The 57,671-nt window shown below is 63.3% G+C and carries 48 protein-coding genes and 1 pseudogene (2 of these 49 only partly in view); 16 read left to right on the top strand and 33 right to left on the bottom strand.

Going from position 1 to position 57,671, the window contains the following annotated elements; genetic code table 11:
• Together ACOTSS_RS05105 and ACOTSS_RS05100 are read left to right on the top strand one after the other, a co-directional pair.
• On the top strand, positions 1-177 hold the 3' portion of the coding sequence (locus ACOTSS_RS05105; protein WP_448690448.1) for a hypothetical protein. 1,866 nt of this gene lie to the left of the window's left edge; the window shows 177 of its 2,043 coding nt (coding positions 1,867-2,043); its start codon lies off the left edge, out of view; the stop codon is at positions 175-177.
• A 41-nt stretch (positions 178-218) separates the two neighbouring features.
• Entirely contained in the window at positions 219-4,985 is a 4,767-nt protein-coding gene (locus tag ACOTSS_RS05100) for a cytochrome P450 (RefSeq protein WP_448690447.1), read from the top strand.
• Between the two features lie 397 nt (positions 4,986-5,382).
• Here ACOTSS_RS05100 and ACOTSS_RS05095 read toward each other — a convergent pair whose 3' ends face one another.
• From ACOTSS_RS05095 to ACOTSS_RS05030, 14 genes are all read right to left on the bottom strand, one after another.
• The gene (locus ACOTSS_RS05095) at positions 5,383-5,802 is read right to left on the bottom strand and encodes a hypothetical protein (protein WP_448690446.1); all 420 of its coding nucleotides are present in this window, start codon (positions 5,800-5,802) and stop codon (positions 5,383-5,385) included.
• 258 nt (positions 5,803-6,060) lie between these two features.
• Complete coding sequence (locus tag ACOTSS_RS05090; RefSeq protein ID WP_448691291.1) at positions 6,061-6,264, bottom strand: helix-turn-helix transcriptional regulator; 204 nt, start codon at positions 6,262-6,264, stop codon at positions 6,061-6,063.
• Positions 6,265-6,281: 17 nt separating this feature from the next.
• Positions 6,282-6,494, bottom strand: coding sequence for a DUF2274 domain-containing protein (locus ACOTSS_RS05085; RefSeq protein ID WP_448690445.1), 213 nt, complete (start codon positions 6,492-6,494; stop codon positions 6,282-6,284).
• Complete coding sequence (locus ACOTSS_RS05080; RefSeq protein ID WP_448690444.1) at positions 6,487-7,704, bottom strand: TrbI/VirB10 family protein; 1,218 nt, start codon at positions 7,702-7,704, stop codon at positions 6,487-6,489. Before ACOTSS_RS05080 ends, ACOTSS_RS05085 begins: the two co-directional genes overlap by 8 nt.
• On the bottom strand, positions 7,701-8,528 hold the full coding sequence (trbG, locus tag ACOTSS_RS05075) for a P-type conjugative transfer protein TrbG (RefSeq protein ID WP_448690443.1): 828 nt from the start codon (positions 8,526-8,528) through the stop codon (positions 7,701-7,703). The genes ACOTSS_RS05080 and trbG overlap by 4 nt, the downstream gene beginning before the upstream one ends.
• Positions 8,525-9,373 carry a conjugal transfer protein TrbF gene (gene trbF / locus ACOTSS_RS05070; RefSeq protein WP_448690442.1) on the bottom strand — a complete coding sequence of 283 codons (849 nt, stop codon included), beginning with the start codon at positions 9,371-9,373 and terminating at the stop codon, positions 8,525-8,527. The genes trbG and trbF overlap by 4 nt, the downstream gene beginning before the upstream one ends.
• Positions 9,374-9,376: 3 nt before the next feature.
• On the bottom strand, positions 9,377-10,681 hold the full coding sequence (gene trbL, locus ACOTSS_RS05065; RefSeq protein ID WP_448690441.1) for a P-type conjugative transfer protein TrbL: 1,305 nt from the start codon (positions 10,679-10,681) through the stop codon (positions 9,377-9,379).
• A gap of 132 nt (positions 10,682-10,813) precedes the next feature.
• Positions 10,814-11,533 carry a P-type conjugative transfer protein TrbJ gene (gene trbJ / locus ACOTSS_RS05060; RefSeq protein ID WP_448690440.1) on the bottom strand — a complete coding sequence of 240 codons (720 nt, stop codon included), beginning with the start codon at positions 11,531-11,533 and terminating at the stop codon, positions 10,814-10,816.
• The gene (trbE, locus tag ACOTSS_RS05055) at positions 11,530-14,025 is read right to left on the bottom strand and encodes a conjugal transfer protein TrbE (RefSeq protein WP_448690439.1); all 2,496 of its coding nucleotides are present in this window, start codon (positions 14,023-14,025) and stop codon (positions 11,530-11,532) included. Before trbE ends, trbJ begins: the two co-directional genes overlap by 4 nt.
• The gene (locus ACOTSS_RS05050) at positions 14,019-14,291 is read right to left on the bottom strand and encodes a VirB3 family type IV secretion system protein (protein WP_448690438.1); all 273 of its coding nucleotides are present in this window, start codon (positions 14,289-14,291) and stop codon (positions 14,019-14,021) included. The genes trbE and ACOTSS_RS05050 overlap by 7 nt, the downstream gene beginning before the upstream one ends.
• Positions 14,288-14,656, bottom strand: coding sequence for a TrbC/VirB2 family protein (locus ACOTSS_RS05045; RefSeq protein WP_448690437.1), 369 nt, complete (start codon positions 14,654-14,656; stop codon positions 14,288-14,290). Before ACOTSS_RS05045 ends, ACOTSS_RS05050 begins: the two co-directional genes overlap by 4 nt.
• Before the next feature lies 1 nt (position 14,657).
• Positions 14,658-15,659: a P-type conjugative transfer ATPase TrbB gene (gene trbB / locus ACOTSS_RS05040; protein ID WP_448690436.1), complete on the bottom strand. Its 1,002-nt coding sequence runs from the start codon at positions 15,657-15,659 to the stop codon at positions 14,658-14,660.
• Entirely contained in the window at positions 15,656-16,057 is a 402-nt protein-coding gene (locus ACOTSS_RS05035) for a CopG family transcriptional regulator (protein WP_448690435.1), read from the bottom strand. Before ACOTSS_RS05035 ends, trbB begins: the two co-directional genes overlap by 4 nt.
• A gap of 26 nt (positions 16,058-16,083) precedes the next feature.
• Positions 16,084-18,114 (bottom strand): conjugal transfer protein TraG, encoded by a 2,031-nt coding sequence (locus ACOTSS_RS05030; protein ID WP_448690434.1) that lies wholly within the window; start codon positions 18,112-18,114, stop codon positions 16,084-16,086.
• Between the two features lie 223 nt (positions 18,115-18,337).
• Here ACOTSS_RS05030 and ACOTSS_RS05025 point away from each other — a divergent pair, with 223 nt between their 5' ends.
• The gene (locus ACOTSS_RS05025; protein WP_448690433.1) at positions 18,338-18,502 is read left to right on the top strand and encodes a DUF6771 family protein; all 165 of its coding nucleotides are present in this window, start codon (positions 18,338-18,340) and stop codon (positions 18,500-18,502) included.
• Between the two features lie 137 nt (positions 18,503-18,639).
• Here ACOTSS_RS05025 and ACOTSS_RS05020 read toward each other — a convergent pair whose 3' ends face one another.
• The gene (locus ACOTSS_RS05020) at positions 18,640-18,894 is read right to left on the bottom strand and encodes a hypothetical protein (protein WP_448690432.1); all 255 of its coding nucleotides are present in this window, start codon (positions 18,892-18,894) and stop codon (positions 18,640-18,642) included.
• A 980-nt stretch (positions 18,895-19,874) separates the two neighbouring features.
• On the opposite strand from ACOTSS_RS05020, the gene ACOTSS_RS05015 reads away from it, so the two are divergent.
• Positions 19,875-22,532 (top strand): WD40/YVTN/BNR-like repeat-containing protein, encoded by a 2,658-nt coding sequence (locus tag ACOTSS_RS05015; protein WP_448690431.1) that lies wholly within the window; start codon positions 19,875-19,877, stop codon positions 22,530-22,532.
• A gap of 134 nt (positions 22,533-22,666) precedes the next feature.
• Here ACOTSS_RS05015 and ACOTSS_RS05010 read toward each other — a convergent pair whose 3' ends face one another.
• Positions 22,667-24,280 carry a CRTAC1 family protein gene (locus ACOTSS_RS05010; protein ID WP_448691290.1) on the bottom strand — a complete coding sequence of 538 codons (1,614 nt, stop codon included), beginning with the start codon at positions 24,278-24,280 and terminating at the stop codon, positions 22,667-22,669.
• A gap of 12 nt (positions 24,281-24,292) precedes the next feature.
• Positions 24,293-24,571, bottom strand: a pseudogene (locus ACOTSS_RS05005) (hypothetical protein); the annotation flags it as partial.
• A gap of 100 nt (positions 24,572-24,671) precedes the next feature.
• On the opposite strand from ACOTSS_RS05005, the gene ACOTSS_RS05000 reads away from it, so the two are divergent.
• From ACOTSS_RS05000 to ACOTSS_RS04970, 7 genes are all read left to right on the top strand, one after another.
• Positions 24,672-25,520 carry an SMP-30/gluconolactonase/LRE family protein gene (locus tag ACOTSS_RS05000; protein ID WP_448690430.1) on the top strand — a complete coding sequence of 283 codons (849 nt, stop codon included), beginning with the start codon at positions 24,672-24,674 and terminating at the stop codon, positions 25,518-25,520.
• Positions 25,521-25,618: 98 nt separating this feature from the next.
• Positions 25,619-26,707 (top strand): mandelate racemase/muconate lactonizing enzyme family protein, encoded by a 1,089-nt coding sequence (locus ACOTSS_RS04995; RefSeq protein ID WP_448690429.1) that lies wholly within the window; start codon positions 25,619-25,621, stop codon positions 26,705-26,707.
• An 11-nt stretch (positions 26,708-26,718) separates the two neighbouring features.
• Positions 26,719-28,164, top strand: a complete 1,446-nt coding sequence (locus ACOTSS_RS04990; RefSeq protein WP_448690428.1) for an aldehyde dehydrogenase family protein — start codon at positions 26,719-26,721, stop codon at positions 28,162-28,164.
• Positions 28,165-28,194: 30 nt separating this feature from the next.
• Positions 28,195-29,067, top strand: a complete 873-nt coding sequence (locus ACOTSS_RS04985) for a 2-dehydro-3-deoxygalactonokinase (protein WP_448690427.1) — start codon at positions 28,195-28,197, stop codon at positions 29,065-29,067.
• Positions 29,064-29,702, top strand: a complete 639-nt coding sequence (locus ACOTSS_RS04980; RefSeq protein ID WP_448690426.1) for a 2-dehydro-3-deoxy-6-phosphogalactonate aldolase — start codon at positions 29,064-29,066, stop codon at positions 29,700-29,702. Before ACOTSS_RS04985 ends, ACOTSS_RS04980 begins: the two co-directional genes overlap by 4 nt.
• Complete coding sequence (locus tag ACOTSS_RS04975; protein ID WP_448690425.1) at positions 29,699-30,706, top strand: PfkB family carbohydrate kinase; 1,008 nt, start codon at positions 29,699-29,701, stop codon at positions 30,704-30,706. The genes ACOTSS_RS04980 and ACOTSS_RS04975 overlap by 4 nt, the downstream gene beginning before the upstream one ends.
• The gene (locus ACOTSS_RS04970; RefSeq protein ID WP_448690424.1) at positions 30,693-31,586 is read left to right on the top strand and encodes an aldose 1-epimerase; all 894 of its coding nucleotides are present in this window, start codon (positions 30,693-30,695) and stop codon (positions 31,584-31,586) included. The genes ACOTSS_RS04975 and ACOTSS_RS04970 overlap by 14 nt, the downstream gene beginning before the upstream one ends.
• Here the strand turns inward: ACOTSS_RS04970 and ACOTSS_RS04965 are convergent, their stop codons facing one another.
• The 10 genes from ACOTSS_RS04965 to ACOTSS_RS04920 form a co-directional block, all read right to left on the bottom strand.
• On the bottom strand, positions 31,587-32,312 hold the full coding sequence (locus ACOTSS_RS04965) for a SapC family protein (RefSeq protein WP_448690423.1): 726 nt from the start codon (positions 32,310-32,312) through the stop codon (positions 31,587-31,589).
• Positions 32,313-32,330: 18 nt separating this feature from the next.
• Positions 32,331-33,884: a tryptophan halogenase family protein gene (locus ACOTSS_RS04960; RefSeq protein ID WP_448690422.1), complete on the bottom strand. Its 1,554-nt coding sequence runs from the start codon at positions 33,882-33,884 to the stop codon at positions 32,331-32,333.
• A gap of 110 nt (positions 33,885-33,994) precedes the next feature.
• Positions 33,995-36,787, bottom strand: a complete 2,793-nt coding sequence (locus ACOTSS_RS04955) for a TonB-dependent receptor (RefSeq protein ID WP_448690421.1) — start codon at positions 36,785-36,787, stop codon at positions 33,995-33,997.
• Between the two features lie 345 nt (positions 36,788-37,132).
• A complete protein-coding gene (locus ACOTSS_RS04950; protein WP_448690420.1) occupies positions 37,133-37,738 on the bottom strand; it encodes a GntR family transcriptional regulator in 606 nt (201 codons plus the stop codon).
• A 19-nt stretch (positions 37,739-37,757) separates the two neighbouring features.
• Positions 37,758-39,017 carry an MFS transporter gene (locus ACOTSS_RS04945; RefSeq protein ID WP_448690419.1) on the bottom strand — a complete coding sequence of 420 codons (1,260 nt, stop codon included), beginning with the start codon at positions 39,015-39,017 and terminating at the stop codon, positions 37,758-37,760.
• Between the two features lie 29 nt (positions 39,018-39,046).
• The gene (locus ACOTSS_RS04940; protein ID WP_448690418.1) at positions 39,047-40,195 is read right to left on the bottom strand and encodes a mandelate racemase/muconate lactonizing enzyme family protein; all 1,149 of its coding nucleotides are present in this window, start codon (positions 40,193-40,195) and stop codon (positions 39,047-39,049) included.
• Between the two features lie 13 nt (positions 40,196-40,208).
• The gene (locus ACOTSS_RS04935; RefSeq protein WP_448690417.1) at positions 40,209-41,066 is read right to left on the bottom strand and encodes an SDR family NAD(P)-dependent oxidoreductase; all 858 of its coding nucleotides are present in this window, start codon (positions 41,064-41,066) and stop codon (positions 40,209-40,211) included.
• A complete protein-coding gene (locus tag ACOTSS_RS04930) occupies positions 40,985-42,619 on the bottom strand; it encodes an MFS transporter (RefSeq protein ID WP_448690416.1) in 1,635 nt (544 codons plus the stop codon). Before ACOTSS_RS04930 ends, ACOTSS_RS04935 begins: the two co-directional genes overlap by 82 nt.
• Before the next feature lies 1 nt (position 42,620).
• A complete protein-coding gene (locus tag ACOTSS_RS04925) occupies positions 42,621-44,828 on the bottom strand; it encodes a beta-galactosidase (protein WP_448690415.1) in 2,208 nt (735 codons plus the stop codon).
• 163 nt (positions 44,829-44,991) lie between these two features.
• Entirely contained in the window at positions 44,992-46,083 is a 1,092-nt protein-coding gene (locus ACOTSS_RS04920; protein ID WP_448690414.1) for an SMP-30/gluconolactonase/LRE family protein, read from the bottom strand.
• 16 nt (positions 46,084-46,099) lie between these two features.
• On the opposite strand from ACOTSS_RS04920, the gene ACOTSS_RS04915 reads away from it, so the two are divergent.
• The 4 genes from ACOTSS_RS04915 to ACOTSS_RS04900 all read left to right on the top strand — a co-directional run bounded on the left by ACOTSS_RS04915 (position 46,100) and on the right by ACOTSS_RS04900 (position 49,897).
• A complete protein-coding gene (locus ACOTSS_RS04915; RefSeq protein WP_448690413.1) occupies positions 46,100-47,248 on the top strand; it encodes a mandelate racemase/muconate lactonizing enzyme family protein in 1,149 nt (382 codons plus the stop codon).
• A gap of 13 nt (positions 47,249-47,261) precedes the next feature.
• Positions 47,262-48,278: a zinc-dependent alcohol dehydrogenase gene (locus ACOTSS_RS04910; RefSeq protein ID WP_448690412.1), complete on the top strand. Its 1,017-nt coding sequence runs from the start codon at positions 47,262-47,264 to the stop codon at positions 48,276-48,278.
• Positions 48,279-48,352: 74 nt separating this feature from the next.
• Entirely contained in the window at positions 48,353-49,045 is a 693-nt protein-coding gene (locus tag ACOTSS_RS04905) for an SDR family oxidoreductase (protein WP_448690411.1), read from the top strand.
• Between the two features lie 30 nt (positions 49,046-49,075).
• The gene (locus tag ACOTSS_RS04900; protein WP_439511488.1) at positions 49,076-49,897 is read left to right on the top strand and encodes a phytanoyl-CoA dioxygenase family protein; all 822 of its coding nucleotides are present in this window, start codon (positions 49,076-49,078) and stop codon (positions 49,895-49,897) included.
• A gap of 16 nt (positions 49,898-49,913) precedes the next feature.
• On the opposite strand, the gene ACOTSS_RS04895 is transcribed toward ACOTSS_RS04900, so the two are convergent.
• Genes ACOTSS_RS04895 through ACOTSS_RS04880 form a run of 4 tightly spaced genes read right to left on the bottom strand, consistent with a single transcriptional unit; the run spans position 49,914 to position 53,642 of the window.
• A complete protein-coding gene (locus ACOTSS_RS04895) occupies positions 49,914-50,627 on the bottom strand; it encodes an SDR family NAD(P)-dependent oxidoreductase (protein WP_448690410.1) in 714 nt (237 codons plus the stop codon).
• Complete coding sequence (locus ACOTSS_RS04890; RefSeq protein WP_448690409.1) at positions 50,624-51,460, bottom strand: fumarylacetoacetate hydrolase family protein; 837 nt, start codon at positions 51,458-51,460, stop codon at positions 50,624-50,626. The genes ACOTSS_RS04895 and ACOTSS_RS04890 overlap by 4 nt, the downstream gene beginning before the upstream one ends.
• A gap of 3 nt (positions 51,461-51,463) precedes the next feature.
• Complete coding sequence (gene eno / locus ACOTSS_RS04885) at positions 51,464-52,771, bottom strand: phosphopyruvate hydratase (RefSeq protein WP_448690408.1); 1,308 nt, start codon at positions 52,769-52,771, stop codon at positions 51,464-51,466.
• Positions 52,758-53,642 carry a phosphotransferase gene (locus tag ACOTSS_RS04880; RefSeq protein ID WP_448690407.1) on the bottom strand — a complete coding sequence of 295 codons (885 nt, stop codon included), beginning with the start codon at positions 53,640-53,642 and terminating at the stop codon, positions 52,758-52,760. Before ACOTSS_RS04880 ends, eno begins: the two co-directional genes overlap by 14 nt.
• Before the next feature lie 278 nt (positions 53,643-53,920).
• On the opposite strand from ACOTSS_RS04880, the gene ACOTSS_RS04875 reads away from it, so the two are divergent.
• The gene (locus ACOTSS_RS04875; RefSeq protein ID WP_448690406.1) at positions 53,921-55,144 is read left to right on the top strand and encodes an MFS transporter; all 1,224 of its coding nucleotides are present in this window, start codon (positions 53,921-53,923) and stop codon (positions 55,142-55,144) included.
• 25 nt (positions 55,145-55,169) lie between these two features.
• Here ACOTSS_RS04875 and ACOTSS_RS04870 read toward each other — a convergent pair whose 3' ends face one another.
• On the bottom strand, positions 55,170-57,527 hold the full coding sequence (locus tag ACOTSS_RS04870) for an alkaline phosphatase D family protein (protein WP_448690405.1): 2,358 nt from the start codon (positions 57,525-57,527) through the stop codon (positions 55,170-55,172).
• 138 nt (positions 57,528-57,665) lie between these two features.
• Positions 57,666-57,671: the 3' end of an MAPEG family protein gene (locus ACOTSS_RS04865; RefSeq protein WP_448690404.1), read on the bottom strand. Its footprint extends 285 nt past the window's final position; the window shows 6 of its 291 coding nt (coding positions 286-291); its start codon lies beyond the right edge, outside the window — the gene reads right to left on this strand; its stop codon occupies positions 57,666-57,668.

The raw sequence follows: 57,671 nt of genomic DNA, 5'->3' as shown, positions 1-57,671 counted from the left end.
ACGAAGATCAACGCGCTGGTCGAAAAGGGCGGGATCAAGGAAGCGCAATTCGCGGCGCGACACCTGATGCAGGCCAAGCCCGACTTTTCGCCGCGGTTCGTGGACTGGCTGCCTTTTTCCGATCCGCGCTGGAACGATCGCCTGAAATCGGGGCTGCGACGAGCGGGCATAGGCTGAAGACTAGCGGGACCGCGGGGGCGGTAAGTGGGGGGCATGACATGGCGTTCTTCAAATGGTTCGGCCAGATCGAAGCGTTGCGCGCGGAAGACAAGGGGCTCCCGCCGAGCCCGCTTCCGCCCTTCGACTTCGCGGCGCTGACGCCGAAAGGCTGGCGCGCACGCATCGCGCAAGCCGCGGGCTCCTTCGCCTTTCAGCGCATCATTCCGCCGGTGCTGCGCCTTTGCCAGACGATCTGGCCGGTTCCGTCGCTTCCCTTCCTGAATCTGGCGATCGTCACGCGCGACGACGATGTGCGCGCGGTGCTGAACGATGCCGACCGGTTCGGCGTGCCCTATGGGCCGGAGATGTGCGATCTGGGGGCCGGAACGACCTTCGGCCTGGGACTCGACGGCGCGGCCCACAAGCGGCAGCGCGAGATCATGGCCGCGGCGATGCACGCCGGGGATCCTGCGGCCTTTGCCGAGGATCTGGCCGAAATCCTGGCCCGGACCCAGGCCTGCGCGGAGGCGCTGCTGGAGAATGGCGCGGGGCGGCTCGACGTGATCCGCGACTATATCACCCGCATCGCAACCGAAACGGCGCAAGGCTATTTCGGCCTCGACATCGCCGATTCCGACGCCTTCGCCGAATGGTCGCTCGCGGCGTCGTGCATGTTGTTCGGCGATCCGAAGGGCGATCGCAAGACGCGCGACATCGCGCTCAACGCCGGCGCAAGGCTGCGCCTGTCGCTCGCGAACTCGATCAACCGCGCCCAGCGGAACTGGTCCAGCCACCCCAAACCGAGCAAGGGACGCCTCAAGACCATCCTCGATCGCCTGGTCCTGCTCCAGCGCCAGCGTGCCGGAGGGCCCGACCCGATCAGCGATGCCGAGATCAACGCGATCCTGATGGGCATGGTCACCGGCTTCATCCCGACCAATACGCTGGCGGCCGCCAAGATGCTGGCCGAACTTCTGCGCCGGCCGGACGTCATGACCGAGGCGAAGGATTGCGCGCGCACGGGCCGCCGCGACGACATGCGCCGGATATTGAAGGAAGCCGCGCGGCTCGATTCGGCCCTCGCGCCCGGTCAATGGCGCGTCGCGCGAAGCGATGCCGTGATCGCGGCGGGAAGCCCGCACGCGCGCCGGGTCAAAAAGGGCACGGTCATCATGGTCTCTACCATGACCGCGCTGCGCGACCCCCGCCGGTTCCGCCGGCCCAACCGGTTCCGCACCGACCGCGACGTCGAGGGCGACCTGATGTTCGGCTGGGGTCCGCATGCCTGCATGGGCTCGCACATGGCGATCGAGCAGATCACCACCATGTTCATGACCCTGCTGGCACGCCCCGGCCTGACGCCGGCGCCCGGCAAGGAAGGCCGGATGGAATATACCGGCGTTTTCCCGACACGCCTCGACATGCTCTATGATCATCCGGGTGCGACCCAGTCGATGTTTCTGGTCGTCGTGCCCGTTCCCGCGCGATCCGGGGTCACCAAAGAAGAGATCGACACGAAGATCGCGCGGCTGCACAACCCCGCGAAACCCGCGGTTCGCAAGGCGTTCGACGCGAGCGGAATCGTCCATTTCGCATCGCTCGCGACGGTCGATTCGGAGGCGGGGCTCCACATCGTCCTCGAACTCAGCGTCGACGGCCCGGCCGAGGCCGCGATCGAGGCGATCGCCGGACAGGCCGGCGCATTCCTGCGCCCGGTCTTCGCGGTCGCGGGGCTCGGCGCCAGGGAAGACCTCGCCGGCTTCCTGCGCCGCCATATCGTCCGCCTGCACAGCCGCCCGTGGGGCGCGACGGGGCTCGACTATAACGGGACGAGCGAATTCCCGGCCGCGATGATCGCGCGCCAGCGGGACCTTGCGGCGCATGTCGAGACGATATTGGCCGAATATCTGGGCCGCGAGATCGGTGGCGGCAACCATGCGATGCGCGCGCTGACCTATGTCCGCCGCATCCTGAAGGGCGATCGCTATCATCTGCTGATGACGCGGAGCCGGCGCAATCCGCTGATCCGCGAGGCGCTGAAACGGCGATTCGACACGCTGATCCTCAAGCCCAGCCGCGCGCGGCTGAAGCTCGCCGACTATCGCACGCCCTCCTATAAGTCGGCCGCCCGGGCCTTCCTGACCTCACGTTCGGGACTGGTGCTGACGCTGCCGGTGCTGGCGCTCTGGGCGGCGCTCGCGGTCGGCCTGTGGCGCGTCGTGGCGCCGCCGGCGGTTCTGGCATGCCATGTCCCGCCGCGATGGCCCTGGGCGTCGTGGCGCGCGATTCATTGCGTCGTCGACTGGGCCGCCTTGCCGCGCGCGGGCTGGGAGCTGTTGACGGTGCTGGGCGGCGCGACCGTCGCGGCCGCGCTTGTCATAGCGGCGCTGATCTTCGGTGCCGTCACGCTGCTCCGCCGCAAGGAGACGTCCGACCGGATCGACGGCAAGCAGGCCCCCATCGACAAGCTCGCCGCGATCATGCGAACCGAAGACGAGCCCGGCCATGCCCAGAATCATATCATGGCGGTCGGAACGCTGAAGCCGGGGCTGTTCCGGACGCTGATCCACGCCTTCGCGCTGTGGGCGATCAAGATGATCATCGTCTTCTACTATCGCCCCGGTTTCGTGATCAACATGGGCACGATCCACTATGCGCGCTGGTGGCGGCTGCCGGGCACGCGGCGGTCGATATTCTATTCCAACTACGACGGCAGCTGGGACAGCTATCTGGAGGATTTCATCACCCGCGCGCGCTGGGGACAGACCGCGGTCTGGAGCAACTGGCAGGGCTTTCCGCGAACGCGCGACCTGATCTTCGGCGGCGCGGAGGACGGCGACCGCTTCAAGCGCTGGGTGCGGACGCAGCAGCAGCCGGTGCCCTTCTGGTACAGCCGCTTTCCCGGTCTCACGACCGACCAGATCCGCAACAATGCGCTGATCCACCACGGCATCGCGCGGGCGCAGAACGACAGCGAAGCCCGCGAGTGGCTGCGCTGCTTCGGCTCGATGCCGCGCGTCGAGAATCTGATCGAGACGCACGAAGTGCAGTCGATCGTCTTCCGCGGCATGCCCTCGCTGCCGCATAGCGCCTGCCTCGCGGTCGAACTTCCCCCGCGCGACGATCGGGCGCTCGGCAGCTGGCTCGACTGGATTTCGGGCGGCGATCTGCCGATCGACCGCCGCAGCCGGCCCGTGATCGACGCGCACCCCTCGGCCTTCGACCGCGGCCGGGGGCGGTATGCCAGCCTGCTTCAACCCTATTGCGTCGCCTTCGGCGACCGACAGTCGATGGGCGAGGATAATCCGGCGGGGGTCGAGCCCTATAAGGGTCACTGGCCGCCCGGCACCGGCGCGCGCGGCTCGATGGAAAGATCGGTGTTTCTCGCCTGCTCGGCCGCCGGATTCCGCAAAATCTGCGCCGGCCTGTCCAACGGTCTGGGCGAGGACCTGCCCGCGGGCTTCTCGCCGGCGTTCCAGATGGGCATGGGGAAGCGGGACCGGATATTGGGCGACCGCGGCGCGGCGGCCCCCGAGGCCTGGCGCTGGAGCGACGTCGACGCATCGGGCCGGCCGGCGGTCGAGGCCGCGATCTTTCTCTATGCGAAGGACGAGGCCGGGCTCGAGGAATCGAAAGCGGTGCATCAGGAACTGCTCGAGGCCTATGGCGGGCGCCTGATCTTCGCGCGCGATTGCCAGCCGGTGGGCGACCGCCCGCAGTTCGAGCATTTCGGATTTCGCGACGGCATATCGCAGCCCGTGATCCGCGGAACCGAGCGCTTCACCCGCGGCGCGCCCGAACGCGACATCGTCGAACCGGGGGAATTTCTGCTCGGCTATGCGAACAACCAGGGTTTCCTGCCGCCCAGCCCGCTGATCCGGCAGGAAGCCGACGCGCAGGACAATCTGCCCGTCCCTTCGGCCTCCGACCTCAGCCGCTTTCCCGATTTCGGCGCGGGGCGCTCGGGCGGGCTGCCGCGCGACTTCGGGCGGAACGGCAGCTATCTGGTGATCCGCGAGCTCGAACAGCATGTCGAGGCGTTCGACGCCTTCGCCGAAACCAAGGCCGCCGAACTCGTGAAAGCGAGCGGATCGGTGAATGCGGGCGCGTCGGCAAGCCGGCAGACCGCCTATCCCGACCTGTTCAAGATCGCCGGGCAGCTTCCCACCAAGACCTGGATCAAGGCGAAGATGGTCGGCCGCTGGCCCGACGGTCGGCCGCTGGTGGGCAATCCGGTCGAGCAGCCGAAGCCCGCCCGCACGCGATCGGCGGACGAGGAGCGGCGGCGCCAGACCATCGGGGAGCAGGCGACGCGCGACATCGTCCATTACCGCGACGAACGCTTCAACGACTTCACCTACGGCATCGACGATCCGCAGGGCTTCGCCTGTCCCTTCGGCGCCCATATCCGACGGGCCAATCCGCGCGACAGCAAGGAACCCGGCGATCCGGCCGAACAGGCGATCACCAACCGGCACCGCCTGCTCCGCCGAGGCCGCAGCTATCACGACCGCAGCGCCGGAAAGGACGAAAAGGGCATCGTCTTCGTCGCGCTTTGCGCCGACCTGGAGCGTCAGTTCGAGTTCGTCCAGCAGACCTGGGTCAATTCACCCGCATTCCACGGTCTGTCGGGCGAACCCGACCCGCTGACCTCCCCCGACCTCGACACCGAACGCAGCTTCACCATCCCGACCCCGGCGGGCCCGGTCAAGCTGACGGGGATCGAGCAATTCGTGACGGTGCGCGCCGGCGGCTATTTCTTCCTGCCGAGCCGGTCGGCGCTGGCCTTTCTGAAGGAGACGGCGTTGGAGTTCGGCAGGGCGTAATCGCTTCCCGAACGGCCGACGGCCGGGCACCAAGGCCCGGCCCGATTGCCACGAAACGGCCTGGCAGGGGCAGCAGGACACAACAGGAACTTGTAACTATTTGAAATATAACAGGTACAGGCCCGAAAAAGTGCGATCTACCGCAACTTCGACCGTCAATTTCATGGGCTGTAGTGGGACTTTTTGGGATGATTTCGGTGTTTTCGACCAAATGATTCTGGCGTGCGACGAGCCGTTTAAGCTCGTCTGAAAATGACGTCGATTTGTGGGGTCAACGTTCCAAATCGCTGCCGATGTCGTCGCGCTGAAACCGAGAAATGCCGGCCCACGGCGTCAGCCGAATTTCAGCCCTTGCCCCGATTCTGCGCTATTGTGTTTCTACCGGTCCGAGGCGGGTTCAGCCGGACCGAAGTCGTGGGGGAGCTCCCGTCGATACCCAACTCGTCGGCTGCTCGGGCCCATCCTGCCAAATGCCGTTGCTCAATTCACCGACATCGAAATCATACTCGTTATCGCGCTCCCAGAGCAGAACGAGCGTCTCGTTATTCGGGGCACTTGCGATCGGCTTGCGGTATCGGAAGCCGGGTTCGCTCATCCACCAGTCTGGCTGGGGACCCGGACCATCGATCCATTCCCCTGCGTGCAATTGTCCGGCAGCGATCAGATAATCGAACTCCTCATCGCCCTCGCTCCAACCCAGCAGAATATGCTGGTCGTCGGGCGCCGTAGCAATTGGCTGCCACGTTGACGGCTGGTAGAGCGGCGCCGACTGGCCCTCCATCATGAACCAGTCACGAAACTTTGACAGCAGGCCCATATCGATACTTCCTCCCGTTAATAAGGGCCCGCGCCGCGGATCGCGCTCCGCGGACGGGCCAGCTCAAAACACAAGATTGCGCGGTGCCCGGCGGTGACGAGTTCAAGGCATGCGCTCTCAGCGGAGAATGGACGCGTCGGCGCAACAACAATGCCGCAGCAGGAGATGCTGAACGGCCTCGCCGTCGAGAACAGCAGGTCATGCGGTCCTCTTGAGCGCGTAGCGATCCTCTCGCATCGCGGCGTCGCCGCCGCTGACTCAGTCGAGAGCTCGATAATTGACTGGGTCCGCAAACCACCGATCCACCTCGGTTTCGCGCCATCCCGAACTGTGCGAACTAATTCGAATTTGCGTTGGAAAGGTGCCGTCTGCCATCTTCCTGTAGATCGTCGAACGCGAGAGGCCGGAGCGGACGATGACGTCTGGCAGACGAAGAATCCGGTCCGGCTTATCGACAATCATTGTTTCGATTATCATCGCTATCTCCGCCGGTTACGCATGAAACTGCGGTCGCTTTCGAGGAAATTCTCAAGCATGGAGGGGATGAGGTCGATCACGCTCTCTTTTGTGCCATAGGCCGCCTCATAAGCGGCGGCATAGTCCGCCAGCGCCGCGTCCAGATCCGGCAAGACTTGAATCACAAGTTTCACCGGTCTCCTGTCGGGGAGTTTTGCCAGTTTGAGGTCAGGCACCGCCCCCTCCCCACGGCTTGAGTATCAGGTCCTGATGGACCACGATCCGGAGCGGCCAGCCAGGCCGAACCTTGAGCGACGGCTGCACGTCGAGGTTGCGAACGACCAGCTGATCGCCGGCGCGGGCGCCATTCTGCTGGGCAGATTCGCGGATGGCCCGCACAAGGTCGCTCTCGCTACTGCCCCACCCGAGTTCCGTGCCGACACCGAGCAGGGTCGAAAGTACGACCCCCTTGAGCAGCTGCCACGTATGGCGATCGATACGGTCGGAAAGCCCAGCATAGCCTTCGGTGTCGCTCGCCGGGACGTTATTGATCCGGATCGACGAGCCGTCGGGAAAAATGATGCGCTGCCACACGACGAGAGCGCGGCTCTGCCCGAATGCCACGACGCTGTCATAGCTCCCGATAATCCTCGCCCCTTGCGGGATGAGGAGCGTGTTCCCGGTGACGCTGTCATAGGCATTCTGGGTTACCTGTGCGGTCACAATCCCGGGAAGGTCCGAATTCAGGCCGGTGATGAGGCTTGCGGCAATGATGCTCCCGGCATGAAGGGTCCAAGGTGACACCGGCGCGGTGAGCCGATGCGGGTTCACCTGATCGCCCTCGCCGGGTCGTCCCACGAGACCATTCTTGCGCTGCCGGCCGCCCGCGTCGGCGCCGCCGGTCATTTCACCCTGCACTGCCGCCGGTTCGCGTTTCGCTTCTGCAGGGTCAAGCGCGGCGGGCGCCGCATTCGCGGTTTGAAGCATGAGGCCGGACTGGCGCGCTGCACGGACCTCGGCCGCGAGGCGCTGGCGCTCGGTCTCGGCATTCTGCGCGGCCCGGGCGGCAGCGTCGGCTTGCGGATCGTTCGGCATAGCCATGTCCATCTCGCGCTGCTTCTCGAGAATAGGTCTCCCCAGATCTCCGGGCAGTTTCGGACCGAGCGGCGGAACATCACCGTAACTCGAAGGCGCGCCAACGAGAGCGTCGGATGGCGCCTTCGCCGCAACCGCGCTGCGGTTATCATCGAAGCCGACCGACCCAATACCGACAGGCTTCAGCGCGAGCCAGGCGGCGCCCGCAACGATGGTAGCTCCCGCGCCGACGATCGCCACGATCGCGCCGCGCCGAAAACGAGTTGCGCGGGCGGGACTGGCGCGCAGCACCAGCTTTTCCGGGTCGATCTTCGGCGGTGCGCCGGTGGCGGGCGGTGCAACCTCGGTCATGCGCCCACCCTCCGGCCTTCCGACTTCTTGCCGAGGCGGGTGATGCGGACGATCTTCTGCTTCTTCGCCCCGAGCCGAAGCTCGGCGGCTGCGAACAGGCGATCGACCACATAATAGCGTCCAGCGACACGGTAGTTGACGAGTTCGGCCTCGCCCGTGTCGCCAAGGACGAAAAGCGGCGGCGCCTCGCCCGTCCCGAGGTCGGCGGGAAATTCGATCCAGGTCTGGCGGCCATCGTCGAAAGCCCGGATCGGACGCCAGGCGGGCGTGTCTCCGCTGATCCGGTAATTGAACTGCAGCCGCTCGATCGCGATGCCGGCCGACACCGGTCTCGCCGCGGCCGCGTTTTCGCGCTGGCGTGTCAAGGCCTGCATTTCGTCCAGCGGATAGGTCCAGCGGATCGAGGTCATCGCCGTCGACACCGTGCTGGTCAGCTGAACATGATAGACGCGCCTGTCGGTCGCTATAATCAGATTGGTCGATAGGCCTGGCGCGAATGGCTTGATCAAAATATGCGTGCGGCGCCGCTCGCCGCTCCCGCTCGTCGTGTCACCCACGGTCCAGCGCACGGTGTCGCCGGCGGCGACCGAGGTCAGCGTCTCGCCAGGTTGCAGCGCGATATCGCTGACGCGTTCAGGCGCTGCGAACAGCCGGAAAAGCGCGCCTTCGCTGTATGGATAAACCTGAACGGCATTGAGGAATCCGGACTTCAAGGGCTCGCGGATCGCCGCTTTGTTCGCAGCGGCGACGCTGGACGCGCCCTGCGCGAGGACGGGCGGCACGGCGGCAGCGAGGCTGGCGCACAAAATGAGGGGGCGGATCATCGAGCTTCTCCTTCGAATACGGGTTGTGTCGCCGGCAGCGGCGCGAGAGCGGGATCGAGCGGCGAGCCAAGCGGGAGATTGGCAGAGGCCGTGCCCTGCGTGTCGGGACCGGCCTGCGCCGATGGCGCCGAAGGCCCGGCGGTGGCCGGAACGGCGTTCGGTGTCTCGAGTTCGCGGCTCCAGTCGATCGCATCGACATAGAGACCGAGCGGATTCTTCCGCAGCACTTCGGCGGAGCGGGGCGGCTGGCGCTTCACCGTGACGACGGCGGTCCAGCGCGACGTCCCCGAAAGGCTGCCGCGCTCAAAAGCCTGCTCGGTCCAGTTGAGGCGAAAGCTGTTGTCCGACGCGCGCACGACGCTCGTCACCTGCACCGAGACTGTGCGCCGGCCTACCTCCGCGAACGGGTTTGACGCGCGTGCATATTCGCCGAGGAACATGGCGCCCCGCTCGCTGGCGAAGTCATAGGCCGACAGCCAGTTCTCGCGCATGAGGACCGCGTCGAGCGAGCGCGAGCGGATATGCGTGATGAAGCGCCCCAGATGCCAGGCGATCTGGGGGTCGCTGGGATTGAACGGCGTATCGGCCGGAGCGACCGCGAGCGCCTGGCCGAGCTTGTCGACCTCGACGACATAAGGCACGACGCGGCTCTGCATCGATTGCCAGACGAGCGCCGACGATAGGCCTGTCGTCAGCAGCAAGCCGCCGAACGCCATCAGCCTCCAGTTTCTCGCCTGCACGCGGGCGGAACCGATCCGCTCGTCCCAAAGCTGCCCGGCCCGTTGATAGGGCGTTTCGGGCTCGGGCGTCTGCCCATAGCGCTGCACGGCGCGTTTGAAATGCATGACTTAGTCCCTTTCGTTGATGTCGGGTGTTATGCCTGCGCCGCCCCGATCGCCTTCCTTGATCGTGTGAGCCGCCATCTGTCGGCGGTGGCGGGCCGTCTGCTGGTTCTGCAGCTGGCGCGCCCATGCCGGCGCCGCGTGGGGCGGCGCGGACGGTGAAGAGGACGTCGCTGGCGCGGTGTTCGAGGTTCCGGCATCCCACGCGGCTTGCCGACCGCGCTCCGCCGCAGCGGCGATCCCGCCTGCGGATCGGAGCCGATTGGCTGCGGCCCCTTTCGCGGCCGACGCCATGCCGCCGAGCCCCGCCCGCACCGTGGGTGAGCCCGAGCTTTCCTGCCCAAGCTTGTACGATGTCGAAGCAGCGCTCCCCATGGACGTGCCGGCGCGGATCGCGCCGAGCCCTGCCCCGCCAATGCCGCGCGCCGCGGCGGCAGCGCCGGCGCCGCCCATGGCGAGGCCGCCGGCAGCGAGCGCGGTCGTGGCGATGGCCGAACCGGCGCCAAGCTGCGGCGCCCCCGACACCAGGCCCGACGCGATGGCCGGCCCGAAGATGGCGAGTCCGAGGAGGGCAAGGCTGGCGAGCATCAGCGACACCGCCTGTTCGATCGTCACCTGCTCACCGCCAAGCGCGCCGGTGAACTCGGCGAAATAGTTCGAACCGATGCCGACGATGACCGCGAGCACCATGACCTTGATGCCCGAGCTTATCACATTGCCAAGGACGCGCTCGGCGAGGAAGGCGGTACGGTTCCAGAGCGCAAAGGGAACGAGGACAAAGCCCGCCAGCGTCGTGAGCTTGAACTCGAGGATGGTGATGAACATCTGCACCGCGAGAACGAAGAAGGCGACGACGACGATCAGCCACGCGACAAGAAGAACGGAGATTTCGACGAAATTCTCGAAAAAGGCGACCGGTCCCACCAGTTCTTCCGCCCTGACCAGGAGTGGGGCCGCCGCCTCGAAGCCGATGCCGCCGAGCCGTCCGGGGAGCAACAGGTCCGCCGCCGCGATCGCACTGCCGCCGGCGGTCAGGCCAAGGCCGGCGAACGACCGGAAGATGATCTCCGACAGCGACTGGAAATTGTTCAGGATCAGCGCGAAGACGCCGACGTAGAGGATTTTCTTCAGAAACTTGGCGATGATATCGTCTTCGCCGCCGAGCGCCCAGAACAGGCCGGCGAGCGTGATGTCGATGCCGATGAGGATCGTCGTGAGGAAGCCGACATCGGGTCCAAGCAGCCCGAAGCCGCTGTCGATATAGGCGATGAACGCCTGCATGAACTGGTCGATGATGTTGAGATCGTCCACGGTGCGGCTTCCTCCATGAAATTTGTCGCGGGGGCCTGCGGCCTGAGAGGCGGCGGTCGCGGCAGCCCCCGCGACGGGGCAGCTTTCGGGTTGGGGAGCGTTGTGACCCGTCCTGCCCCAATCAGTTTGACGTCAGCGCGGCGGCGTCCATGCCTTGCCGTCGCCGAGGAAACGGCGCGCGGATTCGCGAGCCTCGCGCTCGATCTGGCCGCGGCGCGCGCGCTCGAGCGTCTGTTCGCGGAACTGCGCGGCCATCAGCTGCTGGATCTGGAATTGCTGCTTGGCCGCAATCGCGAGCAGCTGGTTGGTCGCCTGAGCCGCCTGCAGGCCGCCCTCGGCCCCCTGGCTCTTCTCGACGATCGCCTTCAGCGCCTCGGCATCCTCGCGGACATTGCCGACGATCCCGCTCTGCACCCCCATCGCCTGGCGAAACGCCGCCATCTCGGCCTCAAGCCGCTGCTTCGCCGCGGCGATACGGCCATCGCGCCGCGCAAGATGTTCGAAGCTGGCCGGAAAGGCGGCGCGAAACTGCTCGTCGAGACGGTCGAGGCGAAAGTCGATGCCCTGCGCCTGCCCCATCAGCCGGTCGATTTCCTGCAGTCGCTGCTGAAGCGCCGACATTTGCGGGAAGTCGATCTTCTTGAGATGCATTTGCTGATTGGCGAGGCTCTGCGCTTCGTTCTGCAGCGACTGGATCTGCTGGTTGATCTGCTGCAGCGTCCGCGCTGCCGTCAGTAGATTCTGCGAATAGTTGGCGCTGTCGAAAACCGGTACGGCGTAGACAGGCGTCACCGCAACGAGAGCCGTGGGCGCGAGCGTTGCCGCCAGCAACATCGTGACAAACTTCTTCATGCTTCTTCTCCTTCGGAAAACAGGTCTTCGGGCGATGAGGGGCCGGCAAAGCCGGCGAGCAGCTCGGCGGCCCAGCCAAGGCCGGCGCCGCGGAGAAAACGCGCGGCGAAATCCGCCTCGCCATGCTCGACGAGCAGCGCGCCGATCCGCTTCTGCGTGTCGGGATCGGATGCGCCACACAGCGCATGCGCGACCGGACCGAGGCCAAGCTCGAACAGCCGGTTGCCGCGCGACGACTGGAGATAATAATGCCGCTTTGGCGTTGCTCGCGCGACGAGCTCGATCTGCCGCCTATTGAGGCCGAACCGCGTGTAAGCCGCCTCGGACTGCGGTTCGACGGCGCGGTCGTTGGGCAGTATTATCCGCTGTGGACAGCTTTCGATGATCGCCGGCGCGATCGCGCTTTCGGAGATGTCGGCGAGGCTCTGCGTCGCGAAGACGACCGCGACATTCTTTTTTCGCAGCACCTTCAGCCATTCGCGTATGCGCGCCGCGAAGAGCGGATGATCGAGAAAGACCCAGGCCTCGTCGAGGATCAGCAGCGTCGGCCGCCCGGTGAAACGCTCTTCCAAGCGGTGGAAGAGATAGGTCAGCACCGGCGCGACGACGCCCCCCTGCCCCATCAGATCTTCGGTCTCGAAACATTGAACATCGGCGACCGCCAGATTTTCCTCGCCGGCATCGAGCAGTCGTCCGTACGGGCCCTCCAGCGTGTATGGCGCGAGCGCCATGCGCAGCGGCGCCGATTGAAGCAGCAAGGCGAGCCCCGTGAGCGTTCGCTCTTCGACCGGCGCGGTAGCGAGGCTGCCGAGCGCCGACCAGAGCGCCTCCTTGACGTCGGGGGTGACGGCGACTTTCTCGTGAGCCAGCAGCGCGGCAATCCATTCGGCCGCCCACGCGCGCTCGTCGGCGCGATCGATCGCGCGCAGCGGATGAAACGCGAGGCAGGTGCCTCCTCCGCGCGCCGGCGCGACGTCATTCCCATCGCCTCCTCCAAGGCCGAGCGAATGATGCGCGCCGCCCATCGCGAGAACCGCAGCGCGCGCGGAGAAGCCTTTGTCGAAGATATAGACCTGCGCGCCTTGGTAGCGGCGGAACTGCAGCGCCAGAAGCGCGAGCAGGACCGACTTGCCGGCGCCGGTCGGCCCCACGATCATCATGTGCCCGACATCGCCGACATGGGTCGAAAGCCGGAACGGCGTGGAACCGCTGGTTTCGGCAAACAGCAAGGGCGGCCCGCCGAGATGCGCGTTGCGGGCAGGTCCGGCCCATACCGACGACAGCGGCATCAGATGCGCGAGATTGAGCGTGTGGACCAGCGGCTGGCGGACATTGGCATAGACCTGCGCCGGGAGCGACCCAAGCCATGCCTCGACCGCGTTCACGCTTTCGCGGATAGAGGTGAAGCCAAGGCCATTGACGATCCGCTCGACGCCGCGGACCTTCTCCTCCACCCGGGCGCGGTCTTTATCCCAGACCGTGATCGTCACGGTGAGATGGCCGAATGCGACATGGTCGCCGCCGAGCGCCTGAAGCGCCAGATCGGCGTCGACCATCTTGTTGTCGGCGTCGCTGTCGAGCAGCTGCGCGGGCTGATTGTACATGACTTCGCGCAGGAGGGCCGAGATCGACTTGCGCTTGTTGAACCACTGCCGGCGCAGTTTCGTCAGCGCCTTGACGGCCTCGACCTTGTCGAGGGCGATAAACCGCGTCACCCAACGATAGGAAAAGCCCTCGTGATTGAGCGCGTCGAGGATGCCCGGACGGCTGCTGTTCGGAAACCCGAGGATGGTGAGCGTGCGCAGGTGAAGCGGCCCGAGCATCGGCTCGAGGCCGCCAACGAGCGGCGTGTCGGCGAGCAGGCCGTCGAGATAGATCGGGGTCTCGGGCACCGCTACCTCGTGCCGGCGCGCCGAGATGGTCTCATGAAGATAGGTCAGCGTTTCCCTGTCATCGAGAGCGCGCACCTCGGGCATGAACCCCGCGAAGAGATCGAGGACCCGGTCGGTTTCGGCAACGTAGGCAGCGAGCGCCTGCCGCCAGTCGCGGCCTTTTTTCCGGTCACCGCGCTCGACGAGCGCGCGGCCCGCGCGGTCGGCCTGGTCGGGCTCGGCGAGGAATGTGAGCGTCAGATAATAGCGGCTCTCGAAATGCGCCTCCGCGCTTTCGAAGCCCGCACGCCGCTCCTGATCGACCAGCCAGGATGCGGGATCAGGAAAGCGGCTTTCCGGGTAGCCAAGAGCCTCGCGGCGCTCGGCCTCGATGTGCAGAGCCCAACCCGACCCGAAGCGCTTCAGGACATTGTTGGCCCGGGCCGAGACCGAGACGAGCTCGGCCTCGGTCGCCGATTCCAAGTCGGGTCCGCGGAACGCGAGCACGCGGCTGAAGCTGCCGTCCTTGTTCAGCAGGATGCCGGGAGCGACGAGCGCCGCCCATGGCAGATGATCGGCGAGGCGGTCCGCCCGGCGGCGATATTCGTGAAGCATCAGCATGACAGATGCCCCCGCTGGCGGAGGTGCCGGAGAAGCACCGGCGCAAAATCGGGATCGCGCTTTGCCGCCATGACGGCGGCGGTGTGTCCGAGCGCCCAGATGGCAAGACCTGCGATCCATTGCTGGAGCCCCAGACCGAGCGCCGCGGCGAGCGTACCGTTGAGGATCGCGATCGCGCGCGGCGCGCCGCCGAGCAGGATCGGCTCGGCGAGCGAGCGGTGCATGGGCGCCTCGAAGCCCTCTATATGCTGTCCGGCGCTCGTCATGCGATGAGCGCCCCGCCGCCGAAGCTGAAGAAGGAGAGGAAAAAGCTCGACGCGGCGAAGGCGATCGAGAGACCGAAGACGATCTGGATCAGCCGGCGGAAGCCGCCCGAGGTTTCGCCGAAAGCCAGCGTGAGGCCCGTCGTGATGATGATGATCACCGCGATGATCTTCGCGACCGGTCCCTGCACCGATTCCAGAACCTGCTGAAGCGGCTCTTCCCATGGCATGCCCGACCCTGCCGCTTGTGCGATCCCGCCGAGGCCGAACACCAGGCCGAGACCGGCGCCGATTGCGGCAAACTTCAGAAGCTCGGGAAAGCGAGAGCGAGCTTTCCCGAGCAGCGGCGTGATGGCAGTCAGGCTCATTTCATTCTCCTTCGGAAGTTGGCGGGGGAACAAGGTCGTCGACGCCGTAGCCGCCGTCCGGGTCGAGCCCGGCGACGCGCGCGACGGTCTCGATGCGCCGCGCGAGGCCGCGCCCCGAGATGAAGACGATGAGGTCGACCGCCTCGGCAATGAGGCGCCGCGGGACGGTCACGACGGCTTCCTGGATCAGCTGTTCGAGCCGGTAGAGCGCGGCCACGGCGCTGTTGGCGTGGATCGTCGCGATGCCGCCAGGATGCCCGGTGTTCCAGGCCTTGAGCATGTCGAGCGCCTCGCGCCCGCGCACTTCGCCGACGATAATCCGGTCAGGCCGCAGCCGCAGCGTCGAGCGCACAAGATCCGCCATGGTGACCATTGCTGTGCCGCCCGCGCCGACGACGCGCGTGCGGAGGGCCACCACGTCCGCGGCGGCACATTGGAGTTCGCGCGTGTCCTCGATCAGGATCACCCGCTCGTCGAGGTCGCCCATCTCGGCGAGCAGCGCGTTGGCGAGCGTCGTCTTGCCCGAGGATGTGCCGCCGACGACGAGAATATTCTTCCGCTCGACAACCGCCATGGCGAGCGTTCTTGCCATATCGGCGGACATGATGCCGTCCTTCACATAGTCGAGCAGCGTATGGATTTTCGCGGCGGGCTTGCGGATCGAGAAGCAGGGCGCGGTGGCAACCGGCGGCAACACGCCTTCGAAGCGTTCGCCAGCCCCTTGCCCGTGCGGCGGCAGCTCGGCCGAGACGATCGGCGACGCGGCGTGCGCCTCGGCGCGCGCATGGCTCGCGACCAGACGGATGATCCGCTCGACCTGCGCGGGCTCGAACCGGAAGCCGGTATCCCAGCGGCCGCGCCCGAGCCGATCGAGCCAGAGGCGACCGTCGGGGTTGATCATGATCTCGATGACTTCGGCGTCGGCGAGCGCGGCGGCGATCGTCGGCCCCATGGCCGTGCGCAGCATCGCGCGGCTCCGGGCGGCGGACAGGCTTTCGCTCATCTCCGCTCTCCCGAGCCAGAGCGCGCGGGACCGAGCGTACGCGTGCCGCTCGCCAACGCTTCGCCAACGCGCGCGACAAAGGTGTTGAACCGGTCGCGGCCGACTGCGCGCGCCGCGTCATCGCCCTCGGCGAGCGGGGCCTGTACGGTCAGCTGGTAACGTATGAAGAGGGCAAGGCTTTCGAGCAGAACCTGGCCGTCGCGTTCGACCCGCCCGATCGCCAGCGACATACGGTCGAGCCGCGCGCTGAACCTGGTCTCGAGTTCGGACACAGCCTGCCGGTTGAGCCAGGCGGTCAGCGCATCGGCGAGGATCGCCGACTTTGCGGCACCCGGCGCGGCGGCGAGCGCCTCGAACCGCTGGCTCAGCTCTTCGGGCAGGAACAGCTGGTAGCGCACCTTGTTTTCCTTGCGGCGGCCCATGGTCAGAAACTCGGCAGGGTGTCGTCACCCTCGGCCTGGTTGATCGCGTGGGCACGCTGAACGTCACTGTGGGGTCCGCGCGAGCGATCCATCGCGCGCTTGTCGGCCAAGGGGTCTACATCGTCTTGCTCGAGGCCGAGCAGGTCGAGCTGTTTCGCGGGTTCGGCTCGCGACAGCGGCTCGCCCGAAAGATCGGGGCTGCGCTGCTGCTGAAGTCCGCCATCGTCTCCCGAACCTTCTTCGGCCGCAGCGGCCTCGAGCCGCGCATCGGTTCGGCGCGCCAGGCTGCCCCAGTCGTTCGGACGCGGTGTCGGACGATCGGGATAGGCCTCGCCCCCGGGGCCGGGCGGCGGCAAGAGGCGCGACTTGAAGTGCGGATCCTCATAATAGCGCAGTTTCTTTGCGCGGATCGGCGCCATGCCCGAGACGAGGACGAGTTCGTCCTTGGGATCGAGCTGCATGACCTCGCCCTGCGTCAGTAGCGGGCGCGCGGTTTCCTGGCGGCTGACCATCACATGCGCGAGCCATGGCGCAAGGCGGTGACCGGCATAGTTGCGCATCGCGCGCTGTTCGGTCGCGACACCGAGCGCGTCGGAGATGCGGCGAGCGGTTCGCTCGTCGTTGGTCGCAAAGGCGACGCGGACGTGGCAGTTGTCGAGAATGCTATGGTGTTCGCCATAGGCGTTCTCGATCTGATTGAGGCTCTGGGCGATGAGGAAGGCGCGCACGCCGTAGCCGGCCATGAAGGCTAGGCTCGTCTCGAAGAAATCGAGCCGCCCGAGCGCCGGGAACTCGTCGAGCATCATCAGCAGCTGATGGCGCCGGATGCTCGATCCACGATCGTCGAGTTTCTCGGTGAGCCGGCGGCCAATCTGGTTGAGGATGAGGCGGACAAGAGGTTTGGTCCGGCTGATGTCCGACGGCGGGATGACGAGGTAGAGCGATACAGGATTTGCGCCATCGACCAGGTCGGCGATGCGCCAGTCGCAGCGCGACGTCACGGCGGCGACGGTCGGATCGCGATAGAGACCGAGGAACGACATGGCGGTCGAGAGCACGCCCGAGCGTTCGTTCTCGCTCTTGTTGAGGAGCTCGCGCGCCGCCGACGCGACCACCGGATGGACCATCGGTTCCTCGACGCTGCCCAGATGGTTGGTAGCCATCATGCGCCGCAAGGTCGCGGTAAACGGCCGCTGCGGATCGGAGAGGAAGGTCGCGACGCGCGCGAGCGTCTTTTCCTCTTCGGCATAAAGGACGTGCAGTATGGCGCCGACGAGAAGGCTGTGGCTCGTTTTTTCCCAGTGGCTCCGGCGTTCGAGCGCCCCTTCCGGATCGACAAGAATGTCGGCGATATTCTGAACGTCGCGAACTTCATGGATCCCGCGGCGCACTTCGATCAGCGGATTATATTTGGCGGAGGCCATGTCGGTCGGGTTGAACATCAGCGCATTGCTGAACCTGGCGCGCCAACCTGCGGTCAGCTGCCAGTTCTCGCCCTTGATGTCGTGGATGACGGCGCTTCCCGTCCAGCTGAGAAGTGTCGGCACAACGAGGCCGACGCCTTTGCCCGACCGCGTCGGCGCGAACGCCATGACATGTTCGGGACCGTCGTGGCGAAGATAGCGCGCGCCGTGGCGGCCCAGAAAGACACCGGCGTCGCGTGTCAGACCGGCGCGCGTTATCTCGCCATCGGTTGCCCACCGCGCCGAACCATAGGTCGTGACATGGCGCGACTGCCGCGCCCGCCAAAGCGATCCGGCGATCGCGCTGGCGCATCCGAGAAATCCGCTCGTGGCGGCGATGGTGCCTGCAGTGTCGAATATTTCGGGCGCATAGGCCTCGAAATGATACCACCAGGGGAAAAGCGCCCAGGGTTTGTAGACGGGGGTCTCGAACAGAGTGAACCATGCCGGGCCGAGTTCGGGCTGATAGCCAAGCGCGAACGCGCAATATTGCGTCGCTCCCCAGACACCGAGGATCACAATCAGGAAGACAATGAAAATCTGGCCGAGCAGCAATCGGGTGGGAGACATGAATGACACTCCGGGAAGGACGGGATCGCCCTGACCTGGAAATCATCGCATCGGAGCGTTCCCCGCCGACAGGGTCGCTACGGGGTCGCGCGAGGGTTGCGCGGGGGTCGCTTCAGTCCCCCGCTTCTTTTGACGCATATTTCAACCTGCGAACGCAGCTGGAAGAGCGGCCGAGTCGCGGAAGCTCGGTTGCGAAGAGCGACCACGTGCGCCATAGACCCCCATGACCAGCGACCTTGCCAGCACCGTTCTCCACGTGATTGAACGTGCTCCACAGTGGATGCGACGCGATCTGGAAGCCAAGGACGCCGTCGTGCGCACGCAGGCTGAGGAAGCGCTAGCGGCGATGATCGCGGACGCGCTAGAAAAGCAGGACGTCGCCGACTGATAAACGACGGGGCCGTCTCGATCGCGCGACCAGAAACGGTTGAGCCCAAGCGAGGTGCCGGAGGCCCGCACGCGCTATTTATCAACTGATGGTGTGTTCAACCGGACGTACCGCTGGACCTGGCGGATTGTAGATCGTCAGCTTCCTGAAGCATCAACCCGTAACGCCGACATTCCGGGAAGCGACCTGTCGGCGGATGCCTTGATTACCCACAAATGCGGTGCTGCGATCGACATTTCAGCAACCAGCCTGTCGGCTTCCCACAATTCGAGATCGGCATTGCCGGCGCGCAATTCAGCGAGATGAAGGGCATGATCGCGGTCGATGGCTTCGATCGCGCAGCGTTCCTCGGGCCGCGCCATATGCCGGATTACAAGAACAAAGTGGTCCATGCGAACCTCCTAGCCTGCGAAAAGTCAGCCAACGATTCGCCATTGCGCGACGCCGCAGAAATTATAGGGAAGGGCGAAGTCGGCTCAAGCCCGACACGCATAATTTACGAGAATCTCACGCGGCGCCGGGTGGGTAGTTGCTACGATGGCGGCTAGCGCCGCATATGGCATATTAGACCGACTAGCGATGGCCGAGTTCGGACAGGCAGCTTCCAGACTAGTGTGGGTAAAAGCGGACAAGCCGGAGGCGCGGCGCTGTTGAGAAGAACCTCCGGAATGCGATTGGACGGAAATGCCAAATCGGCCGGCGGCGCATCGCCGTCCCCACGATCAGCAGCTAGCTGATTCCTAACCAGCGGGGGCGGAAGGGTGGGCAGTTGATTTACGGCTTAGCCGACACTTGACCGATAGAGCCCTCAAGACCGGACAAAGATGGTCGGTCTCCCGGCTTCTCATGCGCCACCTACGCACCAGCCAGAGGCGCGAGCTTCGTAAATGGTCGGCTAAAAGCTCGTCAGTCGTCGGCGACCACCGCGAGCGTCGCCGTAGACCAACCTTTTGAGAGCAGGCCAGTCGGCAAATCGCGAAAGACGATCAAAAGACGACCAGACGCCGGCGCACCTCCGTTTCGTGGACCGCCAGCACGGTGGCGGCCGACATTATAGGCGCATCGTCGACGCAACGGCCAATTGGGCAGACGTCGCAACCCCCGCAAGCAAGTAGGTTGGCCCAGCCGAGCGCGCTCGGACTGGCTTTTAGCTCGGAAGGGTCATGGACAAGGACTTCGCAGCGATCAAATTTGTTGACAATCAACATTTGACATCTTCACTGCCTTCATAGAATCGTCGTCTTGAACGGACAGCGGGATCTTTCAGAAAGACAGGAAGTAACGACGTTGGTCTCCCTTCGGCGTCACACCGAAATTGGACAGATGGGGCATTGATATGGCAACTCGAAGGGAGTTCCTTGGAACTGTAAGCATGACTGCCGTCGCGCTCGTGACAACGGGTTACACCGTCGGAGCCCCTGCCCGCGGGGCGCAGCGAAATGGGTACTTCGAACGACTGCGCGCCGTTCGTGTCGCCTCTGATCCGAGTGTCGTCTGGTATCCCGTCGGGCCGGGGATGGCGGGGTATAACGAAGCCTTATGGGCGCATCCCGGCGACTCCCAGACGATTTTGATCGGTCCGGACATGCACATATCCTACGGAAGCTGGGACGGCGGAAAAACGTGGAATAGCCTGAAGGACTTTGACGGCACCGGAGACGAAATGAAGCGCGTGGTCGATGTCGACTTCTCGCGGCAAAATCCGGACTTCGGTTTGGCCATCGACTGGAACGGCTGGCTGTACCGCACGTCGGACCGCGGGCGGCGATGGACGAAGATGAGGGAACTGTCGCGAAGCTGGCGATATCTGGGCATCGATCCCTATGATCCGGATGCCTTCGCCAAGGGCTGGTACGATGAACAACTCGGGACGCGGCTTTCTCAACTGACGGTCGACCCGACCGACGATAGAATTTGGTATATCGGTGCGGGCAATTTCTGGGACGTTAAGAACAATCATCGGTCGCTCGCACAGCCCCACGGAAAGGTCGAACGCTATGCCGACTATGGCTATCTGCTCAAATCCGTAAATAGCGGCCGTGACTGGGAGAAGATAACCGCAGGCTTGCCCGCAAATCTCGACGTGGGCCGGATCATCGTCAATCCGCTGTCCCCAAAGCAGCTGGCGATGGCGACCAGTCACGGACTGTTTCTGAGCGACGATGCCGGTCTGCATTGGCACATGGCTGGCAAGGCACTGCCGAATAATCTGCCCCGCGACATGACGATACATCATGATCCTCTGAATGGGCAGGTTCGGCTCTTCCTCATCGATCAGACAGCCTACGTGCCTTCGGGACAGACAACTGCGGTTCGCGGCGGTGTGTTCACAAGCGACGATTTCGGGAAGAGCTGGCACGATATCGGCGGCAATCTCTCCTTTGATCTCTCGCGGCTCGACAGCCCGCTCGAAGTGGAGCGCTATTATCAGACCGTTGGGCAATGGCTTGGCCTCTCGGCGGCCGATGCGCGTTCTGCCTATCCGGAACTGCCCGCCGCGACATTGCCGGTTTTCAATCGGATCGCCGTAAACCCCCTCAATCGGGATGAGATATATCTCGCGCTAAACAAAAAACATGATCGCACCTTCGGTCCGGGGGAGCTCTGGCGGACACTCGACGGCGGCAGAAACTGGCAGTCGGTCCTTCGCTATGGAACCTATTGGAAGTCGGCCAAGAACGGGGACTATTGGCGCAGTCGAAACAATCCCACGGCGCCGAACGTCGAATTCGCGCACTTGCGGCACGAACTCGACAAGCAGCCCGAACTCTCGGGTAACCGCTTACTCGAAATCGGAGCCGACGGGACCTTGTTCGTCAGCGTTGACCAGCAGACCCATAAATCAACGAACAAGGGCGAAAGCTGGCAACAAATCGACGACATCGAGGTCGATGGGGCGCGAAGCCGCTGGATCGGGCGGGGCAACAGCGACCTTCCCGGCCGACTCATGCTGCTCGATACGGGCGTCCCCGGCCGCCGGCTGTTCGCGAGCGGCGAGCATGGTATCTGGCAGACGGCCGTCGCTTCGGATCGGCTCGATCCCGAGGCCGTCGTCGTCGAGCAGATCGAAGGTCAAGTGCATGAGGAGGGCATGCTGTCGATCGCAACCATGGCGGTGCATCCCAAGGATCCGGCAACGATCTACGCGCTGTCTTGGCGCCAACGACATGTAGGCAAAGTGCGGCGCACGACCGACGGCGGGCGGACGTGGGAGAATATCGGTACGTTGCTCGTCGCTGGGCGCGACGCGCGAGACGACGCTTCCGATTTCGGCAAGGGTCCACCGGGAATGTTGCCGGAACAGAACTCGCTGACGATCGATCCGGTGTTGCCCGAAAACATGTATGTCCTCGTCACAAAGAATGCGTTCACCGAGATATATCGGTCGAACATCCGCACTCCGTCCGTCGGCGGCTACGGTTTCATGCGGTCGCGCGACGGCGGACGCAGTTGGGAGATCAGCAATGCCGGCTTGCACGACGGTGCGAGCCTGCGGCGACTGGTGCTGGATCCTCGCGACCCCTCGATCCTCTACGCCGCAGCAAACGATGCGAATGGGGGCCTGTTTCGATCCACCGACAGGGGCTCGAACTGGGAGCGGATGGCGATTCCTGCCGTTATTCGTAGTGTCAACAGCGTGTCGCTCGACCGCGCGACAGGAGCGATCTACATCGCGACCGGCTCACCATATGATGGGTCGATCGGGGAAGGCGGCGGTTGGCGCAGCGCCGATGGAGGCGTCAGTTGGGAGCGGTTGTTCGAGGCGCCACTGGTGACGCAACTTGAAGCCTCGCCACTCGATCCCGACCTGCTTTTGCTTACCGTCTACCGCGAGCTCAGGCCAGATCCCGCCTTCGTCAATCCGGGATTATATCTGTCGCGCGACGGAGGCAGGAGTTGGGCAAAGATCAATACCAACCTCAACAGCCACGAAAAATTGATCGACGCAAAACCCGATCCCTTTGACAAACGGCTGCTTTGGGCATCGGGCTGGGGATCCGGCTGGAATGTAGGGGTCATCACCGATTGACGGCCCGACGCAAGCCCCGGGTGACTTTAACCAGGCGTCGATCTGCAGCTCTAGGAAACGCTCACTGCCGGTCGGGTCCGGAGCAACCCCCATCCATCGATCGCGAACACTCCCCAATCTCCAAGGCTTTGGCTTCATTTTGCCGAAGATCCGGACTTTCCGACCGTCAGGATCTGGTTGGCGCCTACGTCGTTCAACGTCGCGCGTGCCCCGTCGCGCCAGGTGACTTCGACTCGAATCGCGCGGGCTTGATCGCCAAGCCCAAAGTGAAGCTGGTCGATCAGGCTTTGGGAATGGACCTCCCCCGACGATCCGACGCGGCGGACCTGCATGCCGAGCGGCCCAGCGATGCGGACAACCGCGCCATGCGGATCGGTACCCCGTGGAGAGTCGCCGACTTGCACGGCCAACCAGTTGGCGGGCGTCACGGTGCGATTCGCGTACAGGTGCCACGCGCCGAGATCGTCATCGCCGCTCAGAATATCGAGCCGTCCATCGCGATTGAAATCGGCCGCGGCGCCCATGTCGCCATGGCTGTTGGCGCCAACCTCGCTCGTCGCACCGGAAAGCGTGGCAGGCCCGAAACCGGCGCGCCCACCATTCAGGAGCAACGTATCCGCGATGCGTTTCCGCAAGCCCCCGAAATGGTACAGGAAGAAATCCGACCGCGTATCATTGTCGAAATCGCCCGCGACAACGCCCCAATTGTTGCGCCGCGAGGGTTCGGGCAGCGTCGCGGAAATGTCCGTGAATTGCGTGCCGTCGTTGCGGAGCAGAATGTCGGCCACGTCTAGGTCCTGCGGTTCCCAATCGGGCACAACCGAGGAAAGGCCGTCGACCGAGGCCCGCACATCCCACGCAAGATCGCCGGACAGATTCCATTCGAGACGCCAGCGTCCGTCGCCGAGATAACCGATATACCAGCCGTCGCGGTCGCGGTCCGCGGGCAATCCGCGCGCCTCCTCGGGATCGACTGCGAACGGCGCCACGGGCGTATCGGCGCGGCGCGCTGCAGCGCCGATATAGATTGGAAGAACCACGTCGGGAACGCGGCGCCAATGCCAAAAGTCGCGCAGGGTGACCGGCCCGCTCGCCGTAAAGGTGACGCCGTCGCGCCCCTTGTTCCCGGCGTCCCTTATATCGAGCCGTCCTGCCGCAGCGTCGAAGTCGAGCGCATTGTCGGCGATCTCGTAATAGACTTTCCCGCGCGCGAGATAGAGGTCGAAATCGCCGTCATTGTCGATATCGGCTTCGCTCGCCGCCGTGACATAGGGGAGATCGACCAGATTCTCGCCCAGACGCTCCCGAGTGACATCGCGGAAGCGAAACTCCCCCTGATTTTCAAGCAGCGTCATAGGGCTGAAAAGAAGCAGGTCCGGCCGGCGGTCGCCATTGATGTCCGTGACCAGCACGCGCTCCGCCTCGATCGCTTCCAGCCCGACATTAGCGCGATAGCGAAAAGTGCCCCCGACATTCTCGAAAACAAGGTTACGCGGGCCGGACTCGCCGGGCAGCTGCCGCGCATTGACGGCAAGGATGTCGAGATCGCCGTCGCCGTCGATATCGATCCAGCGCACCGATCGTCCCCTGGCGCCATAGCCCGAAATGCCGGCTTCGGCCGAAACGTCCGAGTAGCGGCGCCCGTCAAGGCGCAACAAAATCGGCGGGCGCGGCTGCTTGCCGTTGCCGCCACCGACCGCGACGAGCAGATCGAGGTCGCCATCGCCATCATAGTCGCCGGCGGCCATCCCGTGAACGTCGCGATAGATGTCGGGGAAGGATCCTGCGACGAAACTGCCGTCGCTCTTGCCCCAATATAGCTGGGCGGGTTCTTCGTCGTGATTGCCGAGAACAAGATCGAGGACCCCGTCGCGATCGAGATCGGCGACAACGGGGCCGCCATATTTCCAGCCGGCCGAGGATAGGATGCCCGCCTTCGCGCTTACATCCTCAAAATCGACCGGCTTCGCGTTCGCCGAAAACGCGCCGGCCTCGGCGATTGCCAAGCCAAGCAGGAAAATCCGGGACTTCAGGGGCATCTGCACATCCTCTCCAGAGCTGTCGAGAAAGTGACAGTCAATTGTTGATTGTCAACAATAAATATTCCCTGTAACGGAGGTGGCCGGAAAGGAGGGAAGAATGAATCTGTATGACGAGCGCGTCTGCCAACTCGGCGAATCTCCGCTCTGGCATCCGGAGCGCGGCCAACTCTTCTGGACCGATATCCTCGCCAACCGCCTTCTTGCGCGCAAAGGGAAGATGGCATCGAGCTGGACCTTCGACGCGCCCGTCTCCGCGATCGGCATCATCGACGAAAGGAGATTGGTCGCCGCCGACTCCTGCGAGATTTTTACATTCGATATCGAAACGGGTCGCCGCGGCCAGCTGCACCTGCTTGAGGCGGAAATCCAAACCAACCGCAGCAATGACGGTCGCGTCGATCCATGGGGCGGATTCTGGATCGGAACGATGGAACTCGAAGGTGCGCCAGGGCGCGGCTCGATCTATCGCTGGTATGCCGGCGAGCTGCGCGCGATCGTAAATGGTCTCGCCATTCCCAATGGGCTGTGTTTCGACCAACGACGGGGCTTTGGCTATTATACCGATACCCTGACTCACAAATTGTTCCGGCTCCCGCTCGGCGCCGACGGCTGGCCGATCGACGAGGCATCGGTGTTCGTCGATCTCGGCAAGGATGGGGGCCTCATCGACGGCGCGGTCACCGACCGCGACGGCAATATTCATCTTGCTCTCTGGGACCGCGGCGAAGTCATGACATTCGATCCGGGTGGCCGGAAAATCGATACGCTCGACGTCGGTGTGCCCCAGGCCACATGCCCCATGTTCGGAAACGCCGATTTTCGATCGCTGTTCGTCACGACAGCAAGCGTGGGCATCGCTGCGGCCCACCCCGGGGCGGGGAAGCTCTATCGGGTCGATTCCAGATTTCAGGGGATGCCCGAACCGCGTCTGCGGCTTTCGCAATGAAGAAGGACGCTACCCATTCGATACCCCTCGGCAGTCGCCCCTCCGCACGGGCAGATTGGGCGAACGACGTCGGCAGCAACGGAAGTCCGACCGATGGCGTGGCAATTGTAGCGGTTGAGGTTGATCTTTATCGTATACCGCTGGCGGAGACGCTCAGCGATGCGGGGCACGGTCTTCACACCCATTTCGAGATCGTCACCTGCCGCATCGTCTGCGCCGACGGCTACGAGGGCACCGGCTATACCTATACAGGCGGACGCGGCGGCAGCGCCATTCGCGCGCTCCTCGCCGACGAGATCGCTCCCCTCCTGATCGGTGCCGACGCCGACGATATCGACGGCCTTTGGACCCGCATGCGCGCGTGGCTCCACTATCTCGGTCTCGGCGGCGTTGCGGCCTTCGCCGTCGCCGCCGCCGATATCGCCCTCTGGGATCTTCGCGGTATTCGTCTCGGCAAGCCGCTGTGCGAGCTCGCGGGCGGCCATGCCGACCAGGTCGCCTGCTACCGCGGCCTCATCGATCTCGGCTATTCCGACGACCAGCTCCTCGACCGCGTCGCTGCCGAACTCGCCGCAGGCCATCGCGGCATCAAGCTCAAGGTCGGACGCCCCGACATCGCCACCGACGTCCGCCGCGTCCGCGCCGTCCGCCGCCTCATCGGCAGCGAGCGAAGCCTCATGGCCGACGCCAACTATTCCTGGGACGCCGACAGCGCCATCGCCTTCGCCCGCGCCGTCGACGACGCCGGGCTTGCCTGGTTCGAAGAGCCCGTCCCCCACGACGATCATGCCGCCTACGCCAAGGTCGCCGCCGCAACCGCCATCCCCCTCGCCTCCGGCGAAAACCTGCGCACCCTCGCCGAGTTCCGCGACGTCGCAAGCCACGGATCGGTCGCCTTCCTCCAGCCCGACGCATCCAACATCGGCGGCATCACAGGATGGCTAGAGGTCGCCAGCCTCGCACGCCAGCACAACCTCCCCATCGCCTCCCACGGAATGCACGAACTCCATGTCTCGCTCATGGCCGCACAGCCCAACGCCGCCATGCTCGAAATCCACTCCTTCCCAATCGACCAATACACAACAAACCCCCTCCACATCCAGAACGGCACCGCTCTCGCACCGCAAAACCCCGGAAACGGCGTCGCCTTCGATCACAACCTCATCCGTCCCCACCTAATCGCATAAGGCTCTTCCCGATGACCGACCTTCCCTTTTATCGCTGCTACATCGACGGCCGCTGGACCGAAGGCTCGTCATCCGACCGCTTAGCCGTCCTCAACCCGGCCAATAATCGGATTTGGGCCGAGGTGCCCGCATGCACGGCAGACGATTGCGAAATGGCGCTGGCCGCCGCCGCGGGTGCCCAGCGATCATGGGGGGCGCTGACCGCGATGCAGCGCGCTGCGCATCTCGAAGCGCTGTGCGCAAAACTCGAAGGTGAACGCGACCATTTCGCGCGCCTCCTCGTGCTGGAACAGGGAAAGACTCTCCGCGAAGCCGAAGGAGAGGTCGCCGACACCATCGGTTATATGCGATACGCCGCCCATTCCGCGCGTTGGCTACGCGGCGAGATCATGCCCGCCGACAATCCCGACGAACGTTTGATGACCTTTCGCGTCCCCTATGGGGTATGCGTCGCCATCTGCGCCTATAATTATCCGCTGGCCCTGATCGGCCGGAAGGTCGGCCCGGCGCTCGTCACGGGCAACACGATCGTCATCAAACCGCACGAAGCCACCCCCGTCACCGCGTCGGAGTTCTGCCGCCTGGCGGAGGAATCCGGGATACCCGACGGGGTGATCAACATGGTCACCGGCGACGGAGCGACAACCGGCGCGGCGCTGGTATCGAGCCCCCGAACGCGGTTGATCACGCTGACCGGCAGCATCGCGGCCGGGCAGCGCGTTGCGCGCCTTGCTGCCGACAATCTTGCCGCCCTGTGCCTCGAACTCGGAGGCAAGGCGCCGTTCATCGTCATGGATGACGCCGATATCGACGCCGCGGTGGACGCCGCCGCCATCGCGCGCTTCGCCAACTGCGGACAGGTCTGCATCTGCAGCGAGGCCGTCATGGTGCACGAGCGGGTCGCCGCCGAATTTACCGACAAGCTGCTTGCGAAAGCCCGGGCCGTGCGCGTCGGAAACCCGATGGACAATCCCGACATGGGCCCGCTCGCCACGGCCGGCGCACGCACGCGAATCGATCAGCTGGTGATCGACTCTGTCGCTGCCGGCGCCGAGCTGCTCATGGGCGGAGGAGGTTCCGAACCCACCGGATTTGAAGGCGGCAACTGGTTCGAGCCGACCGTCCTCGCCTGTTCGGGTTCCGATCTTCCGGTCGTCCGCGACGAAATATTCGGCCCGGTGCTTCCCATTCTGCAAATCGGCAGCGCCGAGGAAGCCATCGCGCTCACCAATGCCCGCGACGACGGGCTCTCTGCTTATGTCTGGACGCGCGACAACAGCGCGGTCCACCATTTCATCGACCGGCTCGAAACGGGGACGGTCTTTGTGAACAAGGGGATTTCGGGATCGTTCCACGGTTATCACAACGGACACAAGCGCAGCGGTATCGGCGGCGAGGACGGCCCGCACGGCCTCGAAAACTATATGCAGAAGCGTAGCGTCTATCTTGCCTATTAACCGCGGCGCGAGCGCCGCGCGGAACAGAAAATGACACGATCGAGCGACACATTCCTGGCCGTCGACTGGGGCACCACCAATCGGCGGGTGTATCTGATCGTCGGCGGCGAACCCGTCCTGAGCGAACGCGATGATCGCGGGATCGCCGCTTTCGCCCCCGCGGCGTTCGCCTCCGAAGTCGCCCGTTTGCGCGCGCACTACGGCTCGGTACCGACGATTCTTGCCGGAATGATCGGGTCGAACCGCGGCTGGATCGACGCGGGATATGTCGGCGCACCCGCGTCCCTCGAAGCGCTCGCGGCGGCGGCTATCCGCCCCGCGCCCGACATTCTGATTGTCCCCGGCGTCAAATATGCACGCGCGCCGCGTATCGACGTCATGCGCGGCGAGGAAGTCCAGCTGCTCGGCGCATGTCGCGACGGCCTCGCACCGCCCGACGCCTTGCTGTGCCAGCCGGGAACCCACTGCAAATGGGCCGAGATGCGCGCGGGCGACATCGACAGTTTTGTGACCGCAATGACGGGCGAGGTCTTCGCCCTGTTGCGCGACCATGCCATGATCGGCGAATTGCTTCGCGGCCCGGTGACCAACGGCGACGCCTTCCGCCGCGGTGTCGCCGAGGCCGGACGCGGCGACCTTCTCGCTTCGCTGTTCGAAATGCGTCCCGCATCTATGTTTGCGGCCGGTGATCGAAGCGATTGGGCCTCTTATGGCAGCGGCCTTGTCATCGGAACCGACTGCCTGGCGCATGCGCGCGATCGCGAAGTCCATCTGCTCGCCGATGGCCTGCTCGCCGAACTTTACACGACCGCGCTTCGCGAAATCGGAGCGAAACCCAAACAAGTCGATAGCCATGCCGCGTTCGTCGCCGGCATCATTCGCATCCGGGAGATGAGTGCATGACCCTGACTTACAAGATGGCCTTCGAGACCTGTCCGCTCGTCGCTATCCTGCGAGGCATCGCGCCCGATGAAGTCGAGGAAGTCGGCGAGGCGTTGGTCGCAGCCGGAATCCGGATCATCGAAGTGCCGCTCAATTCTCCGGATCCCTTTGCGAGCATTGCGATACTGGCCAACACCTTGCGTGGCCGAGCGGTTGTCGGCGCCGGCACGGTGCTTCGCGTCGCCGACGTCGAAGCGACGCAGCGCGCAGGAGGCGCACTGATTGTCAGTCCGCACACCGATCCCCTCCTCATCGCCAAATGCGTGGAGATGGGGTTGGCTGTCTTGCCCGGCGTCTCGACAGCAAGCGAAGCAATGGCCGCCCTGGCCGCCGGTGCAACGGGCCTGAAGCTATTTCCGGCCGAAACCTCGTCGCCCGCCTGGATCAAGGCGGTCCGGGCGGTCGCGCCCCCCGCAACCGCCATTCTTCCTGTCGGCGGCATCGAACCGGCGCATATCGCCCAATGGAGGGACGCGGGCGCGTCCGGGTTCGGGCTGGGTTCGGGCCTGTATCGTCCCGGCATGACCGACTCGCAGGTCGGCGAGCGCGCGTGCGCCTATGTCGCCGCCTGGACGAGCGCGAGCCAATCGGCATGACCGTCGTTGCCTTTGGAGAGATATTGCTTCGACTGTCTCCGCCAGGAACCGAGTTGCCGCTTCAATCGCCGCATTTCGACTGCTGGATCGGCGGAGCCGAAGCCAATGTCCTGGCTCAACTCGCCCAGCTTGGCCATGATGGGCGGCTTGCCTCGGTGGTGCCCGACAATGCTCTTGGCCGCGGCGCCGTGGGCATGTTGCGGCAAAATGGCATCGACGCGCGCACCGTTCAAATCGATGGAGAGGGACGGCTTGGCCAGTATCTGGTCACGCGCGGCGCAGGCGCGCGCGCGAGCGACGTTCTCTATGACCGTTTCCCATCGGCGTTCAGCGACGCCGCCCCCGCGTTTTGGGACTGGTCGACAATTCTTGCCGACGCGACCTGGTTTCATGTTTCGGGCATTACCGCTGCGGTGAGCGCGAACGGGGCGGCCGCGCTGCGCGATGGCCTGACAGCGGCCCGCGATCTTGGCATTACCATTTCGTTCGACTGCAATTTCCGTCCGAGCCTCTGGGCGCGCGACAAGCGCGATCCCGTTCCGCTGCTCCGCGACCTTCTGTCCTTTGCCGACGTCATTTTCGGGAATCACAACGACTTTGCCCTCCTAAGCGGACGGCGCTTCGACGATCAGGGTGCAGCGCGGCGCCGCGAAGCTGCGGAAACCGCCTTCGACCTGTTTTCGAACCTGCAATGCATCGCATCGACCGCGCGTCATATCGTCGAAGCCGACAAGCAGACCCTGTCGGCTCGGATCGATCGCCGCGACGGTCATCATCAAACGCCGGAGGTCACGCTGACATCAATTGTCGACCGGATTGGCAGCGGCGATGCCTTTTGCGCGGGCATCCTCCACGGCCTGCTCAACGGCATGGCCGATAGCGATACGGTCGCCTACGGATTGGCACTCGCCGTCCTCAAACATTCGCTGCCCGGCGATGCCTCCTTGTTCAGCGCGCGCGACGTCGATGCCTATCTGGCGGGTCAGTCCGATGTCCGGCGATAAACCGACTTCAGAACCACTCATAATCCAGGCCGGCGCTTACGCGGCGGGGATCGTACCGGAACTCGGCGGCAGTCTTGCCTGGCTTCGCCACGACGGGCGTGACCTGCTCCGCCCCCTGTCCGAGCCGGTCGAGGCCGGCGTGGGGGCGCAAGATACCGCGATGTTTCCCATGCTGCCCTTTTGCAACCGCATCGCCGGATCGCGCCTTGCGTGGCGGGGCGAGATTTTCGAGGTTGCGCCCAATGTTGCCGGCGAAGACCGCGCCCTGCATGGCTATGGCTGGATCCGGCCATGGACAATCGAGGTGCAAAGCGAGAACCAAGTCGACCTCGTACTGCGCGACGTGACACTGCCTTTCGACTTCGCCGCGCGCGAGACTTTCTCGCTGTCCGAAGCGGGGCTGCGCGCCACCCTTGCCGTTACCAATTGCGGGAAAAAATCCTTGCCTTTCGGCATCGGATTTCATCCGTGGTTTACGCGCGCGCGCGGCGTCGTCTGGCAATTCAAAGCCAGCGGCTATTGGCTGGCGGGCAATGATGCGCTTCCCTCCGACCGGATCTCGCTGCCGCCCGAACTGGATCATTGCGATGGCCGCGCCCTGCCCGCCGGATGGCGCAACAATTGCTACGACGGCTGGGATGGGCGCTTGCGCATCGACTATCCGACGCAAAAATTGGCCGTAGACATATGTGCCGATCCGATATTCGACCATCTGATGATCTATGCGGACCCCGAACGCGACAGCTTTTGCCTCGAACCGCAAAGCCACTTGTCCGGCTCATTCGGACGCGAGACGCCCGACCACCCGTTGACGATGGCCGAACTTGCGCCGGGAGAGACTCTGAGCGGTTCGATCCATATCGCCTGTTCGGCGCGTTAGCTATCGCGATCCCCGCTCGTCGTTCACGCCAGGGGAACGAAGCTGCAGCTTCGCGACATTTTCGCGCGATGCGGCGATAAGATAACAGGCTTGCAGATAGCCCGCGCCAGCGAGCCGTTCGAGCACGTCACCTTTTTGCCGCGCCAGCTGCGCTTCATCGACCGAATATAAGCCGCCGATTGCAAGCGATCCGCCAACCTCGCCGCTCGATTCCACGGGCGCCTTGGCGATGAGGTCGAGCTCGACAAGCGTTTCGATCAACTTTTCCGTCGGCCGCATCCCGCCCATCAGCTGCGATACCAGCTGTCTCGCATCCGCGGCAAATTCGGTCGGTTCGCCAGCATCGTCAAAAAGGCGCTCGCCTTCGCGATCGCTGACGCGCGGATGATCGAGGTCGATAGCGAGCGCGCCTTCGCCGGGGGTCTGGCCTTCCTGCGCGACGAGGAAAGGTTGCCGCCGAAAATGAAGCGGGACGTAGGTGCCCAACCAATGATCGCCGTCCAGATATTGATTGTTGCCTGCCGACAAGCCGAGGAGCGCGACAAGGCCGAAGCGCCCGGTTTCGGGACTCTTGGCAAAAAACACGGGATATTCGACCGCCAGCTTGCGTAACTCGGTTGCCAGGACCGGGACGATCGCAACATTTTCCCCATATTGCGCGCCATATCCGGTCCGCACGCGCAATAGGCGGTGTTCGTCGGCGTCGAGGATGGCAATTTTCGTCATTGACGCTTCCTCCTTGGTCTAGACTTTCTGCAGCCCATATTTGGCAATCCTGTCGAGCAGATCCCGGTTGGGAGGAAGCGATGCCCTCATCGCCTGCAAGTCGCGGCGTTTCGCCTCGAAAAATTCCTCGGCACGCCGACGGCTCGCCTCCGATCGCGATACGCCGGCGAGGTCGGTTTCAAATCCCATGCCATAAAGGACATATTGGTAACTGGCGCCGGGGAAAACTTCGACCGCGCGATCGAAATCGTCGTTCGAAGGCGGCTTGTACCGCCAGAGTTTCAACAACTCCGACAAGCTCTCGGGAACCGATGCCGGGGCGCGATTATCATGCCAGAAATCGTCGTCGGTACGTTTGCTGAGAACATAATGCAGCTTTAGGAAATCGATAATCCGCTCCCACCGATATGCAAATGTCCGGTTAAAGCGATCGGCAATGACATCCATGGATTCACGCGTCGGCGGCATCTGTTCGGCGATGAAGCGCGCGGAAATCTCGATCAGCAGAATCGCCGACGCCTCAAGCGGTTCGAGAAATCCCGCCGACAGGCCAACGGCTGCGCAATTGCCGACCCAGAATTTCTCGCGATGCCCCGGTTCGATCGTGAGTTTGCGAACCGAAAGCGCGTCCGGATCGGACCCGGTCGAGCGTATATAGGAACGCAAACAGGCCTCGGCGGTGTCGTCGTCCATGTGCGCGCTGCTGTAGACATGGCCGACCCCGCGCCGCGTCTGCAGGCCGATTTCCCAAACCCATCCCGATCGCTGTGCGGTCGATATCGTGTGCGAGGCAATCCTGCTGTCGGGCTCGTCATAAGGCACCTGCACCGCCAGCGCGCGATCGATGAAAAGAATGTCCTTGCACGAACGAAAGGCGACGCCGAAATGCCCGCCAAGCAGAACCGAGCGAAAACCGGTGCAATCGATGAATAGGTCGCCCGCAACCTCACCCGCCTGCCGCGTGACCACGGCAGCGATGTCGCCATTTTCCTTCGCGCGCACGCTGTCGACATCCGCCTCGATATGACGGATTCCAAGATTCTCGACGCAATGTGTGCGGATGAACGACGCGAACGCGCCGGCGTCGAGATGGTAAGCGTAATTGGCAACGCCGTCATATTCGGCGGTCGTGATCGACTTGGGCGCCAGTCCTGTCTCGCACAATTCTTCTTGCGGACACACCGCGGTCGAGAAGGACTGTCCGCGATTGTCGGCAAGCCAGTGCGCGGCCAGATTCTCGTCGAAATAGCCTTCGGGAAGCATCAGCGGATGATAATAGAAATCATCTTCCGCGCCGGTCGCCCACCGCGCGAACTTTGCACCTTGCTTGAAACAGGCGCTGCACGCGCGAATGAAGTCGGTTTCGCGAACGCCCATCTGCTGCAGCGTTCGCCGCATCGTCGGCCAGGTCCCCTCCCCCACGCCGATGATCGGTATGCCGGGCGATTCGACAAGAGTGACCTCGAGCGGTTCGCTGCGTTCGGCGCGGGACGTCGCGGCGATAATCCCGGCCGTGAGCCAACCGGCTGTCCCGCCGCCGACCACGACGACCCTGCGTACTGGCGTTGCCATGACTTCATCCTAGCTGTGTTGCACCCGATTGCGCGACAAAAAAGCGGGGCCGATCCGCCTGGACCAGCCCCGCCGCAAGTACCACCCCCGGGGAGGGGCAGGAGGGGAGACTAGAATTTGGCGCGGACACCGAATGCGTAACGCGCGCCATATTGTTCGGCGTCGAGCAGTTGCTCCTCGAAGCGGCCGTAACGCCGCGTCGTGGCATTCAGGAGGTTCAGGCCTTCGGCGAACACCGTCAAATTGTCGGTGATGTCGTAGCTGACGCTAGCGTCCAGCTGGCCATAGGCGGCGGTATTCACCGGCTCCGCGCCGAGCGAAAGCAGGAATTTGTCGCGCCAATTATAGGCGAGACGCGCCTGCAAGCCGTTCTTCTCGTAAAAGCCGACGAGGTTGTAGCTATTGCTGAGCCCGGTGAGCGCCAGAATCTGGGAGAAGTTGAACGGATCGAGATCGATGTTGCCATCGACGATCGTCCCGTTGAGCATCACACCAAAGCCGGTGTCACCAAACACGTGCTGGACGGTCGCCTCGAGCCCCTGGACCGAGGCCGACTTCAGATTGCCCACCGTATTGATATCCCAGGTCACGATCGGATCACCCGGTGCCGACAGACAGGCCGGGTTCGGTGTCGCCGATGAATCGGGGCAGCCGGGACGCGGGTTCACGCTCGGGTCGCGCAGCGGTTCGCCGTTGGCGTTGAGAACCGGCCCCTTGTTGGTCACGGCGCCGATAAAATTGTCGACCCATTTCTTGAACACGCCGACCGAGACGTAGCTGCTCGGCTGGTAATACCATTCGACCGAGAAATCGATGTTGTTCGATGTGTAGGGCAGCAGGCCCGGGTTCCCCTGCGACACGATGAACGGGCCGCCGGGACGCGAATTGAGGAAGTTCGTGGCCGGGAACATAGCGGACAGGCTGCTGCGCGCAATCGTCTTGCTGTACGCCGCACGCGCGACAAGGTTGTCCGTGAGGTCGATGCGGAAATCGACGTTCGGCAGGAAGACGTTGTAGTCGCCCTTGAGTTCCTGCCGCGTCGGGGTCGTGTCACGAATCACCTGCAGTTCCTGCGGATGACGGAAGTTCAGCGCGACGATCCCGTTCTGCACCGTGTAGGCGCTGACGTTGGTCTTCTCATACCGCAGCCCTGCATTGATGCGGATCGGCATCGAGTTGAAATCGGTCTCGAGATCGAAAGACACGAACGCCGCCTTCGTCTTTTCGCGCACGCCATTGAGCGACGGCGGATCGAGCGAGAACAGCCCCGCGTCTTCGACGATGCCGACGAAATCGGTCGCGCTATAGATCGGAATTTGCCCGAAAAGCTGATCCGCGCCCTTGAATTGATCGAGCGTGTTGCCGCGCGGCACGAAGCCGAATTCGAGCCCGCCCAGAGGGACATCGACGAAGCGGAAGGTCGCACTGAGCAGGGTGTCGACCTTATAGTCCGTATAGTCGGCCCCGAAGTTGATCGCCTTCAGCGCGCCGTCGTCGCTCTTCCACTTGCCCGCAAACTGCAGTTGCCGGATATTGTTTTCGACTTCGTAGCCGCGTTTCTGATAAAGATCCGAGACGACGTTAGCGAAGTTCAGGCCGCCGCCCGCAAGCGTTGAGTCATCGAAGCTGGCCGCCGGAATCTTGCCCGAGAAATTCCCGCTGATCGACGCGATGCTGCCGATGGGGTTGCGCAGGTTGGACAATGTCTCGGCGGTCTGGCCGTTCTTGGTGTTCGGGTTCGAGTGCGAGGTGGAATCATGCGCATCGATTTCGAAGCTGAGATTGTCGGTGACGTCCCAGGCGATATTCGCCGCGAAGGAATCATTCTTGGTATATTGATAAAAATCCCATGACCAGAAATCGAGATTGTCGTTGAGCGTCGTAATGTCGACCAGCGTGCCATTGGCATCCGCGGTCGCAATATCGGGCCTGTCGAACCAGAACGCCATGCGGTGCATCTGCGTCCGTTCCTTGTAGCGCGACATCGTATAGTCTGCGGTGATGGTCAGCCCATCGACCGGTTCGGCCTGCACGACCAGTTGACCATTGGTGCGCTTGCGCTGCGAATCCCAGACGTCCATGTCGATCGTCCAGGGCGTCCAGAACGCCGCCGTCGGATTGGCCGCCGTATCGATCGCGCTAAGATCGAGGTTCGGATTGGCGCGGTTGCCGCGATTGCGAACCCAGCCCTGCGTGCCGGTGCGGTCCTTGCGCGAGTTGCGCTCCGAATAGGAACCGATCGCCAGGATGCCGATGCGATCGTCGGCAAACGTCGTGCTGATCAGTCCGGTAATCTCGGGCGTTACCTTGGCGCCGACCTCGGTCGTGGTGTCCCAGTTCGCCTTGGCGCTCGCCACCGCACGGAAACCGGGATCGTCGAGCGGACGCGGCGTGCGGATATTGATCGTTGCACCAAGCCCGCCCGAAACGATGTCGGCGCGGCCGGTCTTGTAGACTTCGACCGCCGAAACGCCTTCGGAAGCGAGATCGCGGAAATTGAAACTGCGCGAAATGCCGGCCGACTGGAGCGACGAGGAATTGGGCATCTGGCGGCTGTTCAACGTGACGAGGTTGAAACCGGGACCGAAGCCGCGAACCGTTACCTGGTTGCCTTCATTGTTCGAACGATCGATCGAAACGCCGGAAATGCGCTGGAGCGATTCGGCGAGGTTCGCGTCGGGAAATTTGCCGATATCTTCTGCCGAAATCGCATCGACGACACCGCTCGCCTCGCGCTTGATATTGGCTGCGTCGCTGAGCGATTTGCGAATGCCCGTGACGATGATGGCATCATCACCGCCGTCCGCGGGCGCCTCCTGCGCAAAAGCCGCCGGGCTGAACGCACAAATCGTCAACGCGATTGCCCCGGACGACAACAGAAACTTCGAGCGTGTCGTGGTCACATAACCCTCCCATGGATATTTTGATCGATTATCAGCTGGGAATAGCAAGTGATGGTCAATTGTCAACAATCAATCTTTGACAACTTTTACAGATTCTGCGCGCGATGATATTATGGCCACATCGCCGTGCGCTAGACCTTTCGAATGAGCAGCTTGAGATCATAAAAGCCGGTGGCCCGGTGGTGAAGGCGCTCAAAGCCTTTGACGCGGACACGCGCCGAGCGACTCGCCGATGAATCCAACAGGACGGACGGGGGCCATGCGCGGATCGCGCGGCCGAAACGACAACCGGGTGCCTGCAAGGAGCCAATCGACGCGCGTTCGAGCGCCGCGGCAGAATGCATGTCAGCGAATATTGTCGCGCAATGCCTCCTCGGCGCGCTTGGCATCGCCCGAGCGGATCGCGTCGAGAATTGCGCGATGTTCTCCAATCGCCTGGTCCGGCGTCGAAATCCGTTGATAGTTCATTCGCATGCGCATGATCACGGGCCGCCAGAGATTGACGAGATCGTCCCCCCCGGCCTCGAAGACGATAGCGCGGTGGAACGCAATGTCGGCGCGAGTCACTTCGGTAAAGTCGCCCTCGCGGAGCCGCTTCGACAATTCCTCGGCCGCTGACTCGAGCATCGCGGTGAAGCGGGGAGATGCGGCCTTCGTGACACGCTTGATCGAATAGGTTTCGATGTCGAGGCGGAGACGCACCATCAACGCCTGCAACTCGGGCGGTGCCACGTCGTTGACCCGGGTATCGCGATTGGCACGCGTAACCAGCAGTCCTTCTTTCGACAGCTCAAGCAATACGTCACGGATCGGTCCGCGCGATACGCCGAAGCGCTGCGCGAGAGCCTCTTCGGTGATCTTCTGGTTGGGTGCAAGCGTTCCCGAAATGATATCGCCGCGCAGATGGTCGGCAATCTGTTGCCGAATCCCGATAACCTCCGATGCCGCCATACAGACTCTCGCTTCTTCCCTATTGCCCTGATTCTGCGGAAACCCGCTCGACCTTGCCTATCAGTACCAGATAGGCCGCCATGCCGACGACCGCCATGGTCGCCATGTACACAAGCACATAGGTAAAGTCATTTGTCGATAGTATGGCGCCGATGACCAAGGGCGTGACGATCGCCGACAAGCCGCCGCAGAAATTGAAGATCCCGCCCGCAAGACCGACGCGACCTTCCGGCGCGAGCAGCGATACAAAGACCCAGGCAATCGAGGCCATGCCATTGCCGAAAAATGCGATCGACATTGCGGCCAACGCCTCCGCATCGGACCGGGCAAAGGCCGCAAGCAGGATCGTCGACGAAAGTGCAAGTCCGCAGAGCACCGGCAATTTGCGCGCGACGCTCGCGGAATATCCTTTACGGATCATGGCATCGGAAAGGCGACCCCCGAAGACGACACCCCCCATCGCGGCGAGAAACGGCAATGTCGTCATCCAACCCGCACGGTCGAGCGCAACACCCCGACTTTCCACAAGGTAGGTCGGGAACCAGGTCAGGAAAAAGATCGATACGCTACCGATGCAAAACTGGCCAATATACAGACCAACAAGCTTGCGGTGAAAAAGCGCGAGAGGAAATCGGGGCCATCCCTTGCGTCCTTCGGCATCGTTCTGCCGGGGCTGCCATTCAACTGCCGCCTTGCCCTCGCGCAGCAGTGCCAGCTCGCTGTCAGTCAATTTGCTGTCATCGAGCGGGTCGCGGTAAATGACATGCCACGCCCACGCCCAAAGCAACCCGGCGAAACCGCAGACAAAGAAAAGGACTCGCCAGCCCCACAATTGCTGCACCCAGAAGAGGATCGGCGCGAGGACCGCGAGCCCCAGAAACTGTCCTGCCGTATAGCTTCCGATCGCGCCGGCGCGTTCCTGTTCGGGAAACCAGCTCGTCGCGACCCGGTTGTTGATCGGAAAGGAGGGAGCCTCGAAAATGCCCACAAATACGCGGCATATGAGCAGAAGGAGTAGCGACGACGCAAAGCCCTGAATGATCGTCGCGATCGACCAGCCGGCGAGCAGGATCGGATAAAGAATGCGCGGGGAAATCCGGTCGACGAGAATCCCGCCTGGAATTTGGAGCAGCGAGTAGCTCCAGGCAAAGGCCGAAAAGACGAGCCCGAGCTCTATCTGCGACAGACCAAGGTCGCGGCGCAGCTCCACGGCGGCGACAGCCATGTTCGTGCGATCGAGATAATTGACCACCACGCTCACGAAAACTGCAGCCAGCATCACATGGCGCCGTTGCACGCGCGGAGTGCTCACCAGTTGGTGTAGGAGCCGTCGGGCTTGTAGCGCCGCGGCGGTTCCCAATATTCAAAGGCCGCGGCACGTACGGCCGCCTCATCGACTTCGACACCTATACCCGGCAGAACGGGCACGGCAAAGCGCGTGCCGTCGAGCCGCGGACGCACTCGGAACAGGCGATCATAGGCCGATGTATCGACGCCATAGGGATCGACCTCGCACCACGAAAGATTGGGGATCGCTGCACACATCTGGATGGTCGCCGCCGTGCAGACCGGGCCGAGCGGGTCGTGCGGCATCACGTCGATATAATGCGTCTCGGCCATCGCGGCGATTTTCATCGCCTCGCTGAACCCGCCGACATTGCAAATGTCGATCCTCGCGAAATTGGTGAGGCCGGACTCGAGATAGGGAGCGAAGTCCCATTTCGAAGCGAACTCCTCTCCGATCGCGAAAGGGATGTCGCACATGCTGCGCAAGCTGCTGTATGCGCCCGGCGTTTGCTGGCGAATCGGCTCTTCCAGGAAATCGAGGGTGCCGGAGGGCATGCGCTGGCAAAAGGATGCCGCCTCGGCTACCTGAAGCCGATGATGGAAATCGATGCCGAGGATGGTTCCGCTGCCAAGCGCCGCCCGGGCATCGATGAGAACGTCGGCCGCTACTGCAAGTGCCTTTCGCGGATCATAGGTCGGCGACGCCTGGGCACCGTCGCCCACTGTCGCGCGGATGCAATCCCAGCCCTGACGCTGCAGGTCGAGCATATCGGCCACCAACGCGTCGCCATGCTCGGCGGTGCTGGTGATGAAGCAGGGAATGTGGTCACGCTGCCGACCACCGAGAAGCTGATAGACGGGCACCCCATGCGCCTTGCCCGCGATGTCCCAAAGCGCGATATCGATCGCCGAAATCGCCGCCGTGATCGTGCGCCCGCCCTCGAAATACTGGCCGCGATACATCTCCTGCCACAGCGCACCGATCCGCCGCGCGTCGCGGCCGATCAGAAATTCGTGGAAGTGCCCGATCATCGCGGCAACCGCTTGTTCGCGCCCCGACAATCCCGACTCGCCCCACCCGACGATCCCCGCATCGGTTTCCACCCTGACGAGGCAGATGTTGCGATAGCCGGCCCAAATGGGGAAGACCGAAATGTCCGATATCTTCATCGCGGGACGCTCCTCATTTGAGTTCGTCATCGCGGCATAGCTGAACCGCAAGCCCATGGTCGGCGACGAGGTCTGCGCCTGTCACCGCTGCCGCCGCGTCGGAGACGAGGAAGGCCGCAACGGCGCCAATTTCTTCGACTGTCGCGAACCGCCCATCGGCGTGCATCGCATTGAAGCTGCGCTCCAGTTCCGGCGATCGATCGATGACCTCCTGCACGGCCTCGGTCCGCGTGAGGCCGGGGCTGAGCGTATTCACCCGGATTCCCCGCTGGCCAAGGCTCGTACACATGGCGCGCGTCATCGCGGCGATGGCGCCCTTGGTCGCCGCATACATTTCATAACCGGGGACACTGGCGACCGAATGGTTCGAAGAGATGTTGAGCACCGAGGCGCCGCGCGGCATCGCCGGAACGAGCGCCTGGGTCAGGAGGAAAATCGATCGCACGTTGGTCGCCCACAGGCGCTCCAGATCGTCGGCGGCAAAAGCCAGAAAGTCGCCTTCGATCGTCACTCCGGCATTGTTGATCAGCGCATCGATGCGTCCAAAACGCTCCGTCGCCGACGCAGCGAACTCCGCGATGCTCGACGGATCGGAAACGTCGAGCTGCCTGAAGGTCGCATCGCCGCCCGACCCGCGCAACAGCTCCGCCTTCGCTTCGCCGTTGGCGTTCCGCTGGCCAAAGAAGACGTGTGCGCCTGCGTTGCAGCAGGCCTGCGCAATGCCCCAGCCAATACCCGCGCCGCCGCCGGTGAGGACGACATTCTTGCCTTCCAGGCTTCCAATGGAATTCACGCTGTCACTTTCTTCCTGGCCATCTCGACCGCAATTTCCTCGATAGATTTCCCGCGCGTTTCGGGAAGCATTCGCCACAGGATCGCGAAGCCAGCGCAGACGCACAGGGCGTAGAATGCGAACACCGAGGCAGCGCCCAGATTGACGAGCTGCCACGGAAATAGTTGCTGGACGCCATAGTTCAAAACGCTTGTGAGCAACGCGCAGGCGGGTATCGCGACCCCGCGTACACCGGTTGGGAATATCTCCGACAGGATCACCCACATGATCGGGCCGATCGAGAACTGGAAAGCCGCCACGAAGGCCGCAATGCCAATGAGGACGATCCAGCTGTCGATATGCGTTCCAGCTTTCAGCAGCTCACCTTCATTTGCCTGCGCGACGTCCTTGCCGAGCGCCTCGTTCAGCGCATTCTTGAAGTCGACGTCATTGTCGAACCTACGGTCGGCAAGCGGTACAAGCGCCGAGCGATCGATGGTCGCGGGCAGCGCCGCGATGGTATCGGCCTGCAACCGATAGGTTGCGCTGGCAAAGCTGAGCGAACAGGCGGCGAGACTGATCGCCGCGACCCCAAGACCGCCGAGCAATATCGTCCGGCGTCCGATCCGGTCGATGAAGATCAGGGCCGCGGATGTGGCGATGATGCTGAATATCCCGTTGACGACCGGGACGAGGAAGGATGCGTCGACGCCAAGGCCAACCTGTTCGATGACATAGGGCGCATAAAACATGATCGCATTGATGCCGGTCGTCGGCTGGACCGCTGCGATTACGAGTCCGATGATCGTCGCGCGGACTATCGTGGGCGAAAGCATGCGCGCAAGCTGGCGCCTTGTTTGCCCCTGCTGCGACATATTATCTTCGCGATCCGTCCTGACCGCGATTTCGATGTCGTCGATCACGGCGTCGACTTCTGAGGCTGGCAGCAACCCCTCCATCACCTTGCGCGCCTCGGCCTTGCGCCCGCGAAGCATGAGCCACCGCGGGCTCTCGGGGATTTTCAAAAGGAAGATGATCCACAAAATCGAAGGCGGAATCTGGACTCCGAGCATCCACTGCCAGGTATAGCGGTCCATCCCGACGGCGCTGATCCACGGCGCGCCGGCGTGAACCCAGCCCTGGATGAAGTAGTTGGCGAGATAGGCCGCGAACAGCCCGAACACGATGTTCAATTGGTTGACCGCGACGAGCAGGCCACGCTTTGCCGGCGGTGCGACCTCCCCGACATACATCGACGACACGGAGAGCGAGGCAAAGGCCAACCCGCCGAGGAAACGTGCCGCGACCAATTGCCACAGGGTTTGTGAAAGAACAGCGCAGACCGCCGACAGCAAGTAGAGCCAGCCGATCAAAAGCAGGGTCTTGCGGCGACCGATCCGGTCGCAGATATGCCCGGTCACCAGCAGTGCAAAAACGACGCCGAGACCCGGGGCGCTCACGGCATAACCATATCCGATCGCATCGGTCCCCAGATCCTGCATGACGTAGGTCTTTGTGCCCGACACGAGCGCCGCGTCGAGACCGAACACAAAGCCACCGAAACAGACCATGATCGCAAGTAACAGGGCCCGGCGATTGGTCTGGGCCTCATTCAGTCCCGTTTCGGCCTGCAGGTTGATCGCACCCGCCATCTCAGTTCCCGAAGCGCCGACGGTACAGGTCGTAGTTGAAGCGCCGCGCCGCGGCCGTCATTTCGGGATAGGGAATATCGGTATTCGTCACCCAGCCGACATTGTAATTCTCTCCGTCATAGGCGCGGCCAGTCACATTGTCGTCGACATATTGGAACCAGTGCGCCCCAACCATCATCGGATTGTCGAGAACCGAATTCATATATCGCTCGTACATACGCGCCCGGTCGGTCTGATCTACCCCGATGACAAGCCCCGGATGATAGAGACCCGTGTCGGACGTGCTGCCGATGTGAAACTCGCCGATGATCGTGGGGCGGTCAAGCTTTTGCAGGAAGCCCCAGGTTTCGGGATGGATCGTCTCGCGGTAGACGTTGTAGCTCAGAACGTCGGAGTGTTTCAGCGCGGCCTTGGTGACCTCATCGGGCATGCCCCATTCGGCCATGCGCACGCCCATATACATATGATCGGGCATCACCCGCTTGAGTTCGTCACGCACGGTGCGGAAATAAGTCTCCGCATAGTCGGCGAAAAGCAAGGAGAGGTCGGGCTTGGCCGATTCAATGTCAGCGACCTTCACGCCGGCGTCGAATTCCTCCCAAGAGGCAAAGCTCGATTTCCATGCCGCGTTGAGCGCGGCAATCGACGCATATTTGCCTTTCAACATCTTCGCGAACTGCGCCTTGGCCGGGCTGTCCTTGGCCGGTTTCGACAGCGCGTCGAGGACGGCGGCATATTGATTGCGCGGCGTGTCGGTGCGCCCCCAGCTCTTCTCATTGTCGACGAAGACCCCGATACACCAGGGCGAGCCCTTCACTTCGCGCGCGATCTGTTCGATCGTCAGCCGCGCGCGGCGCTTGAAATTTGGATCATAGACGTCGGGCAGCGGCGACCAATAGTCGAAACCCGACGAAAGCGTCTTGAAATTGCCGATGATCCAGCCGTTCGCGAAATAGGGCATTTTCTGGTTGTCGTAATATATGGGGTCGATCCAGTTTCCGAACGACGTCATTCCCCAGTCGCGCATGCGGTCGATCGTGACGTCGCGCCATTTCGACATGTAATTGTCGCCGTAACGACGCTCCAGGTTCGCCTTGTAGAAGCTGTATACCTCGCCATGCTCGAGCGCGCCCTGGTGGAAGGTGCGGCGATATCCATAATGATCGCCCAAGGGATCGTCATAGGCGGGAAGCCATTGAAACATCGCCCGGCGAAGGGGCGAGGCGAGAAAACGTGTGCCGCGTACCGACGGATCGACGGGCACGACGTCACGCGAATCCTCCGGAGTCAGTTCTTCGGGGTCGATCTTGCGAACCGAAGGGGCCTCGAAATCATAGCCCGTGACGGTTTCGAGATTCGCCATGCGGACATTGGCGATCGCGCTCGAAAAGAAGAGATATCCATCGGGATCGACCATCCACCATTTGCCATCGACCTTCTCGGTCCGGAAGTGACCCGTAGCCCGAAGCTTGGGACCACCCGTCCAGCCACCCCAACGCGATCGCTCGGGCGCGCCCTTCGAGGTCGCCAGTTCGGCGAGTTCCTTCGCCGCAGCTTGCTTCAGTTCGGCTTCCGAATGGATCTTGATCGGATAATCGACCTTGGCGTTCTGACCGAAGCGGTCGACGATCTCGGTGAGGAAAAAGGGATCGGAAATCGGGTTTGCACGCAGGCGAATATTGTCGATCGCCAGCTTGCGCGGCGCCGTGATCGCTTCGAGTTCGAAACTGAGCTTGGCGATACGCGAAAGATCGAGATTGCGATCGCCGTTGCGCCAGAACAGCTTTACGTCGTCGCTCTTCCAGCTCGGCGGAATCTCGCGAAGCCCGGTCTGCACATTCGCTTCATACCCGGACAAAACCGCATAGAGCGTTGCCGAGCTATTGGCCGCAATCGCGGCGCTGCGCCGCTGCGAGCGCCCCTGATCGTCGACGATGTTGACGAATATTTGGGTCGAGACGGGATTATCGTTGAAAAGGTCGAACGCCAGATTGACGTCGCCGCGACCGCTAAGGTCGAGCGGCTTGTCGAAATTCAGGGTGACGACATCATCGACATGCGGCTCATAGGTGATCGACAGAAGCTGCTTGCCATCGGTGGCCCGGCGATCGGCTCCGATAGTTGCGGACGCATTTTGGGCTTCGATCCGAACGCTGCGTGTTTCGAAACTTTCCACCGGCCATTGGCGATCGCCGCCCGTCTCGGCCATGGCGCTCGTCAAAGCGAGAGCAGAACAACCCACCGCACATGCCAAAGCCCACCGACGCATATCTCTCTCTCCCAAAGACTCTTGTTTCTCGATGCGAACGACCTATCGGCTTAAATGTCGATTGTCTACAATTAACATCGCTGATCTGAAAAGGGGGAAAACTCTAGGCGCGTTCGCGCAAGCGCACACGCCAGAGGCTGTCATTTGCGGTGATGAACAGCGCATGGGCATTCCCCGCGATGCAGCAGTTTCCCGTCGGTGCGCCGGTGACGATTCGCCCGAGCGCCACGCCGTCGGCGCCGATGATCGCCACTCCCCCTGGAGCAGCTACGAATAAGGTACCATCCTCAGCGATTGCCATGCCGTCGGGCATTCCCGGACTGCCGTCGCGCTGGAACTGCCGCATGTCGAACCAGCGATCGTCGCGGGCGGCCACGGCGCGGCCTTCGAGACGGTAACGGACCAGCCGCGGAGCCGCCGGATCGGAGACGGTGACGTAAAGATATTGCCCGTTGGGGGAGAGGCCTATCCCATTGGGAAAGGTCAGTTCGCCGTCGATCAGCGAAATGCTGCCGTCGGAATTGCGCCGGTATACGCCGTTCATTTTGCGCGCTTTCGCTGGCGATGCGTCGTTCTCGATCAACCCATAGGGCGGGTCGGTGAAATAGAGCGCCCCGTCTCGGCCGCGCACAAGATCATTGGGACTGTTGAACGGGCGATCGGCGTCGCACACGACCGGCTGGCCCACCCAGTCGGAAAGCGAATAGGCAATGATCGAACGGCTGTCCTGATCGCACACGAGGAGCATGTCATCCTCTGCGCGATAGCAAAGGCCATTGGTGCCAGGCATCACGCCCGCCGCCGCGCGCCCCGAGCCGGCAGGATTGCGCCACGGCTTGATTCCCTCGCTTTCGTCCCAACGGTAGAGGATGTTGGCGGGAATGTCCGAAAAATAGAGGCAGTTTCTCCGACTGTCCCACGTCGGCCCTTCGGCCCATTTCAGCCCCGACCCAAGATGTTCGACCACGGCATCGCGCGCAAAATGCGCCGCCATTCGATCATCGAGCCACTCGATTTTCGCGGCAGGCACTGCAGCCGCGATGGCTGGCGCAGCGCGGCTGCACATTCCCGCGACGATCGACATCGCAACCATTTCGCGTCTTGAAATCATGTCCTGCTCCCACCGGTTCCGTTGCAGCGCTTCATCTGATCGCAACGTTGTAAACAATTCACAGCTTGACACAATCGTTGACAATTGACAATTGACGCTAATGGAAATGGTTTCACACCGGGCGGGCGATGACGTCCCGCCGACGAACAAGACCTCCGCACGTCCGATCGTAGCGGTTGAGGTTGATCTTTATCGTATACCGCTGGCGGAGACGCTCAGCGATGCGGGGCACGGTCTTCACACCCATTTCGAGATCGTCACCTGCCGCATCGTCTGCGCCGACGGCTACGAGGGCACCGGCTATACCTATACAGGCGGACGCGGCGGCAGCGCCATTCGCGCGCTCCTCGCCGACGAGATCGCTCCCCTCCTGATCGGTGCCGACGCCGACGATATCGACGGCCTTTGGACCCGCATGCGCGCGTGGCTCCACTATCTCGGTCTCGGCGGCGTTGCGGCCTTCGCCGTCGCCGCCGCCGATATCGCCCTCTGGGATCTTCGCGGTATTCGTCTCGGCAAGCCGCTGTGCGAGCTCGCGGGCGGCCATGCCGACCAGGTCGCCTGCTACCGCGGCCTCATCGATCTCGGCTATTCCGACGACCAGCTCCTCGACCGCGTCGCTGCCGAACTCGCCGCAGGCCATCGCGGCATCAAGCTCAAGGTCGGACGCCCCGACATCGCCACCGACGTCCGCCGCGTCCGCGCCGTCCGCCGCCTCATCGGCAGCGAGCGAAGCCTCATGGCCGACGCCAACTATTCCTGGGACGCCGACAGCGCCATCGCCTTCGCCCGCGCCGTCGACGACGCCGGGCTTGCCTGGTTCGAAGAGCCCGTCCCCCACGACGATCATGCCGCCTACGCCAAGGTCGCCGCCGCAACCGCCATCCCCCTCGCCTCCGGCGAAAACCTGCGCACCCTCGCCGAGTTCCGCGACGTCGCAAGCCACGGATCGGTCGCCTTCCTCCAGCCCGACGCATCCAACATCGGCGGCATCACAGGATGGCTCGAGGTCGCCAGCCTCGCACGCCAACACAACCTCCCCATCGCCTCCCACGGAATGCACGAACTCCATGTCTCGCTCATGGCCGCACAGCCCAACGCCGCCATGCTCGAAATCCACTCCTTTCCAATCGACCAATACACAACAAACCCCCTCCCCATCCAGAACGGCACCGCTCTCGCACCGCAAAACCCCGGAAACGGCGTCGCCTTCGATCACAAACTCATCCGTCCCCACCTCGCCTCCTGAAGAGAGTTTACCCATGAAATCTGCCATTTATGTCGAAAAGGGCCAGTTCAAGATTGGCGAAGGCGAACGGCGCGCACCGGCGGACGACGAAGTGACGCTTCGCGTCGGCTATGTCGGCCTCTGCGGAACCGACCTTCATGTCTATCACGGCAATATGGATCATCGCGTCTGCCCGCCCGGGGTGATTGGCCACGAAATGTCGGGCGTCGTCGAAACGGTCGGGGCGGAGGTGTCCGGATTTAAAGTCGGCGACAAGGTCGTGGTGCGCCCGCTCGATTATTGCGGCGAATGCCCCGCCTGCGACGCCGGCCACTCGCACATCTGCCACAAGCTCAAATTCATGGGAATCGACACGGTCGGAGCGCTCCAGTCATACTGGACGGTCAAGGCGCGCACGCTCCACAAACTTCCTGACTCGGTCGATCTGCGCCGCGGTGCGCTGGTCGAGCCGCTCGCGGTCGCCTGCCACGACGTCGCGCGCGCGCGGGTTGCTGCGGGCGAGAAGGTGGTCGTGCTGGGGGGCGGACCGATCGGCCAGCTGATCGCATTGGTCGCGCGTGCGCGGGGCGCGGAGGTTCTTATTTCCGAGCCGACGCCCGTGCGCCGGACCTATGCGACCGATGCAGGATTCGCGACTTTCGATCCCGGCTCGGGTAGCCTCGCCGACCATGTGATGGCGTGGACCGGCGGCAAGGGCGCCGATATCGTCTTCGAGGTGGCCGGGGTCCAGCCGACGGTCGATGCGATGACCGAGATCGCGGCGGTGCGCGGGCGCATCTGCATGGTCGCGATTCATTCGGCAAAAGCCCAGGTCGACCTGTTCAAATTCTTCTGGCGCGAACTCGAACTTGTTGGCGCCCGCGTCTACGAGGCTGCGGACTTCGATGCCGCGATCGAACTGATCGCGAGCGGCCAGGTCGATGTCGACGCGCTCATTACCTCGGTTCGCCCGATCGACGATATTCAGCTCGCCTTCGAAACACTCGACAGCCCCGACCCGGGGATGAAAACCTTGCTGGAGTGCGCATGATGACTGCCGAACTTTTCGACCTCAGCGGCAAGACGGCACTGGTCACCGGCTGCCGACGCGGCATCGGCCTCGCGATGGCGGTCGGGCTTGCCGAGGCCGGCGCCGACGTCATCGGCGTCTCGGCGTCGCTCGATCCGGAAAATGACGAAGTCGTGCGGGCGGTTCGCGCCACCGGACGCCGATTTACCGGCTATCAGTGCGATTTTGCGGATCGGGACGCGCTCAAGGCGCTGCTTGCGCAGCTCGCGACCGAAGCTCCCGCGATCGACATTCTCGTCAACAATGCCGGAACGATTCTTCGCGCTCCTGCTGCCGAGCATCCCGATGAATTCTGGGACAAGGTGATCGAGGTCAACCTGTCGGCGCAATTTCTGATCACTCGCGAAATCGGGCGAAAAATGCTCGAGGCTGGCGCGGGGAAGATTATCTTCACTGCCTCGCTGCTGTCCTACCAAGGTGGAATCACCGTTCCTGGTTATGCCGCGAGCAAGGGCGGAATTCAGCAATTGACGATGGCGTTCGCGAATGAATGGGCGTCGCGCGGCATCAATGTCAACGCGGTGGCGCCCGGGTATATCGCCACCGACAATACCGAAGCCCTGCGCAACGATGCGGGGCGCGCCGAGTCTATCCTCGCACGCATTCCCGCAGGCCGCTGGGGCGAACCTGACGATTTCAAGGGTCCGGTCGTGTTCCTTGCTTCGGCAGCCTCGAACTATGTTCACGGCGCCACGCTGCTTGTCGATGGCGGCTGGATGGGCCGCTAGCGGAAAGCCTCAGCAGAAAAGGTAAATTCGATGACCGACGGTCTGCCGCTTGCGGCAAGGTTCAAGGAACAGGGATATGTCGCACCGCTGCGTGCGCTTTCCGCCGATCGCGCTGCCGAATATCGTGGTGCGCTCGAACAGCATGAAAAGCGACATGGCGCGCTGGCGAAGGCGCATCGGAACAATCCGCATTTGCTGTTTCCATGGGCCGACCGTCTGATCCGCGAGCCTGCCGTCCTCGATGCCGTCACCCAGGTGATGGGCGAAGATTTGCTCGTCTGGGGAACGACCTTATTTATCAAGGAACCGCACGATCCCGCCTATATCTCCTGGCATCAGGATTCGACCTATTGGGGTCTCGATCCTGCGGACGTGTTGACCGCATGGATCGCGCTCTCCGACAGCAAGGCCGACAATGGCGCGCTGTGCGTTCTCCCCGGCAGCCACAGGCTCGACCAGATGCCGCACCGCGACACTTTCGAGGCCGCCAACATGCTGTCGCGCGGCCAGGAAATCGCAGTCGATGTCGATCTGAAGGACATCGTCGCGCTCGAACTCGATCCCGGCGAGATGTCGCTGCATCATGTTCGCATGGTCCATGGGTCGGGACCGAATGAATCGGGCCGGCGCCGGATCGGCTTCGCAATCCGCTATTTGCCGACCCACGTCCGCCAGGTCATGGGCCAATCGGACACCGCGACGCTTGTCCGCGGCACCGATCGCTTTGGGCATTTCGGGGCAGAGCGACAACCCGTCGAAGATTTTGGCGAGGCCGAGCGCGCGTTTCACGCCGAGATCGACCGCCTGCAACAGGCCATCATCTTGCAGGATGCCGAACCCGCCGCGCGCTGAGCGCGCTGCGGCGGGATCAATAGGTCGCGCGCCCGCCCGAAAGGTCGAACACCGCGCCCGTCGTGAAGCTGTTCTCCGCCGAAGCGAGCCACGCGATCATTGCGGCGATTTCATCGAGCTCGAGAAAGCGCCCGCGCGGAATCTTTGCCAGCATGAACGCGACAAATTCCTCGCTCACGGCATCGAAGATGCGCGTGCGCGCGGCAGCAGGCGTCACGCAATTCACCGCGATCCGCTTCTCCGCAAGTTCCTTGCCAAGCGATTTGGTGAGCGCGATGACCGCTGCCTTGGACGCGCTGTAGGCTGCCGCATTGGGATTGCCTTCCTTGCCCGCTATCGAAGCGATGTTGACGATACGGCCATAGTCCGCGTCGATCATCGCCGGGATGACCGCGCGGCAGGCGAGGAACGTCCCGCGCACATTGACCGCCTGCACCCGCTCCCAATCTTCCACGCTATAGTCCCAGGTCGCCGCGGTCGGCCCCGCGATGCCGGCGCTATTGACCAGAATGTCGATCCCTGCGCCGCGCTTACGCGTCAATCGCATCGCCTCATCGACGCTTTCGGGATCGGAAACGTCGACGTCGATACCGCCAGCGCCGGCGCCTTCCAGATCCCAGACCGTCACCTGCGCACCAGACGCGCGAAATCGATCGCATACCGCCGCACCAATTCCCTGAGCGCCGCCGGTGACAACGGCATGACGTCCTTCGAGGTCGATCCGGTTCACAGCGCGACGACCTTTTGCGACTGCTCGCCGAGCCCCTCGATGCCAAGGCGCACGGTATCGCCCGGATGCAGCCAGCGTTGCGGAGTAAAGCCCGCGCCGACGCCGCTCGGGGTTCCCGTACAGATGATATCGCCGGGCATCAGCCGCGCAAACTGGCTGAGATAGGCGACGATCTCGCTTACGCCGAATATCATGTCGTCGGTGCGGCCATCCTGCACCCGCTCGCCGTTGACCTCCAGCCAGAGGTGCAAATCCTGCGGGTCGGGGACTTCGTCGCGCGTCACGATCGCTGGCCCCAGCGGGCAGAAGTTCGGGAAACTCTTTCCCTTCATCCATTGCCCGCCGCGCTCCATCTGCCAGGCACGCTCCGACAGGTCGTTGACAACAGCATAGCCGAGCACATGGTCGAGCGCGTCGGCCTGCGCCACCGCGAGCGCCGGCTTGCCGATCACCACCGCGAGTTCGACCTCCCAATCGAGTTTTGTCATCCCTTTCGCAAACAGGATGTCGTCGCCGGGCCCGCACAGGGTCGAGGCGGCCTTGCTGAACACAATCGGTTCGGCGGGAACCTCGAGGCCCGCTTCGCGGGCGTGCAGCGCATAGTTCAGCCCGATGCACCAGATCGTCCCCGCGCGCGCGAGCGGTGGACCATAGCGGACATTGGCTTCATCGACCTTGGGAAGCTCGGCAGCCGCGAGCCGCGCAATCAGATCTTCGCTTAGCGTTTCGGGACGATAGTCATCGACGACCGCCGAGGCATCGCGCAGCACGCCTTGTGTATCGCGGATGCCCGGGCGTTCGCGCCCCAATTCTCCAAACCGTACCAGCCGCATCGTCTATTCCTTTCGATCGCGATTCCACCAGGTGCCGGCGAGCGGCGCGCCGCCGACGAATTTTTCCTCACCCGCCTGTTCGGCAATGCGGAGCACTTCATTCCATTTGGCCGTGCGCTCGCCGCGCGCGAACGATCCGACCTTTAACTGCCCGGCGCCCAGTCCGACGCTGAGATGCGCTATGGAGACATCCTCGGTCTCGCCAGAGCGCGCCGAAACGATCGCGCCCCAACCTGCGGCTTGCGCGGCCTTCAGCGCAGCCACTGTGCGGCTGACGGTGCCGGCCTGATTGACTTTGATCAGCGCCGTATTGCACGCGCCGGCGGCGGCGGCGATGCGCACCCGATCGGCGTTGGTAGTGAGGAAGTCGTCGCCGACGACCTGGATTTCGCTGCACCGCTGGGTGAAACTCACCATGCCCTCCTCGGCCGTTTCGGCGAGCGGATCCTCCACGGCCACGATCGGATAGCGATCGACCCAGCGGGCGAGTGCGTCGATCATCGCGTCCTCGCTCAATGGCGCATCACCATGCGACAGCGCATAACTCCCGGCACGGGCGAACTGCGTCGCCGCGATATCGAGCGAAATGACGACCTTGTCCCCCGGCACCTGCCCCGCGCGTTCGATCGCGCGGACGAGCGTATCGAGCGCGTCTTCGTTCGAATCGAAATCGGGCCACCATCCCCCCTCGTCGGCGACACCATGGACGGGGCCGCGTTCGGCCATGATCGCACCGGCGGCACGGTACACCTCTGCCGTTATCGCCAGCGCTTCGTCGAAACCGTCGGCGCCCGGCACCATGATCATGAAGTCCTGCACCGCGACACGTGCGGCGGCATGGGCGCCACCACCGAAAATCTGGATTTCCGGAAGCGGGATCGAAGACGTGGTTCCGAATGTGTCCGCGATACTCTGCCACAGCGGCATGCCCTTGCTTGCCGCCGCGGCATGGAGCACCGCGAGCGACGTCGCGACCGCAGCATTTCCGCCGATGCGCGAAAAGTTCGCAGTGCCATCGAGGTCTTCGAGCCGCCGATCGACCGCGGCCTGATCGGTCGCGGCAAGTCCGAGAAGGGCGGGCGCAATCGCGTCGGCCATATTGCGGAGCGCATGCTGAACGCCGAGGCCGCCAAAGGCGTCGCCCCCGTCGCGCAGGTCGATCGCCTCGCCCGCGCCGCACGATGCGCCTGCCGGTGCAATCGCGCGACCGAATGCCCCGCCGCGTAAATGCACCTCGGCCTCGATGGTAGGTCGCCCCCGCGAATCCCACACTCGTCGGCCGCGAACTTCGACGATTTCATCCGGGTTCATGCGAATATCCTGCTAAAAACTGACCTATCGAGTGAATGTCGGCGAGCGGCGCGGCGAGCAGCGCGAGGGCTGCACCGCGCACGGTCTGTCCCAGGTCGCGGTCCAGATATTCGGCTGGCGATTTGCCGCTCACCCGCGCAAGCATCAACGCGGGAACCAGCGCCGCCACGCGATTGGCAATCGCCGCGACATCCTCCCAGTCCACCTTCGCGAAATAGGCGCGCGACAAGCTGGTCGCCGCCTCAAGGAGTGCTGGCTTCGCGCCGGGAATGACGAGTGCCTTGATGAAAAGATGATGGAGGCAGAAGGCGAGGTCGAAGGCCGGATCGCCGTAGTTCGCGCATTCGGCATCGATGAACACCGGCCCTGCGGGACCGCAAAGAATATTCTTCGGACTGACATCGCCATGGACAAGCGCGATGCGCGCGAGTGCCTGCTCGTCTGCAAGCGCGTTGAGGCGCGCGGCCACACCGGGCTCGCGCATGGCCGTATGGCGAAAATAGGGCTCGATCCGCAGCGCCCCGAAATCCGCGTTATTCGAAAATGCTTTCGCGATGTTCTCATCGCATGCCGACGCCGCATGAATTTCGGCCAGCCGGGCGCCCAACATTTTGGAGAACCCGTTCGAAATGCGACCGGCGAACAATTCGCGCTTCCAATTTGGGTAGCGATCGGGGGGCAGATATTCCATGACGAGCGCCGGCCCTGCCGGATCGAAGAAATGGCAACGCGGCACAAAATCGGGAAAGCGCGTGCCGACCCAGCGAAGCCAGTTCCATTCGGCCTTGCTGCGTCCGATCGGAGCGCTCCACTCGGCCGTCGTCTTGAGCTGAGCGAGCGCCGATTTGATGCAATAACGCTGATCGCCCACCGTCACCTCCCAGACGTCGGAAGAAACGCCACCGTCGAGCGGTCGGAGTTCGAAACGATCATCTGCCAGCCCGAGGCCCGCGCGGCGAAGCGCGGCAATGATCGTCTTCCTTTGGTGATCCATGACATCCTCGTCCCGATCGCAGCCATCGCGCGATCCGTTTAGCGCTGACGTTCAATCAGCTTGGTTGTCAATTGTCAACAATATGCTACACGGGCCCATCAGATAATAATATCGGTGAGAGGGACAAGATGACAGCTACAGGCGAAAGCAATACCGTGTCCGGCACCGAAGCGCCTGAAGGCTCTCCGATCAGATGGCGAATCTGCGCGCTCCTGTTTTTCGCGACGACGATCAACTACCTCGACCGCCAGCTTCTGGGCATCCTCAAACCCGTGCTCGACGGAGAAATCGGGTGGTCCGAAAGCGACTATGGTCTTGTCGTCCTCGCCTTCCAGTTCGCCTACGCCATCGGTCTGACCGGCGCGGGGTGGCTGCTCGACCGGATCGGGACGCGGGCCGGATATGCGCTGGCGACCGGGGCCTGGAGCGTCGCGATCGGCGCGCATGCGCTGGCGACGGGGCTCGTCGGATTCGCGGCAGCGCGCTTTGCGCTCGGGCTCAGCGAAGCCGGAAATTATCCAGCCGCTATTAAAACAGTCGCGGAGCATTTCCCGCAACGCGAGCGTGCCTTTGCGACCGGCCTGTTCAACGCCGGGTCGAATGTCGGCGCGATGATCGCACCGCTCATGGTCCCGCTCATCCTCGCCGCTTTCGGCTGGCACTGGGTGTTCCTTATCGCCGCAGTCCCGGGGCTGATCTGGGTGGGTGCCTGGCTCGTCTGGAATCCGAAGCAGCGGAGCATCGAGGCGAAAGCCGCCGATCGCGTCCCGTTGCGTCAACTCGTGCGATACCGCGGCACCTGGGCCTATGCGATCGCCAAGTTTCTCACCGATCCTGTCTGGTGGTTCTTTCTTTTCTGGCTGCCCGACTTTCTTTCCAAGACCCATGGGCTCGCGATCAGCGAGTTCGCGCTGCCGCTGTTCACCGTCTATTTGATCGCGGACGTGGGCAGCATCGCCGGCGGCTGGACGTCGTCGACGCTGATGCGGCGCGGCGTGCCGGTCAATGCCGCGCGCAAGGGAACCATGCTGCTTTGCGCCATCGCCGCGCTCCCCGTCGCGCTCGCGCCGACTCTGACTTCGCTGTGGCCGACCGTGCTACTGATCAGCCTGGGCGTCGCCGCGCATCAGGCCTGGTCTTCGAACCTCCTGACACTCGTCTCCGATCTCGTCCCTTCCGGGCAGGCGGCGTCGGTCGCGGGCTTCGGCGGGACCATCGGTGCGATCGGCGGAATGGCGATGGCGTGGCTCGTTGGCCATCACCTCGATGCCGGTGACGGCTATGGCGCAATTTTCATCGCCGCAGCCTCTGCCTATCTCGCGGCGCTGCTTGTCATCCAGCTTCTCGTGCCGCGGATCGGTGCGGCCGACCGACCCTGAGATTCAATGCGAGCCGCGCCAAGTCTCACCCCACCCTGTTTTCGCCTTCATTCTCGTCCCGGCCGATCGTGAGCGGCCACCCGGGAAACTGGGCGTCCGCCTGGCCCGCAGTCACGTCGACCAGGAAGCGATAGGCATGCATCCTGTAGGTAAGCGCGGCCGTGTCGAACTCGACGACGCCAAATCCGCTGCCCTTCTGATGCGCCATGATATAGCGGTTGGGCGCGGTCCCGACTTCGGGATTGCCGATCGCATAAACATAAACGAGATTCCCGAAACTGTCGGCATATTCGCCCGTCGCATCCAGTCCGTGTGCCGGCCGGTTCGACACGGGAAGCCCGGCAGCTTCGGGCCGCCACCAGCGGGGCCAACCGGCGGCGATCGCCGGCGTGCAGAATGCCCAGTTGCTGTCGCGCTGCTTTTCGACGCCATATTGCGACAAGCTGCCAAGATGCGTGTCGCCACAAATATGCAGCGCCTTCGATTTTCGCATGATCCGCACGGTACGATTGCGCGCGGTCGCGGGCCAACCGCTGCTGTCGAAATCATATTTCAAATAGCGGTCGGGTTCAGGCTGATGCGTCGACAGCCCCGCAAACACGGTCTGGCTCAAAACTGCCTTCAAGCGATGGCCGTCCCAGTCCGCCGACCATTTTTCGAGGAACGCCTCCTGTCGTCCCCCCAACAATTGCAGGTCGGGCCGGTCGAACGCCGGATTCACGAAAACGGGATCTTCGCCCTGCCCCGTTTCGCCGACGACGATCCCCAACCGGTCCGGACCCGATTTCCACTGCCGATCGGCGAGAATCGCAAAACCGACATTTCCGTAGATCAACGTCGTATAGTAAGTGCTTATTCCCTGCAGCGATGGCGTGGGATCGTATGGATCGGGCAGATGCGCAACATGGGTTCGGTGAATCGCATTCACGACGCGCACCGGCTCGATATAACCGCCCCAGGCATCGCTGCGGCCTAGCGCCGTGGCTTCGGCCGACATGGGCGCACCGCCCTCACCCCACAGATTGCCCTGCAAGACATCGTGGTCGTCGGGCAGACAGACGGTCGGCGCGTGGCGCATCGCGTCCCTGAACGCCCAGCCGAACTGGTAGAATTTGCGAAGATAGTTGAGGATGGCCCGATCGGCGGGAGCACGAACGAGCCCGAAGCCGCCATGATTCTCGTAAATCTGATCGCCTGAGAAAAAGACGATGTCCGGCTTCAGCCGGACGACATTGTTGGCGACGGGCTCATAAGGAAAAGCATAGTCGTTCTGGCATGTCAGCGCCGCCATCTTCAGCGGACGGCCAGCCGGGTCAGCCTTGATCGTCCCCAGGTAGAAATCGGGTCGCTCGGTCCCATCGCGCAGCTTTTCGCGGTAGATGAGCCGATAGGATATATCCGCGCGCGCGTTCCAGTTCGCGATACGAAATGTCGCGACCCAGGCATCGGGGTCGAGAGCGGACGTGCCCAGCGATTTCCATCGTTCGCCGTCGCGGATCTGCAATTCGACCCGCTGCGCATCGCGCGAACCCATTGGCCCCGTGAGCGCGCTCAGCTTCAGGACATGGCCTTCATCGGTCCGCGTGTCGTTCAAGCTATACATCGCCCACAGGAGGGGCCCGAAACGACGGTCGGGTTTCTCGTCGAAGGCGTCCCCCTCCATTTGCCAGCGCCTGAAACGAAAGCGTGACCCCCCTTCACCGCTTGCATCGGTCGAAGCGACAGCAAAATTGCTCACGATGGCGACGTTGCCCATTATTTCGTCGGCTGGGACGAATTCTTCGATCTTGCCCAGCAATTCTCCGGTCCGCGCCGCGCGCACCTCGAACATCAGTGCGTAGACCCGCCCGCGCGGTTCGCCCGACAATTTGAGTTCCATCTCGTCGCGACCGATCGACCGGGACAAGCGAGCCGAGAGCTTGCCCAACCGAAGGGCTTGGTCCGTCACACCGGCGTCAAGGCCCTCCTGAACAAAGCAATTGCTGCGATACTCATTGATTTCGCTCTTCGCGCCGATCCTGATCGCGGCCCCACCGTTGCCAGTTCCTGCACCCACGTTGCGAAGGCATACCGAGATTTCGAAACGCCCGCTCGGATTGACGAGTTGATGGACTAGCGAGTGGATGCTGCGGTTGCCACCAGATGTCCGGCACTCGGCGGTGCCGTCGACTATTCGCCAATCTTCCATCGGGTTGGCCCAATATTCCCCGCCAATCCAAACCCGATCGAATCGATTGCTCCAATCATCGCTGACCCGCTTCGCAAGGCCGCCGGTTCCGCTTGCCTGTACCGCCAAGGAAGAACCCTTGGGAGATGCCGCCGTCGCGGCAAGGCCGGCCACGGCGATCTTCAATCCATCGCGCCGGGAAAAATTCTTCGACAAAGCTACACTCCTCCGCTGAACCACGATTGCGCAAACCTGTGGAAATCGGAGGTCACCTCTAACGTAATAGTCAATTGTTGACAATTTTAATATCGGCCTGGCATCGGTCAGGGCGCTGCAGCAACCCAGTCCGCATCGTCACTG

This window comes from Sphingopyxis sp. NJF-3 (assembly GCF_053514865.1).
This window is presented reverse-complemented; position numbering and strand designations above follow the sequence as displayed.

Excerpts from the sequence above, each read along its gene's own strand:
- ACOTSS_RS05100 (WP_448690447.1), top strand. The coding sequence starts at position 219 with ATGGCGTTCTTCAAATGGTTCGGCCAGATCGAAGCGTTGCGCGCGGAA.
- ACOTSS_RS05095 (WP_448690446.1), bottom strand. The coding sequence starts at position 5,802 with ATGGGCCTGCTGTCAAAGTTTCGTGACTGGTTCATGATGGAGGGCCAG.
- ACOTSS_RS05090 (WP_448691291.1), bottom strand. The coding sequence starts at position 6,264 with ATGATTGTCGATAAGCCGGACCGGATTCTTCGTCTGCCAGACGTCATC.
- ACOTSS_RS05080 (WP_448690444.1), bottom strand. The coding sequence starts at position 7,704 with ATGACCGAGGTTGCACCGCCCGCCACCGGCGCACCGCCGAAGATCGAC.
- trbG (WP_448690443.1), bottom strand. The coding sequence starts at position 8,528 with ATGATCCGCCCCCTCATTTTGTGCGCCAGCCTCGCTGCCGCCGTGCCG.
- trbF (WP_448690442.1), bottom strand. The coding sequence starts at position 9,373 with ATGCATTTCAAACGCGCCGTGCAGCGCTATGGGCAGACGCCCGAGCCC.
- trbJ (WP_448690440.1), bottom strand. The coding sequence starts at position 11,533 with ATGAAGAAGTTTGTCACGATGTTGCTGGCGGCAACGCTCGCGCCCACG.
- trbE (WP_448690439.1), bottom strand. The coding sequence starts at position 14,025 with ATGCTGATGCTTCACGAATATCGCCGCCGGGCGGACCGCCTCGCCGAT.
- ACOTSS_RS05050 (WP_448690438.1), bottom strand. The coding sequence starts at position 14,291 with ATGACGAGCGCCGGACAGCATATAGAGGGCTTCGAGGCGCCCATGCAC.
- ACOTSS_RS05045 (WP_448690437.1), bottom strand. The coding sequence starts at position 14,656 with ATGAGCCTGACTGCCATCACGCCGCTGCTCGGGAAAGCTCGCTCTCGC.
- trbB (WP_448690436.1), bottom strand. The coding sequence starts at position 15,659 with ATGAGCGAAAGCCTGTCCGCCGCCCGGAGCCGCGCGATGCTGCGCACG.
- ACOTSS_RS05030 (WP_448690434.1), bottom strand. The coding sequence starts at position 18,114 with ATGTCTCCCACCCGATTGCTGCTCGGCCAGATTTTCATTGTCTTCCTG.
- ACOTSS_RS05025 (WP_448690433.1), top strand. The coding sequence starts at position 18,338 with ATGACCAGCGACCTTGCCAGCACCGTTCTCCACGTGATTGAACGTGCT.
- ACOTSS_RS05020 (WP_448690432.1), bottom strand. The coding sequence starts at position 18,894 with ATGGACCACTTTGTTCTTGTAATCCGGCATATGGCGCGGCCCGAGGAA.
- ACOTSS_RS05015 (WP_448690431.1), top strand. The coding sequence starts at position 19,875 with ATGACTGCCGTCGCGCTCGTGACAACGGGTTACACCGTCGGAGCCCCT.
- ACOTSS_RS05010 (WP_448691290.1), bottom strand. The coding sequence starts at position 24,280 with ATGGCCGCCGGCGACTATGATGGCGATGGCGACCTCGATCTGCTCGTC.
- ACOTSS_RS05000 (WP_448690430.1), top strand. The coding sequence starts at position 24,672 with ATGAATCTGTATGACGAGCGCGTCTGCCAACTCGGCGAATCTCCGCTC.
- ACOTSS_RS04990 (WP_448690428.1), top strand. The coding sequence starts at position 26,719 with ATGACCGACCTTCCCTTTTATCGCTGCTACATCGACGGCCGCTGGACC.
- ACOTSS_RS04985 (WP_448690427.1), top strand. The coding sequence starts at position 28,195 with ATGACACGATCGAGCGACACATTCCTGGCCGTCGACTGGGGCACCACC.
- ACOTSS_RS04980 (WP_448690426.1), top strand. The coding sequence starts at position 29,064 with ATGACCCTGACTTACAAGATGGCCTTCGAGACCTGTCCGCTCGTCGCT.
- ACOTSS_RS04975 (WP_448690425.1), top strand. The coding sequence starts at position 29,699 with ATGACCGTCGTTGCCTTTGGAGAGATATTGCTTCGACTGTCTCCGCCA.
- ACOTSS_RS04970 (WP_448690424.1), top strand. The coding sequence starts at position 30,693 with ATGTCCGGCGATAAACCGACTTCAGAACCACTCATAATCCAGGCCGGC.
- ACOTSS_RS04965 (WP_448690423.1), bottom strand. The coding sequence starts at position 32,312 with ATGACGAAAATTGCCATCCTCGACGCCGACGAACACCGCCTATTGCGC.
- ACOTSS_RS04960 (WP_448690422.1), bottom strand. The coding sequence starts at position 33,884 with ATGGCAACGCCAGTACGCAGGGTCGTCGTGGTCGGCGGCGGGACAGCC.
- ACOTSS_RS04950 (WP_448690420.1), bottom strand. The coding sequence starts at position 37,738 with ATGGCGGCATCGGAGGTTATCGGGATTCGGCAACAGATTGCCGACCAT.
- ACOTSS_RS04945 (WP_448690419.1), bottom strand. The coding sequence starts at position 39,017 with ATGCTGGCTGCAGTTTTCGTGAGCGTGGTGGTCAATTATCTCGATCGC.
- ACOTSS_RS04940 (WP_448690418.1), bottom strand. The coding sequence starts at position 40,195 with ATGAAGATATCGGACATTTCGGTCTTCCCCATTTGGGCCGGCTATCGC.
- ACOTSS_RS04930 (WP_448690416.1), bottom strand. The coding sequence starts at position 42,619 with ATGGCGGGTGCGATCAACCTGCAGGCCGAAACGGGACTGAATGAGGCC.
- ACOTSS_RS04925 (WP_448690415.1), bottom strand. The coding sequence starts at position 44,828 with ATGGCCGAGACGGGCGGCGATCGCCAATGGCCGGTGGAAAGTTTCGAA.
- ACOTSS_RS04915 (WP_448690413.1), top strand. The coding sequence starts at position 46,100 with ATGGAAATGGTTTCACACCGGGCGGGCGATGACGTCCCGCCGACGAAC.
- ACOTSS_RS04910 (WP_448690412.1), top strand. The coding sequence starts at position 47,262 with ATGAAATCTGCCATTTATGTCGAAAAGGGCCAGTTCAAGATTGGCGAA.
- ACOTSS_RS04905 (WP_448690411.1), top strand. The coding sequence starts at position 48,353 with ATGGCGGTCGGGCTTGCCGAGGCCGGCGCCGACGTCATCGGCGTCTCG.
- ACOTSS_RS04900 (WP_439511488.1), top strand. The coding sequence starts at position 49,076 with ATGACCGACGGTCTGCCGCTTGCGGCAAGGTTCAAGGAACAGGGATAT.
- ACOTSS_RS04890 (WP_448690409.1), bottom strand. The coding sequence starts at position 51,460 with ATGCGGCTGGTACGGTTTGGAGAATTGGGGCGCGAACGCCCGGGCATC.
- eno (WP_448690408.1), bottom strand. The coding sequence starts at position 52,771 with ATGAACCCGGATGAAATCGTCGAAGTTCGCGGCCGACGAGTGTGGGAT.